The 54498-nt window shown below is 71.0% G+C and carries 57 protein-coding genes and 3 pseudogenes (1 of these 60 only partly in view); 32 read left to right on the top strand and 28 right to left on the bottom strand.

The window, feature by feature from the left end; translation table 11 throughout:
- Both AB0I23_RS03190 and AB0I23_RS03185 read right to left on the bottom strand, forming a co-directional pair.
- Positions 1 to 508, bottom strand: the 5' portion of a protein-coding gene (locus AB0I23_RS03190) for a TIGR03084 family metal-binding protein (protein ID WP_359106363.1). Its footprint begins 287 nt before the window's first position; only the first 508 of its 795 coding nucleotides appear in the window; the start codon lies at positions 506 to 508; its stop codon lies off the left edge, out of view.
- Positions 509 to 770: 262 nt separating this feature from the next.
- On the bottom strand, positions 771 to 2873 hold the full coding sequence (locus AB0I23_RS03185) for a LamG domain-containing protein (RefSeq protein WP_359106914.1): 2103 nt from the start codon (positions 2871 to 2873) through the stop codon (positions 771 to 773).
- 224 nt (positions 2874 to 3097) lie between these two features.
- Here AB0I23_RS03185 and AB0I23_RS03180 point away from each other — a divergent pair, with 224 nt between their 5' ends.
- Both AB0I23_RS03180 and AB0I23_RS03175 read left to right on the top strand, forming a co-directional pair.
- Positions 3098 to 3796, top strand: a complete 699-nt coding sequence (locus tag AB0I23_RS03180) for an NUDIX hydrolase (protein WP_359106361.1) — start codon at positions 3098 to 3100, stop codon at positions 3794 to 3796.
- Positions 3797 to 3862: 66 nt separating this feature from the next.
- Entirely contained in the window at positions 3863 to 4387 is a 525-nt protein-coding gene (locus tag AB0I23_RS03175; RefSeq protein ID WP_436846866.1) for an N-acetyltransferase family protein, read from the top strand.
- Between the two features lie 76 nt (positions 4388 to 4463).
- Here the strand turns inward: AB0I23_RS03175 and AB0I23_RS03170 are convergent, their stop codons facing one another.
- Entirely contained in the window at positions 4464 to 5429 is a 966-nt protein-coding gene (locus AB0I23_RS03170; RefSeq protein ID WP_359106357.1) for an EamA family transporter, read from the bottom strand.
- A 146-nt stretch (positions 5430 to 5575) separates the two neighbouring features.
- Here AB0I23_RS03170 and AB0I23_RS03165 point away from each other — a divergent pair, with 146 nt between their 5' ends.
- Positions 5576 to 6466, top strand: a complete 891-nt coding sequence (locus AB0I23_RS03165; protein ID WP_359106355.1) for a LysR family transcriptional regulator — start codon at positions 5576 to 5578, stop codon at positions 6464 to 6466.
- A gap of 247 nt (positions 6467 to 6713) precedes the next feature.
- Here the strand turns inward: AB0I23_RS03165 and AB0I23_RS03160 are convergent, their stop codons facing one another.
- Positions 6714 to 9539, bottom strand: coding sequence for an FAD-binding and (Fe-S)-binding domain-containing protein (locus AB0I23_RS03160; RefSeq protein ID WP_359106353.1), 2826 nt, complete (start codon positions 9537 to 9539; stop codon positions 6714 to 6716).
- Between the two features lie 371 nt (positions 9540 to 9910).
- Here AB0I23_RS03160 and AB0I23_RS03155 point away from each other — a divergent pair.
- From AB0I23_RS03155 to AB0I23_RS03120, 8 genes and pseudogenes are all read left to right on the top strand, one after another.
- Positions 9911 to 10111 (top strand): annotated as a pseudogene (locus AB0I23_RS03155) (ATP-binding protein); the annotation flags it as partial.
- Entirely contained in the window at positions 10108 to 10557 is a 450-nt protein-coding gene (locus tag AB0I23_RS03150; protein ID WP_359106351.1) for a roadblock/LC7 domain-containing protein, read from the top strand. The pseudogene AB0I23_RS03155 and the gene AB0I23_RS03150, both read left to right, overlap by 4 nt.
- On the top strand, positions 10554 to 10916 hold the full coding sequence (locus AB0I23_RS03145; protein WP_359106349.1) for a DUF742 domain-containing protein: 363 nt from the start codon (positions 10554 to 10556) through the stop codon (positions 10914 to 10916). Before AB0I23_RS03150 ends, AB0I23_RS03145 begins: the two co-directional genes overlap by 4 nt.
- Positions 10897 to 11547, top strand: a complete 651-nt coding sequence (locus AB0I23_RS03140; RefSeq protein ID WP_359106348.1) for a GTP-binding protein — start codon at positions 10897 to 10899, stop codon at positions 11545 to 11547. The genes AB0I23_RS03145 and AB0I23_RS03140 overlap by 20 nt, the downstream gene beginning before the upstream one ends.
- Positions 11548 to 11582: 35 nt before the next feature.
- Positions 11583 to 11758 (top strand): annotated as a pseudogene (locus AB0I23_RS03135) (cytochrome P450); the annotation flags it as partial.
- A 97-nt stretch (positions 11759 to 11855) separates the two neighbouring features.
- Positions 11856 to 12974, top strand: coding sequence for a phosphoserine transaminase (gene serC, locus AB0I23_RS03130; RefSeq protein ID WP_359106346.1), 1119 nt, complete (start codon positions 11856 to 11858; stop codon positions 12972 to 12974).
- Between the two features lie 150 nt (positions 12975 to 13124).
- Positions 13125 to 13736, top strand: a complete 612-nt coding sequence (locus tag AB0I23_RS03125; protein ID WP_359106344.1) for a Uma2 family endonuclease — start codon at positions 13125 to 13127, stop codon at positions 13734 to 13736.
- Positions 13737 to 13837: 101 nt separating this feature from the next.
- Positions 13838 to 13990 (top strand): hypothetical protein, encoded by a 153-nt coding sequence (locus AB0I23_RS03120; protein ID WP_359106342.1) that lies wholly within the window; start codon positions 13838 to 13840, stop codon positions 13988 to 13990.
- Here AB0I23_RS03120 and AB0I23_RS03115 read toward each other — a convergent pair.
- Together AB0I23_RS03115 and AB0I23_RS03110 are read right to left on the bottom strand one after the other, a co-directional pair.
- Positions 13965 to 14492: a GNAT family N-acetyltransferase gene (locus AB0I23_RS03115; protein WP_359106340.1), complete on the bottom strand. Its 528-nt coding sequence runs from the start codon at positions 14490 to 14492 to the stop codon at positions 13965 to 13967. The genes AB0I23_RS03120 and AB0I23_RS03115 overlap by 26 nt on opposite strands.
- Before the next feature lie 73 nt (positions 14493 to 14565).
- Positions 14566 to 15570 (bottom strand): WD40 repeat domain-containing protein, encoded by a 1005-nt coding sequence (locus tag AB0I23_RS03110; RefSeq protein ID WP_359106339.1) that lies wholly within the window; start codon positions 15568 to 15570, stop codon positions 14566 to 14568.
- 58 nt (positions 15571 to 15628) lie between these two features.
- Here AB0I23_RS03110 and AB0I23_RS03105 point away from each other — a divergent pair, with 58 nt between their 5' ends.
- Positions 15629 to 16324 (top strand): GDSL-type esterase/lipase family protein, encoded by a 696-nt coding sequence (locus AB0I23_RS03105; protein ID WP_359106337.1) that lies wholly within the window; start codon positions 15629 to 15631, stop codon positions 16322 to 16324.
- Positions 16325 to 16345: 21 nt separating this feature from the next.
- Here AB0I23_RS03105 and AB0I23_RS03100 read toward each other — a convergent pair whose 3' ends face one another.
- Entirely contained in the window at positions 16346 to 16969 is a 624-nt protein-coding gene (locus AB0I23_RS03100; RefSeq protein WP_359106335.1) for a helix-turn-helix domain-containing protein, read from the bottom strand.
- Positions 16970 to 17006: 37 nt separating this feature from the next.
- The gene (locus tag AB0I23_RS03095; RefSeq protein WP_436846865.1) at positions 17007 to 17657 is read right to left on the bottom strand and encodes a TetR/AcrR family transcriptional regulator; all 651 of its coding nucleotides are present in this window, start codon (positions 17655 to 17657) and stop codon (positions 17007 to 17009) included.
- A gap of 306 nt (positions 17658 to 17963) precedes the next feature.
- Here AB0I23_RS03095 and AB0I23_RS03090 point away from each other — a divergent pair, with 306 nt between their 5' ends.
- On the top strand, positions 17964 to 18515 hold the full coding sequence (locus AB0I23_RS03090; protein ID WP_359106333.1) for a DinB family protein: 552 nt from the start codon (positions 17964 to 17966) through the stop codon (positions 18513 to 18515).
- Positions 18516 to 18597: 82 nt separating this feature from the next.
- A complete protein-coding gene (locus AB0I23_RS03085) occupies positions 18598 to 19221 on the top strand; it encodes an RraA family protein (RefSeq protein ID WP_359106331.1) in 624 nt (207 codons plus the stop codon).
- 117 nt (positions 19222 to 19338) lie between these two features.
- On the opposite strand, the pseudogene AB0I23_RS03080 reads toward AB0I23_RS03085, so the two are convergent.
- Positions 19339 to 19533, bottom strand: a pseudogene (locus tag AB0I23_RS03080) (hypothetical protein); the annotation flags it as partial.
- Between the two features lie 190 nt (positions 19534 to 19723).
- Between AB0I23_RS03080 and AB0I23_RS03075 the strand changes: the two are divergent.
- Together AB0I23_RS03075 and AB0I23_RS03070 are read left to right on the top strand one after the other, a co-directional pair.
- Positions 19724 to 20002: a type II toxin-antitoxin system Phd/YefM family antitoxin gene (locus AB0I23_RS03075; protein ID WP_037692976.1), complete on the top strand. Its 279-nt coding sequence runs from the start codon at positions 19724 to 19726 to the stop codon at positions 20000 to 20002.
- Between the two features lie 5 nt (positions 20003 to 20007).
- A complete protein-coding gene (locus tag AB0I23_RS03070) occupies positions 20008 to 20286 on the top strand; it encodes a type II toxin-antitoxin system RelE family toxin (RefSeq protein WP_359106329.1) in 279 nt (92 codons plus the stop codon).
- On the opposite strand, the gene AB0I23_RS03065 is transcribed toward AB0I23_RS03070, so the two are convergent.
- Entirely contained in the window at positions 20271 to 20720 is a 450-nt protein-coding gene (locus tag AB0I23_RS03065; protein ID WP_359106327.1) for a hypothetical protein, read from the bottom strand. The two genes, AB0I23_RS03070 and AB0I23_RS03065, sit on opposite strands and share 16 nt — an antisense overlap.
- Positions 20721 to 20837: 117 nt before the next feature.
- Here AB0I23_RS03065 and AB0I23_RS03060 point away from each other — a divergent pair, with 117 nt between their 5' ends.
- Both AB0I23_RS03060 and AB0I23_RS03055 read left to right on the top strand, forming a co-directional pair.
- The gene (locus AB0I23_RS03060; RefSeq protein WP_359106325.1) at positions 20838 to 21614 is read left to right on the top strand and encodes a helix-turn-helix domain-containing protein; all 777 of its coding nucleotides are present in this window, start codon (positions 20838 to 20840) and stop codon (positions 21612 to 21614) included.
- Positions 21611 to 21853, top strand: a complete 243-nt coding sequence (locus AB0I23_RS03055) for a DUF397 domain-containing protein (protein ID WP_359106323.1) — start codon at positions 21611 to 21613, stop codon at positions 21851 to 21853. The genes AB0I23_RS03060 and AB0I23_RS03055 overlap by 4 nt, the downstream gene beginning before the upstream one ends.
- An 81-nt stretch (positions 21854 to 21934) precedes the next feature.
- Here the strand turns inward: AB0I23_RS03055 and AB0I23_RS03050 are convergent, their stop codons facing one another.
- The 6 genes from AB0I23_RS03050 to AB0I23_RS03025 all read right to left on the bottom strand — a co-directional run bounded on the left by AB0I23_RS03050 (position 21935) and on the right by AB0I23_RS03025 (position 25481).
- Positions 21935 to 22078 (bottom strand): hypothetical protein, encoded by a 144-nt coding sequence (locus AB0I23_RS03050; RefSeq protein WP_359106321.1) that lies wholly within the window; start codon positions 22076 to 22078, stop codon positions 21935 to 21937.
- 41 nt (positions 22079 to 22119) lie between these two features.
- On the bottom strand, positions 22120 to 22983 hold the full coding sequence (locus tag AB0I23_RS03045) for an ABC transporter permease (RefSeq protein ID WP_359106319.1): 864 nt from the start codon (positions 22981 to 22983) through the stop codon (positions 22120 to 22122).
- Positions 22943 to 23788 (bottom strand): ABC transporter ATP-binding protein, encoded by an 846-nt coding sequence (locus AB0I23_RS03040; protein ID WP_359106317.1) that lies wholly within the window; start codon positions 23786 to 23788, stop codon positions 22943 to 22945. The genes AB0I23_RS03045 and AB0I23_RS03040 overlap by 41 nt, the downstream gene beginning before the upstream one ends.
- A complete protein-coding gene (locus tag AB0I23_RS03035; RefSeq protein WP_359106315.1) occupies positions 23785 to 24240 on the bottom strand; it encodes a MarR family winged helix-turn-helix transcriptional regulator in 456 nt (151 codons plus the stop codon). Before AB0I23_RS03035 ends, AB0I23_RS03040 begins: the two co-directional genes overlap by 4 nt.
- A gap of 104 nt (positions 24241 to 24344) precedes the next feature.
- Positions 24345 to 24893 carry an isochorismatase family protein gene (locus AB0I23_RS03030; protein ID WP_359106313.1) on the bottom strand — a complete coding sequence of 183 codons (549 nt, stop codon included), beginning with the start codon at positions 24891 to 24893 and terminating at the stop codon, positions 24345 to 24347.
- Positions 24894 to 24977: 84 nt separating this feature from the next.
- A complete protein-coding gene (locus tag AB0I23_RS03025) occupies positions 24978 to 25481 on the bottom strand; it encodes a hypothetical protein (RefSeq protein WP_359106311.1) in 504 nt (167 codons plus the stop codon).
- Positions 25482 to 25886: 405 nt separating this feature from the next.
- On the opposite strand from AB0I23_RS03025, the gene AB0I23_RS03015 reads away from it, so the two are divergent.
- A complete protein-coding gene (locus AB0I23_RS03015; protein WP_436846864.1) occupies positions 25887 to 28136 on the top strand; it encodes an N-acetylmuramoyl-L-alanine amidase in 2250 nt (749 codons plus the stop codon).
- A 109-nt stretch (positions 28137 to 28245) separates the two neighbouring features.
- Here the strand turns inward: AB0I23_RS03015 and AB0I23_RS03010 are convergent, their stop codons facing one another.
- Positions 28246 to 29241 (bottom strand): aldo/keto reductase, encoded by a 996-nt coding sequence (locus AB0I23_RS03010; protein WP_359106309.1) that lies wholly within the window; start codon positions 29239 to 29241, stop codon positions 28246 to 28248.
- Positions 29242 to 29296: 55 nt separating this feature from the next.
- Positions 29297 to 29836, bottom strand: a complete 540-nt coding sequence (locus AB0I23_RS03005) for a PadR family transcriptional regulator (protein WP_359106307.1) — start codon at positions 29834 to 29836, stop codon at positions 29297 to 29299.
- Positions 29837 to 29923: 87 nt separating this feature from the next.
- Here AB0I23_RS03005 and AB0I23_RS03000 point away from each other — a divergent pair, with 87 nt between their 5' ends.
- Positions 29924 to 30697: an alpha/beta fold hydrolase gene (locus AB0I23_RS03000; protein WP_359106305.1), complete on the top strand. Its 774-nt coding sequence runs from the start codon at positions 29924 to 29926 to the stop codon at positions 30695 to 30697.
- Between the two features lie 132 nt (positions 30698 to 30829).
- On the opposite strand, the gene thpR is transcribed toward AB0I23_RS03000, so the two are convergent.
- Positions 30830 to 31393, bottom strand: a complete 564-nt coding sequence (thpR, locus tag AB0I23_RS02995) for an RNA 2',3'-cyclic phosphodiesterase (protein ID WP_359106910.1) — start codon at positions 31391 to 31393, stop codon at positions 30830 to 30832.
- 109 nt (positions 31394 to 31502) lie between these two features.
- On the opposite strand from thpR, the gene AB0I23_RS02990 reads away from it, so the two are divergent.
- A complete protein-coding gene (locus AB0I23_RS02990; RefSeq protein WP_359106303.1) occupies positions 31503 to 32087 on the top strand; it encodes a Uma2 family endonuclease in 585 nt (194 codons plus the stop codon).
- 76 nt (positions 32088 to 32163) lie between these two features.
- Here the strand turns inward: AB0I23_RS02990 and AB0I23_RS02985 are convergent, their stop codons facing one another.
- Together AB0I23_RS02985 and AB0I23_RS02980 are read right to left on the bottom strand one after the other, a co-directional pair.
- Entirely contained in the window at positions 32164 to 33498 is a 1335-nt protein-coding gene (locus AB0I23_RS02985; RefSeq protein ID WP_359106301.1) for an MFS transporter, read from the bottom strand.
- A gap of 82 nt (positions 33499 to 33580) precedes the next feature.
- A complete protein-coding gene (locus AB0I23_RS02980) occupies positions 33581 to 34021 on the bottom strand; it encodes a MarR family winged helix-turn-helix transcriptional regulator (RefSeq protein ID WP_037692928.1) in 441 nt (146 codons plus the stop codon).
- A gap of 134 nt (positions 34022 to 34155) precedes the next feature.
- Here AB0I23_RS02980 and AB0I23_RS02975 point away from each other — a divergent pair, with 134 nt between their 5' ends.
- On the top strand, positions 34156 to 34347 hold the full coding sequence (locus tag AB0I23_RS02975; protein ID WP_358862349.1) for a ribbon-helix-helix protein, CopG family: 192 nt from the start codon (positions 34156 to 34158) through the stop codon (positions 34345 to 34347).
- Here the strand turns inward: AB0I23_RS02975 and AB0I23_RS02970 are convergent.
- On the bottom strand, positions 34340 to 35794 hold the full coding sequence (locus tag AB0I23_RS02970; RefSeq protein WP_359106298.1) for an NCS2 family permease: 1455 nt from the start codon (positions 35792 to 35794) through the stop codon (positions 34340 to 34342). The two genes, AB0I23_RS02975 and AB0I23_RS02970, sit on opposite strands and share 8 nt — an antisense overlap.
- 279 nt (positions 35795 to 36073) lie before the next feature.
- On the opposite strand from AB0I23_RS02970, the gene AB0I23_RS02965 reads away from it, so the two are divergent.
- Both AB0I23_RS02965 and AB0I23_RS02960 read left to right on the top strand, forming a co-directional pair.
- Complete coding sequence (locus tag AB0I23_RS02965; RefSeq protein WP_359106296.1) at positions 36074 to 36373, top strand: DUF2530 domain-containing protein; 300 nt, start codon at positions 36074 to 36076, stop codon at positions 36371 to 36373.
- A 96-nt stretch (positions 36374 to 36469) separates the two neighbouring features.
- A complete protein-coding gene (locus AB0I23_RS02960; protein ID WP_359106294.1) occupies positions 36470 to 38938 on the top strand; it encodes an HAD-IC family P-type ATPase in 2469 nt (822 codons plus the stop codon).
- 3 nt (positions 38939 to 38941) lie between these two features.
- Here the strand turns inward: AB0I23_RS02960 and AB0I23_RS02955 are convergent, their stop codons facing one another.
- The 4 genes from AB0I23_RS02955 to AB0I23_RS02940 all read right to left on the bottom strand — a co-directional run bounded on the left by AB0I23_RS02955 (position 38942) and on the right by AB0I23_RS02940 (position 45748).
- Entirely contained in the window at positions 38942 to 39715 is a 774-nt protein-coding gene (locus AB0I23_RS02955) for a DUF5707 domain-containing protein (RefSeq protein WP_359106292.1), read from the bottom strand.
- Positions 39716 to 39921: 206 nt separating this feature from the next.
- Positions 39922 to 40860 carry a hypothetical protein gene (locus AB0I23_RS02950; RefSeq protein ID WP_359106290.1) on the bottom strand — a complete coding sequence of 313 codons (939 nt, stop codon included), beginning with the start codon at positions 40858 to 40860 and terminating at the stop codon, positions 39922 to 39924.
- A gap of 188 nt (positions 40861 to 41048) precedes the next feature.
- A complete protein-coding gene (locus tag AB0I23_RS02945) occupies positions 41049 to 44255 on the bottom strand; it encodes a sacsin N-terminal ATP-binding-like domain-containing protein (protein WP_359106908.1) in 3207 nt (1068 codons plus the stop codon).
- A gap of 557 nt (positions 44256 to 44812) precedes the next feature.
- On the bottom strand, positions 44813 to 45748 hold the full coding sequence (locus tag AB0I23_RS02940) for a DUF3027 domain-containing protein (RefSeq protein WP_359106288.1): 936 nt from the start codon (positions 45746 to 45748) through the stop codon (positions 44813 to 44815).
- A 396-nt stretch (positions 45749 to 46144) separates the two neighbouring features.
- On the opposite strand from AB0I23_RS02940, the gene AB0I23_RS02935 reads away from it, so the two are divergent.
- From AB0I23_RS02935 to AB0I23_RS02920, 4 genes are read left to right on the top strand one after another with little or no spacing between them, the layout of a single operon-like run.
- Positions 46145 to 47569, top strand: coding sequence for an MFS transporter (locus AB0I23_RS02935; RefSeq protein ID WP_359106286.1), 1425 nt, complete (start codon positions 46145 to 46147; stop codon positions 47567 to 47569).
- A 27-nt stretch (positions 47570 to 47596) separates the two neighbouring features.
- Positions 47597 to 48079, top strand: a complete 483-nt coding sequence (locus AB0I23_RS02930; RefSeq protein WP_359106284.1) for a DUF2771 domain-containing protein — start codon at positions 47597 to 47599, stop codon at positions 48077 to 48079.
- Positions 48080 to 48108: 29 nt separating this feature from the next.
- Positions 48109 to 48804, top strand: coding sequence for a futalosine hydrolase (locus AB0I23_RS02925; RefSeq protein WP_359106282.1), 696 nt, complete (start codon positions 48109 to 48111; stop codon positions 48802 to 48804).
- The gene (locus AB0I23_RS02920; protein ID WP_359106280.1) at positions 48788 to 49663 is read left to right on the top strand and encodes a 1,4-dihydroxy-6-naphthoate synthase; all 876 of its coding nucleotides are present in this window, start codon (positions 48788 to 48790) and stop codon (positions 49661 to 49663) included. The genes AB0I23_RS02925 and AB0I23_RS02920 overlap by 17 nt, the downstream gene beginning before the upstream one ends.
- A gap of 42 nt (positions 49664 to 49705) precedes the next feature.
- On the opposite strand, the gene AB0I23_RS02915 is transcribed toward AB0I23_RS02920, so the two are convergent.
- Entirely contained in the window at positions 49706 to 50089 is a 384-nt protein-coding gene (locus tag AB0I23_RS02915) for a cold-shock protein (RefSeq protein WP_037692759.1), read from the bottom strand.
- Positions 50090 to 50287: 198 nt separating this feature from the next.
- On the opposite strand from AB0I23_RS02915, the gene AB0I23_RS02910 reads away from it, so the two are divergent.
- A complete protein-coding gene (locus AB0I23_RS02910) occupies positions 50288 to 50521 on the top strand; it encodes a hypothetical protein (protein WP_359106278.1) in 234 nt (77 codons plus the stop codon).
- Between the two features lie 16 nt (positions 50522 to 50537).
- On the opposite strand, the gene AB0I23_RS02905 is transcribed toward AB0I23_RS02910, so the two are convergent.
- Complete coding sequence (locus tag AB0I23_RS02905) at positions 50538 to 51167, bottom strand: HAD family hydrolase (RefSeq protein ID WP_359106276.1); 630 nt, start codon at positions 51165 to 51167, stop codon at positions 50538 to 50540.
- 150 nt (positions 51168 to 51317) lie between these two features.
- Here AB0I23_RS02905 and AB0I23_RS02900 point away from each other — a divergent pair, with 150 nt between their 5' ends.
- From AB0I23_RS02900 to AB0I23_RS02890, 3 genes are read left to right on the top strand one after another with little or no spacing between them, the layout of a single operon-like run.
- Positions 51318 to 52328, top strand: a complete 1011-nt coding sequence (locus tag AB0I23_RS02900) for a FecCD family ABC transporter permease (RefSeq protein ID WP_359106274.1) — start codon at positions 51318 to 51320, stop codon at positions 52326 to 52328.
- Positions 52325 to 53407: a FecCD family ABC transporter permease gene (locus AB0I23_RS02895; RefSeq protein WP_359106272.1), complete on the top strand. Its 1083-nt coding sequence runs from the start codon at positions 52325 to 52327 to the stop codon at positions 53405 to 53407. Before AB0I23_RS02900 ends, AB0I23_RS02895 begins: the two co-directional genes overlap by 4 nt.
- Complete coding sequence (locus AB0I23_RS02890) at positions 53404 to 54261, top strand: ABC transporter ATP-binding protein (RefSeq protein ID WP_359106270.1); 858 nt, start codon at positions 53404 to 53406, stop codon at positions 54259 to 54261. Before AB0I23_RS02895 ends, AB0I23_RS02890 begins: the two co-directional genes overlap by 4 nt.
- Positions 54262 to 54498: the final 237 nt, after the last annotated feature.

Here is a 54498-nt window from a genome sequence, read left to right as displayed (position 1 = left end):
CGCGCACTCCGATCCGGGCGACGTGCCGCAGCCGGGCGGTCGGCGCACGCACGGCGCCGAGGGCGTCGGCGATGTCCTGTCCGTGGGCCCAGGTCTCCATGAGCCGCGCGGTTGCCATGGACGCGACGCTCATGGGCGGGCCGTACCAGGGGATGCGGATGCCGAGCGGTGCTGCGCGCAGGACCTGCTCAAGCCGCTCGCGCCCGTCGCGCCAGCGCGCGAGCAGCGCGGCCGACGGCACGGCGACAAGCTCCTCGGCAGCCTGATCGACAAAGCTGTCGGGGGCTGCCTGAGCCTTGGCCACCTCCACCGCGAAGGCGTCCGGATCGGTGGCGGCGAGCAGGGCGACCTCGTCGGTCCAGGTCAGATGGGCGATCTGATGGGCGATGGTCCAGCGTTCGGCGGGGGTCGGCCGGGCCCACTGATCAACGCTCAACTCTGCCACGAGCGCGTCGAGTTCGTCGCTCTCGTTGCACAGATCGTCGAGCACGGCTGTGGCATCGGACACGGTGCGCTCCCCCCGGGGCGTGGCGGTGTGCCCAGGAGCATGTCAGCGGACCAGGAAACAAGCAAGCAAGCTTGCATTATTTGATTCTCTTCCGCACTTCACTCAGTGGGGTGGCCAGGGGCCTGGTACTCCGGCTCACCCTTCCGTCCCGCCCGGCGGCCGGCCCCCTCCCGCCTGGCAGCGAGGAGGGCCGCTCGCACGTCGATCGACGTGCGAGCGGCCCTCGGAGGGATTGCCGTCTGCCGGCACAAGCAGGGGTCGGTCAACACAAGCAGGGATCGGTGCCCCGACCCAGCCCGAGGATGTCCTTGTCCCTCAGGGCGCCGGCGTACGCCTGGATCTCGTCGACGTCGCCGTGCAGGTACTCGCCCCAACCGTCGGCGGTGTGGGCGCGCCCCACCTGCAACGGGCCGGTGCTGTGCCAGCCCTTGGGGAAGTCCGCGGTCGCCTGCGCGTTGGTGTACCCGTCGAGGTAGAGCCTGATCTTGTCGGTCGCGTCGTCGTAGACCACGGCCAGCCGGTGGCCCTGGCCCTCGCCGCCGTCCGCCGCCTGGATCCGGGACACCACCCTCTCGGCCGCGCCCGCCTCGTCCTTCTCCCGCACGACCAGTTGCCAGGCGTGCGTCGACGGCTCGTAGCGCACCTTGAAGGCGTCGGTGTGCTCACCGGCCTGGGACAACACGGTCATCGGGTGGGCCGGTTCGGAGTCCGCCAGCCGTACGACCACCCCGAGGGTGAAGCTGTCCCCGGTGTTCACGACCGGCCCGTCGGTGGCGGCGTGTCCGCCCTCGCCGTCCAGCCTCAGATGCCCGTCACCGACCAGCGCGGGCGGCACGTAGGGGCAGTCGGGATCGATCTCAGGGATGCAGGAGTTGTCAGGGGCCCGGTAGATCGTCGCCCCCGGGGCGAGCCGAAAGGGCGCGCCGTCCTTCTGCTCGGGGCTGGCGCCGTCCGTAGCGGTCGCCAGTGACCAGTGCCCGAGCAGCTTGGGTGTCCGGCGCGCGAGCTCGGTTGCCTCGTCCGGCACCACGACCCGGTCATGGACCCGGACGTCACCGATGTCGCCGTGCCAGCGATCGCGGTAGCCGGATCCGGCCCGTACGCGGCCGATCTGGAACGCGCCGGTCGCCCCGGCGGGTGCGGCCTCGGCCTTGGTGCCGACCTCGTAGCCGTTGACGTACAGCTGGGCCCGGCCGGTCTCGGCGTCGTAGAGCCCCAGCAGATGGGCCCACTCACCGGTTTCCGGAGCGCCGCCCGACACCTGCGCGTCACCGATGGTGAACGACCAGGCGGCACCGGAGTCCCGGCTGCGCAGTCCGAGGGCGAAGCCGGCCCCCCTGTCCGTGTCCTGACTGGCGACCGTCATGGTGCGGTCGGTCTGGGCGGGGCGCACCCAGGCGCTGACGGCGAAGGTCCCGCGGGTGTCGACGGCCGGGGCGCCCGGGGTGAGGAAGCCGTGACTGCTGCCGTCGAGGCCGGCCGTGGAGGTGACGCCGGTGCCCTCGGGCCCCGGACCGCCGAAGGTCACACCGGTACCGGCGCGGGCGGCGGTGCCCGTCTCGGCCGCGGCGGTCGTGGATCCCGCCGCGTCGTCCAGTTTCCAGTGGGCCACGGGAGCACGGCCGGACTTCACGAAGAAGTGGTACGTGGTGGTCCCGCTGGTGCGCCCCGACCGGTCGATCGCACGGACGCTCAGGTAGTCCGGGGCGGACCTCAGCGGCAGGAAGCGGATGGTGGCGGGTCCGCCCATCTCGTCGGGACGCACGGTCGCGTACGGGCCGCCGATGAAGTTGTAGCGGTACTCGACGACGTCCGACGACGGGGATGTCATGGTGAAGCTGCCGTAGACGCCGACGCCGTCCTGGAACTGCTCCTCCGGGTAGTCCGGCGAGGTGACGACCGCGTTCTTCGGGTTCGTGTCGTCGTACACGAACTGGCAGACCGAGCCCTCGGCGTCGGAGCTCCACGCGGAGCTCGCGGTGCCGTCGTTCGCGCGGACGTGCCACGAGACGACGGTGTTCGCCGGGATGTCCTCCGGCATACGCCATAGCTGTCGGGTCCCCGACAGCGTCTGGGACGTGGTGTACGTGCGGCGCTGCTCGACCCCGGCCGAGTCCGTCCACCAGGCCTCGAACTCTCCCTTGACCAGGTTGGCCTCGGCAGGCCGGTTGTCCTCCTCCGGGTCGTACAGCACAGCGGTGAGCGTGGGCGGTTCCGCGACGTAGACCTTCTCGTCACCGGCCGCGCACGCCTTGCTGCCCGTCTGCAGATCCTGGACGAGCGGCTGCTTCGGCGGCAGATTGTCCGCCGCGTACGCCGGGCCGGACGCGGTCGCCACGACCGCCGCCACACAGCACCCCACCACCAGCCCTCTGCCACCCAGCCTTCTCTTTTTAGACAAGTGCCCCTCCCCTATACAGATTTGAGGCCCGTGGATCACACGAGCCACCGGAGGCTAACAGCGACCGCTGACACCGTCGCAGCGGTTTTCCCGCCGAGACCGGGGTCTCGGTCCAGTACCGGCAGCAACCGAAGTGCAGTTGACAGACATCCCCGGCCGGGCCGGGTACCGGCTGTTAGCCTCCGCCGATGACTGACGAACCCCGCACCATCGGTGTGCGTTTCGACGACAACGGACTGGTCCTGGAACGGCATCGGGACGGGACTGGCATCTACTACACCTTCCCGGGCGACCGGACCGCCGAGGGCCCCTTGGTCACGCTGCCGCTGGCCGAGGCGCTGCACGCCCGGATCCGTCCGGTCGGCACGGCGGAGAAGGTCCTGCGCGTCTGGTCCGAGGGAGCGTTCCCGCGGGACACAACCGTCCTGGACGACCCGACGTCCGTCGTACCGGGCCGGGTCCGCGGCGGAGCGATCGTCATCCGCGACCGGCGGATGCTGCTGATCCGCACGCCGGAGCGCCACTACGAGATCCCGGGCGGCGGGGTCGAGACCGGTGAGACACCGGAGGCGGCGGCGGTACGCGAACTGCGGGAGGAGACCGGCCTGCGCGGGACGGTCGTGCGCGAGGTCGCCCGGATCTGGCGGAACGGCAACCGCGGCCACTACTTCACGATGGAGGCCGAGGGCGAGGTGGGCGCACCCGAGACGCTGGACAACCACGGCGGCGTCCCGGTCTGGGTTCCCGTCTCCGAGCTGCCCACCACGCCGCTGTGGCCCCGTCGCCTGTCCTGGCGGATCGCCCACTGGCACGGCTCCGGCTGGCCGACGCAGCCGGCGGAACTCGCGGACTCGGTGGGGGATCTGGATGCGGCCTGCGCGTGGTGAGGGCGCGGACCGGGGACCTGGATCCGGGGCGTCACGGCTGCGTGCGAGGATCGAGGAATGGGTGAGGTGGAGATTCGACGCCGCGGCGACGGCGACATGGCGGCGTGCCTGGACACTCTGGCCACCGTGCACGAGGCGGACCGGTACCCGGCACAGTGGCCGGCCGACCCGGCGAGCTGGCTGACCCCTCACGGCTTGATCGACGCCTGGGTGGCCGTGGACGGTGCGACCGTGCTGGGGCATGTGGCGCTCACACGTACCGGGGCGTCCCTGGCCAGGGACATCGGTCTGCCCGCGGAGCAACTGGTCTCGGTCGCACGGCTGTTCTCGCACTCCCGAGCCCGTCGCCGTGGCGTGGCGGGCGCCCTGCTCGACTCGGTGAGAGAAGCAGCGGAAGCCGCCGGTGTGCGTCCCGCGCTCGAGGTCGAGGACGGTGGTGCGGCCGCCATCGCTCTCTATGAGCGTCACGGGTGGACGTACGTCAGCAGTCGCACCGACGACTGGACCACGGCCGACGGGCGTCCGGCGCGGATGCACGCGTATGTGGCGCCGGTCGGCCCGACGCCGCAGCCGGACCCGGAGAGGCCCTGACCCAGGGCCTCTCGTTCGGATCATGCCGGGCTCACGGGGCCCGGTGCCTGATCCGGCCTGATCCGAACGAGAGGCCCTAGTCGTTCGCCTTCTTGCGGCGGGCGCCGGCCACCTGGCTGCGGACCGCTCCCATGCTCGCCCCGATGACCAGGGCGATGGCGAGCGCGTCGGTGGCCGTCAGCGCCTGGTCGAGGATCAGGAAGCCGGCCGTCGCCGCGATGGCCGGTTCCAGACTCATCAGGACCGCGAACGTCGGCGCGGGCAGTCGGCGCAGCGCCATCAGTTCCAGCGTGTACGGCAGCACCGAGCTCATCAGCGCCACCGCCGCGCCCATCGCGAGCGTCGACGGCACCGCGAGCTTCGCGCCCGACTCCAGGATGCCCAGCGGGAGCGACAGGACCGCGGCGACCGTCATCGCCAGGGCCAGGCCGTCGGCCTGCGGGAAGCGGCGGCCGGTGCGGGCGCTGAAGACGATGTACGCGGCCCACATCGCCCCGGCACCGAGCGCGAACGCCGCGCCGACCGGGTCCAGGCGGTCGAAGCCGCCACCACCCAGCAGGAACACCCCGCCCAGCGCGAGCCCCGCCCAGACAAGATTGATCAGCCGGCGGGAGGCGGCGACCGAGAGCGCGAGCGGGCCGAGCACCTCCAGGGTGACGGCCGCGCCCAGCGGAATGCGGTCGAGTGCCTGGTAGAAGAGCACGTTCATGGCGCCCATCGCGACGCCGAACGCGACCACCGTGCCCCAGTCGGCCCGTGAGTGGCCGCGCCACTTCGGGCGGCAGACCATCAGCAGGACGACCGCGGCGACGGCCAGCCGGAGCGTGACCACGCCGAGCGCACCCGCCCGCGGCATCAGCAGCGCCGCGACCGCCGAGCCGAACTGGACGGAGAGTCCGCCCGCGACCACCAGCGCCACCGGCGCGAGCGCCGCCCTGCGGCCGCCCGGCCGTGCGGGGCCCGCCCCGTCGAGGGCGGACACCGCCTCCGGTACGGCGACGGCTGCTGCGGCCGGCTCCATGGCACTGCGCTGGTCATTCACGGGCGGCCTTCATCCTCGATGAGTTCAATGTGTTGCACTTGACAATTGAAGATACTGCACTCTTGTGGTGCGGCTCGTTTCTTCACCGTAGAGACGTCCGCGCGGCACGTGAAATGCCGATTGCGCTCTCGTTATGCTCCACACACATGAGCACAGGACAGGGCCCCGGCCGCGCCGTCGAGCTGCGTCATCTGCGGGCCTTCCTCGCCGTCGCCGAAGCGGGCAACGTCACACGCGCCGCCGCAGCGCTCCGGCTCACCCAGCCCGCCGTCTCCCGCACCCTGGCCGCCCTGGAGCAGCATCTCGGCGTCCGGCTCGTCGACCGCTCCACCCACCACCTCTCCCTCACGCCCGAGGGCGTCGTCTTCCGCGACAAGGCCGCCGCAGCGGTCGCCGCCTTCGACGAGGCCGTCGACCCCGGCGGTCTGCACCACTGGCCGCTGCGGCTCGGACACGCCTGGTCGGCGCTGGGCCCGTACACCACTCCGCTGCTCCGCAGCTGGCAGCAGCGGCACCCGGAGACGCCCCTCGAACTGCTGCGGATCGACGACCGCACCGCCGGGCTCACCCGCGGCGAGGTCGACGCGGCGCTGCTGCGCGGCCCCGTCGACGCGCCGGGGCTCGTCACCGAGGTGCTGCTCAGCGAGGACCGGGTGGCGGCGGTGACAGCGGACGGGCCGCTCGCCGCGCACGCCACGCTCCGTCTCGCCGATCTCGCGAGCGGTCCGATCGTCCTGAACACCGTCTCCGGCACCACCACCGTCGGCCTGTGGCCACCTGGCGCCCGGCCCGCCGCCACCGTCACCGTCGCCAACACCGACGACTGGCTGACCGCCATCGCGGCCGGGCGCGGCTCCGGGGTGTCCGCCGCCTCCACCGCCGACATGCATCCGCACGCGGGGGTCGCGTACCGCCCGCTCGTCGACGCCCCGACCGTCCCGCTGCTCCTCGCCCGGCGCGACGCCCCCGGCCACCCGGCGCTGCCCGAACTCGCCGCGCTGGCCCACGAGATCATCGGGCAGAACGCCGCCCGGTGAGGGAACGCCCGGGCGGGGCGGCTCCGGAGAACGATCGGCTGGTGGCGGCGGTGGCGCGGGCGGTCCAGGCAGGCTGACCGCGGGTGCCTCCGGCAGGTGGCGAGGGTGACGGAGCATCCGGGTGGGGCGGGGATGCCTGTTTCCCACCCGACCCTTCCCGAACCGGGGGCGCCCCTTCAAGCCCCTGCTGCTCAATCACCGCAGGGGCTTGATTCAGGCGCCGCAGGGGGTGGAGCGGACGCTCGGGTCAGTTGCCGGAGCAGTGGGCAGCGGGCCCGTCCAGTCCCTCCGCCAGCAGCTCCGCCAGGTGCCGCGCCCGCACTCCCGCCAGCTGTGTCAGCTGGGTCCGGCACGAGAAACCGTCCGCCAGGATGTCCGTTCCGGGCTCCGCGCTCCGTACCGACGGCAGCAGCTGTTCCTCCGCGCACGCCACCGACACATCCCAGTGGCCCCGCTCGAAACCGAAGTTCCCCGCAAGGCCGCAGCAGCCGCCGCTCAACTCCCCTGCCAGTCCGGCTCGTTCGCGCAGCCGGCGTTCGGCCGCGTCGCCGAGGACCGCGTGCTGATGGCAGTGGGTCTGGCCCGCGACCCGGCGGTCCAGGCGCGGCGGCTGCCAGTCGGGGGCGTACTCCTCCAGGTACTGCGCCAACGTCCGCACCGAACCGGCCAGTTCGGCGGCGCGCGGGTCGTCGGGGAGGAGTTCCGGGAGGTCCGTACGGAGGGTGGCGGCGCAGCTCGGTTCGAGGACGACGAGCGGGTCGCCGAGGGAGAACCCCATCCGGTCCAGGGTGCGGCGCATGACCGTGCGGGCCTTGTCCAGCTGGCCCGTCGATACGTAGGTGAGCCCGCAGCACACGCCCCCTTCCGGGAACAGGGCTGTTCGGCCGGTCGCCTCCAGGACCCGCACGGCCGCCTTCCCGACCTCCGGGGAGAGGTGGTTGGTGAAGGTGTCCGGCCAGACGGTCACCACCTGATCGCTCGACAGGATCACCGTCCCACGCCCCCTGCGCTTTCGTGCCCACCGGGTGAACGTCTCCCCCGCCAGCACCGGAATCGTCCGCTCCGCAGTGATGCCCGCCAGCCGTTTCGCCAGTGCGGCGAACGGGCGGATCCGCGCGAGCGCGTTCAGCACGGGCGCGATCGGGGCCGCGAGCCGCAGCCACTGGGGCAGCCGGCCCATCACGTAGTGGGCGGCGGGGCGCAGCCGCCCCCGGTAGTGGTGGTGCAGGAACTCCGCCTTGTACGTGGCCATGTCCACGCCCACCGGGCAGTCGCTGCGGCACCCCTTGCAGGACAGACAGAGATCGAGCGCGTCCCGCACCTCCTGCGACCGCCAGCCGTCCGTGATCACCTCACCGGCAAGCATCTCGTGCAGCAGGCGGGCCCGGCCGCGGGTGGAGTGGGCCTCCTCGCCGGTCGCCCGGAACGACGGGCACATCACGCCCGCGCCCGCCGGCCGCGCCGTACGGCATTTCGCGACGCCGACACATCGTCGTACGGCCGCGGAGAAGTCGCCGCCGTCGTGCGGATAGCCGAAGGTGACGTCCACGGGGCGTTTCGGCAGGACGTCGAAGCGGAGGTTCTCGTCGAGGCGGGCGGGGCGGGCGAGGATGCCGGGGTTCATGCCGCCGTCCGGGTCCCAGAGGTCCTTGAACCGGCCGAAGAGCGCGACGAGTTCGTCCCCGTACATCCGGGGCAGCAGCTCGGCCCGCGCCTGCCCGTCGCCGTGTTCCCCGCTCAGCGAGCCGCCGTGCGCGACGACGAGTGCGGCGAGCTCCTCGGAGAAGCGGCGGAAGCGGGCCACACCGTCGCCGCTCAGCAGGTCGAAGTCGATCCGTACGTGGATGCAGCCGTCGCCGAAGTGCCCGTACGGCGTGCCGCGCAGTCCGTGTGCGGTGAGCAGGGCGCGGAAGTCGCGCAGATACGGGCCGAGGCGGGCGAGCGGTACGGCGCAGTCCTCCCAGCCGGGCCAGGCCTCTGCGCCGTCGGGCATCCGGGTCGCGGTGCCGGACGCGTCCTCCCGGATGCGCCACAGGGCCCGCTGTCCGGCCGGGTCGGTGACGACGGCCGCGTCCACCGCGTCGGCCGCCCGCAGGATCCGTTCGGCGTGCGCCCGCGCCTCGGCCGGGGTGTCCCCGCCCGTCTCGACGAAGAGCCAGGCTCCGCCGCGCGGCAGCCCGGCCGGTTCCCGTACGAGATCGGCGGCCATGCCCTCGACCGTCAGGGGACGGTACGGGAGGAGGCCGGGGGCGGCTTCGGCGGCCGCGGACTCGTCGGCGTAACCGAGTACGGCGAGGGCGCGGAATCCGGGCGCCTCGACCAGTCGTACGGTCGCCTCCGTCACCACGCCGAGCGTGCCTTCGCTGCCGCAGAAGGCACGGGTCAGGTCCGGGCCGCGCTCCGGCAGCAGGGCGTCGAGGGCGTATCCGGAGATGCGGCGCGGGAGTTCGGGGAAGCCGGTGCGCAGAAGGGCGAGGTGGGAGCCGGCCAGTTCGCGCAGGCCGGCGGGGGCGCCGTCCCACCTTCCCCGGTCGAGCCGGAGGGTGTCGCCGCCGTAGCGGGCGACGGTCAGCGTGTGGACGTTGTCGGCGGTGGTGCCCCAGGCCACCGAGTGGGAGCCGCAGGAGTTGTTGCCGATCATCCCGCCGAGTGTGCACCGGCTGTGCGTGGACGGGTCGGGGCCGAAGGTGAGGCCGTGGGGTGCGGAGGCGGCGCGCAGGTCGTCCAGGACCACGCCCGGCTGGACGACGGCCGTCCGGGACGCGGCGTCCAGTTCGACGATCTTCCCCAGGTGACGGGTGAGATCGAGAACCACACCGGTGCCGGTGGCCTGCCCGGCGATCGAGGTGCCCCCGCCACGCGGCACGACGGGCACCGCGTGCGCACGGCAGACGGCGAGGGCGGCGGCGACGTCGTCGGCGTCGCGCGGGGCGACGACGCCGAGTGGCACGCGGCGGTAGTTGGACGCGTCCATCGTCATCAGCGCCCGCGCGGTGGTGCCGAACTCCACCTCTCCGCGCACGGCGCTGCCGAGGGCCCGTACGAGGGCGGTCCGGTCCTGTCGTTCAGCCATGGGCCCAGGATGCCGTTGGTCGGGGCGCTGAGCCCCGCCGCCGCCTCGCGTTTCCCCCGAATACGTCAATCCGTCGGAATACGTCGGATGCGTAGTCACATACGTAACAGAGAAAACCACAAGGCCTTCCCAAACAGGTCGTCAATTCTCATATAGTGGACGCAACTTGATTAGGAATTATCAACTCCGGTTGATCGCTTTCGCCCTTTCCCGTACTGAAGTGTCCGGATCCACCCCCTGTCCGTCACCGTCCGCCCCCTAGGACTCCGCTTGCGCCCCACATCCCGGCCGACCGCACCGGCCCTGTTGGTCTCGGCGGCTGTCAGCGGTTCCTGCTGTCGGTGGGCGGTCCTCGCCGCCCCCGCTTCGGCCCCCGGTTCGGCGAGAGCGGCCTCCCCAAGCGCACCCGGGGCCGTACCCTCGCCGCCGCCGAATCCCGTAACAGCGCCAACGGCGCCGCCGCGACCCCCCGGCGCCGTACTTCCGACCCCAAGGAACAGGCAGCCCGCTTCAGCAGCTTCCGCCAGGCAGTACGGCCCGATCCCCCGCACCCGGAAGGCAGCACCCGATGACCGCGACCACCGACGAGAAGCTCGACTGGCTGCTGGAGGGGCTCCTGGAGCGCACCCCCGGCACCCGGCACGCCCTCGTCCTGTCCAGGGACGGCCTCAAGCTCTGCCGTACCCCCGAGCTCTCCGTCGACCAGGCCGACCAGCTGGCCGCGATCTCGGCCGGCATCCAGAGCCTGTCGCACGGCGCCTCCGTCGAGTTCGGTGACGGCACCGGCGGCGTACGGTCCGCGATGGCCGAGTTCTACGGCGGCGTGCTGTTCATCGTCGAGGCGGGCGCCGGCGCCCATCTCGCGGTCGTCGCATCGGAGGACTCCGACGTCGGCCTCATCGGCCACAACATGAGCGAACTCGTCGAGCAGCTCGGCGAACACCTCAGCGCCCCGCCGCGCTCCCCCGAAGCACCGTCCGACGCCACCACAGCCGCCGACGCGACCGCGGCCGTATGACCCGCCCCCGCCCCGGCCGGGACGACGCCCCGGACCGGCTGTACACCCTCACCGGTGGCCGCAGCCGGTCCGATTCGAACGCGTTCGCCCTGGTGACGCTGGTGGTCTCCGAATGCGAGCCGGCCCCCGGCATGCAGTCGGAACACGTCACGATCCTGCGGATGTGCCAGAGCCCCACCGCGGTCGTCGAGATCGCGGCGGAGCTCGGACTGCCCGTCAGCATCGTCCGGATCATGCTGTCCGACCTGCTGGACACAGGCCGGATCAGTGCCCGTCACCCCCGTACCGCCCGTGTCGCGGACCGGCTCCCCGACCCCGACATCCTGGAACAGGTGCTCGTTGGACTCCGCAACCTCTGACCGTGCCGCCCTGCAGGCGACGGCCGACAACGGACTGAAGATCGTCGTCGTCGGCGGCTTCGGGGTCGGCAAGACCACCATGGTCCGCTCCGTCAGCGAGATCCGTCCGCTGAACACGGAAGAGACCATGACCCGCGCGGGCGAGGCCGTCGACCACCTCGACGGTGTGCAGTCGAAGACGTCCACGACCGTCGCCTTCGACTTCGGCCGGGTCTCCCTCGACGAACGCTCGGTGCTGTACCTCTTCGGCGCCCCCGGTCAGGAACGCTTCTGGTTGCTGTGGGACCGGCTGTTCTCGGGCACGCTCGGCGCCGTCGTCCTCGTCGACACCCGCCGGCTCGCCGACTCCTGGTACGCGATCGACCGCCTGGAGCACCACGGCACGCCGTTCATCGTGGCGTGCAACGACTTCGGCGGCCCGCTCCACACCGAACAGCAGATACGTGAGGCGCTCGACCTCTCGGACGACGTGCCCCTGGTGGAGTGCGACGCCCGGGACCGCTCGTCCAGCAAGTACGTACTGATCACCCTGGTCGAGCACCTCCGTGCCCTCGCGCTCGGCAAAGCGTCCGCCCCGTCCGCCACCCGTCCGGAGACCACGGTGGAGAAGACTCCGGAGCCCACCCCGTGACCCGGCCCCCGACGCCGCCTTCCGGCTGTCCCGGGGCCCACGGCCCGCACGTGTGTCCGGGCGCGGCGCTGTCCCGGCTGGAGGCGGGGTGGCACTGCCCGCGCGGTACGAGCGGTTCCCGGAACTGGAGCTCGCTGTCCCGGCCTCTGAGCCGCGGAACAAGCCGATCGTCACCCGGAACGACCTGTACGGACTGCCGGTCGAACTGGGCTGCCCCCGCCATCCGGAGTGGTCCACACGCCGGAGCGGGTGTCTCATCCGACGGACACGACGCTCGACCGTGCCCATGAGGTACTACGCTCCGGTTCGTGGCCGATATCCAGATTCCCGCTGACATCAAGCCCTCCGACGGACGCTTCGGCGCCGGTCCTTCCAAGGTGCGGACGGAGGCGCTCGACGCGCTGGCCGCCACCGGAACGTCTCTTCTCGGTACGTCCCACCGCCAGGCCCCGGTCAAGAACCTGGTCGGCTCGGTGCGTCAGGGTGTACGCGACCTCTTCTCCCTCCCCGAGGGCTACGAGGTGATCCTGGGCAACGGCGGCTCCACCGCCTTCTGGGACATCGCGACGCACGGACTCATCGAGACGAAGTCCCAGCACCTCACCTTCGGCGAGTTCTCGTCGAAGTTCGCGAAGGCCGCCAAGCTCGCCCCGTGGCTGGCCGACCCGACCGTGATCGCCTCCGACCCGGGCACCCACCCGGAGCCGAGCGCCGAGGCGGGCATCGATGTCTACGCGTTCACGCACAACGAGACCTCGACCGGTGTCGCCGCGCCGGTCAAGCGTGTCGCGGGCGCCGACGAGGGCTCCCTGGTCCTGGTGGACGCCACCTCCGGCGCGGGCGGCCTGCCGGTCGACATCACCGAGTCGGACGTCTACTACTTCGCCCCGCAGAAGTCCTTCGCCTCCGACGGCGGCCTCTGGATCGGCGTCTTCTCGCCGGCCGCCTTGGAACGCGCCGCGCGCATCCACGCGTCGGGCCGCCACATCCCGGAGTTCTTCAGCCTGCCCACGGCGATCGACAACTCGCTGAAGAACCAGACGTACAACACCCCGGCCCTGGCCACGCTCTTCCTTCTGAACGAGCAGCTGAACTGGCTGAACACCCAGGGCGGCCTGGACTTCTCGGTCCGCCGCACGGCCACCTCGGCGCGGAACCTGTACGGCTGGGCGGAGGAGTCCAAGTACGCGACCCCGTTCGTCACCGACCCGGCGAAGCGCTCGCAGGTGATCGGCACGATCGACTTCGCGGACGAGATCGACGCCTCGGCCGTCGCCAAGGTGCTGCGCGCCAACGGCATCGTCGACACCGAGCCGTACCGCAAGCTGGGCCGCAACCAGCTGCGCGTGGCGATGTTCCCGGCGATCGACCCGTCGGACGTGCTCGCCCTGACGGCCTGCATCGACTACGTGATCGACAAGCTGTAGCAGTTACGCGCACGAGACGGCCCTGCACACGTGATGCGTGCAGGGCCGTTTCTGCTTCACTCGACCAGGTGGCGGACCGCCTGCGGGACCAAGACGGGTGCACCGCCCTACGATGATGTTCTCGACACCAGCCATTCCAGGAGGCCCGCAATGTCTGCAGCAGCAGTCGAGCACCCCTGTGACGGTGAGCCGGAATCCCAGCTCGAGACGGCCAACAGGCTCATGGAGCAGCTTCCGGGTCACCGCGTCGAGATCATCGGAGGCGTCATCACCGTGGCCCCACCCCCGGATGGCCCGCACGCCCGTGCTCTGACCAAGCTCATGCGGCCTTTCATCACGGCTGGGCTCGATGACGAGGATTCGGAAGTCCTTCAGGGAATCGGTCTGTGGCTGCCCGGCGGGCCAGAGGACTACGCCATCCCGGACCTGGCCCTCGTCGACGCCGATTTTGACGAGCATCTGGTCGAGAACAACTGCTACGACCCGGCCGTGTTCCGCCTCGTACTGGAGGTCACCTCCAGCAACTACAAGAACGATCTCCGCAACAAGGTCGCCGCGTACGCCGAAGCCAAGATCCCGGTCTACGTGATCGTCGACCGCAAACACAGCCGGGTCCACGTCCTGACCGACCCCGTCGGTGGTGAGTACGACAGCCATGAGATCTACGCGCCGGGCCAGACAGCTGAGCTGCCCGGCTCGATCGGCGCTGAGGTGACCCTCGACGTGGCCTACATGGTGAAGGCCGGACAGCGCCGCGGGTAACCGCCTGTCAGTGCCGGCTGCCACGTTCCCGGCCATGACGAAGACCGTGCCGTACACCGGCGGCGGGAAGGAATCCCTGCACATCGCCCTCGACCGGCACCGTGACGCGGTGCCTGACCGACCCCGTCGGTGGTGAGTACGACAGCCATCAGGTGTACGCCCCCGGCCAACAGGTCACGCTTCCCGCCTCCATCGGCGCCGAGGTCACCCTCGACGTCACGGATCTGCTCAAGGCCGGGCAGTCCCGGAAGTGATCTCCTCGCGGTGCCACAGCCGCTCCCCGTCCTCCCACTCCTCGGTGGGGACGAGTCCCGCCGCCGCGGCCACCGCGGCGGACGCGGTGTGGTCGGGGTGGATGTGTGCGACGACCGTACGGACCGTGCCCCCGGTCAGCAGGTGCGCCACCAGTCCGGCCGCCGCTTCCTTCGCGTAGCCCAGGCCCTGCCACTCGGTGCCGACGACCCAGGCGATCTCGGCCCGGGGGCCCGCCACCGTGGCCTGGACCCAGCCCACGAGACGACCGTCGGCGCGTACCCGGAGTACCCAGTTCCACCAGTGTTCGGCAGGGTCGGGCGAGCCGGCTTCCCAGCGGGTGTAGCGGGCCCGGAGGGTGTCCAGGTCCTCCGGGGCGCCGCCCGTGTACGTGTGCAGGGCCGGGTCGTCCAGCACCACCGTCATCTCGTCCGCGTACGCGACCCGCAACGGCAGTGCGTCGAGCCGCTCGGTAAAGAAGGCCTCGGGCCCGTGATACGTCATAGCGCCCGACCCTACGTGCGGCGCGTCACCGGACGGCCCCGGGACGTGCGCCGATGGGGTCGGGCACGGTCGCTCAGCCGCGCTTGCGGCGCCGGTTCATGAGGACGAGTGCGCCCACGGCGGCGAGCACCACCGCTCCGACCAGGGTGCTGCCCTGCACCTCGCTGCCGCCCCCGCCCGTCCCACCGGCGGCCGACGCACCGCCGCCGTCCTTCGACGGCGACTTGGCGTCGCCGCCGTTCCTGTCCGCACCTGCGATGTCCACCCGCACCACCTCGCTCCGCGCGCCCTCCGAGCCGAACATCAGCGCCGAGCCGTCCGCCGTGTAGGTCACCGACTCGGACTGTCTCTGCAGCGGTGCCTGGACCGGGTGGTCGGCGCCGAGCCGCCCGTCCGTGAACGCGTAGCCACGGGCGCTGAAGTAGGACCGCAGCACCAGTTCGTTCCCGTCCGGCGAGAACGCCCCGTCCGTCACCCACGGCACCTCGCCGACCCGCCGGAACACGTTGGTCCGTCCGGTGGAGAGCTCGGCGGGGCCTTCGTACAGTCCGCCGCCGTCCTCGTTCTTCGACGCGATGTAGACCCGGCCGGTCTTCGGGTGGACCATCAGCGCCTCGGCGTTGCGCGCCCCGTCCGCGTACTTCACGTCGAACTGGGCCGCCCGGACCGTCGCGTTCTTCAGCACCTTCGGTTCCGGGAACCGGTAGATCCAGACGTGGTCCCAACTGCCGTTCAGGTTGTCACCGATGTCGCCGACGTACAGGTTGCCGTCGGGTCCGAGCGAGATCGCCTCCACGTCGCGCGGCGCGCCGACCCCGCGCATGGTGATCGTCGCGACGGTCTTCCCGGTCCGGGAGTCGACGGCGTAGACGTACGGCCCGTCCTCGCTGTCGTTGTGCGTCCAGTAGATGCCCGGGTGGGCGCGGCTCGCGGCGAGGCCGCTGGACTCGGTGATCCGGGGGTCCTCGATCGTGAAGCTGCGGTCGGCGGCCCCGTCGTCGGCCGTGGCCGGGGCGGCTGCCGCCCCGGCGAGGACGAGCAGCGCGGCGGCACCGGTGACTGTCAGATACGAACGCATGGACCAAGTGTCCATCGTCACGTCGCAGCCCCGCGCGTCGATCCGCCATGATGGCGCCATGCGTTTTCTGTTCGTCGGCGATTCCATGACCATCGGCCGCGCCGGCGACGTCACCTGGCGCTACCGCATGTGGCAACACCTCGAAGCGGCTTTCGACGGTCCGTACGAGATCGTCGGTCCGCGGACCGAGCTGTACGACACCACGACGGACACCCCGGTCTCGTACGCGTACGGCGCCCCGGATTTCCCCGCCCGGGCCCGCCGCCATCTGGCGGGCTGGGGCGAGGGGTGGCTGCACATGGCCCCGGTGATCGCGGACGCGGTCACCGCGACGCGTGCCGACGTGCTGCTCGTCTCGCTCGGCCTGATAGATCTCGGCTTCTACACGGACAGCGGACAGACCGCCGAGAACGCGCGCGCGTTCGTCGCGGCCGCCCGCATCGCCAACCCGCGCATCAAGGCCGTGCTCCTGCCGGTCATCCCGAACATACGGGCCGAGTCGGACGCCCCGTTCGCCGCCGAGTGCGACCGCTTCAACGAACTCCTCGCGAAGGCGGTCGCCGACCTCGACGAGCCGATGTCACCGATCCTGCTGGCGTCGCGCCCGGCCGGGTACGACATCCACACGGACACGTACGACGGCACGCACCCCGGTCCCACGGGCGAGCAGAAGCTGGCCGCGACGTTCGCCGACGCGATGCACCAGGCATGGGGCGTGGGCAGGCCGTACGCGGGCGGCGGCGCGCATACGTGACGCCCGGCCGTCCCGGTGCCCTCACTTTCCGGCGGGCCGGGCCCGCACATGCATCCGTTCGCCCTGCGGTCCGAACAGGCTGAGAATCTCGACCGGTTCCGGCCCCGCGCCGGCCCAGGCATGGGGCGTACGCGTGTCGAACTCGGCGACCTCCCCGGTGGTCAGTACGACATCGTGCTCGCCCAGCACCAGCCGCAGCCGCCCCGCCAGCACGTACAGCCACTCGTAGCCCTCGTGCACCCGCTGCTCCAGGGGCTCGGTCGCCCCTCGTCCGCCGGGCAGCACGATCTTGTACGCGTGGAGGCCGCCGAGGTGGCGGGTCAACGGCATGAATTTTCTGCCGTCGCGGGTGAAGGGGCGCAGATGGACGCGGGGGTCGCCGGTGGCGGGGGCGCCGACGAGTTCGTCGAGCGGGACCCCGTACGCCTTGGCCAGTGGCAGCAGCAGTTCCAGGGTGGGTCTGCGGCCGCCCGACTCCAGACGGGAGAGGGTACTGGCCGAGATCCCGGTCGTCTCGCTCAGCTGGGCGAGAGTCGTGCCGCGCTCCCGGCGCAGGGCTCTCAGGCGCGGCCCGACCCCGGTCAGGACGGCGGCGATCTCATCGCCCGCACCCGCACCCGCATCCGCCTTCGCTCCGTCTCCCATCTCCCCATTATTTCGCGGCACGGGAACGCGGTGGCGGTCAGGGCGAGCCGAGCATGGTCAGGGAGAGGCGCGTGAGCTCCTCGGTCAGCCAGTCGGGCGTGACCTGGCGGGGGCGGCGGGCGTGGTGGGCGAGGAGCTCCTCGACCGAGTGGGTCATCACCATGACGGCGACCCGCTGGTCGCCGTCGCCCACCTCACCCCGCTCGGCGGCACGTTCGGCCTCACAGGTCAGGAACTCGGACCACATCGTCCGCCACATCGCGAGATGGTCGTCGACGGCGCGGCTCACGCCCAGCGCCTCGACGAACGCCACCCGCGCGGCCCGCGGATCGGCGGTGACCCCGCGCACATAGGCGGCGAAGAGGCGGCGGAACCGTTCCTCCGTCGCACACTCCTCCATGCCGTCGGAGAGCATCGCCTCCTCGGACGCGCGCAGTCCGCTGGTCGCCACCTCGTCGTACAGCGCGATCAACAGCGCCTCCCGCGAGGTGAACTGCTGATGGAACGCGCGAATCGGCACGCGCGCCTCGGCGCAGAGTTGCTCGACGGTCGTGTGCGCGTAGCCGTACGCGGCGAACAGGTCCCGCCCTGCCCGCAGGAGCCGGCCACGCCACTGCGCCCGGTCCTCGGCGGTCACCGCGACCGGCTCGGCCGTGCCCGTTCCGCCGCTCATCAAGGCATCCACCACAGGTCCTCCTTCGTCGGCCTGAGTCGCTGTCATTGTCCTCGCTCCGCCCCGGCGACGGCGGATTCGCCACACCACGGACGGTGACGCACGGCCGTCTGCCGAAGCTCGTTGTCCGGCAAGGGAGTTGGGCGGACCGCCGGAGAGCGGCGTACGGGATCTTGTTCAGGTTTCGAACTGGGCGGCGGGCGGCTGCCCGCGGTGCGGCCCCGGTCCGACGGGCGGCAGTCCGCCGCGGGGTGGTGCAGTTCGCCCCTCGGGCAGTCCTCCGGGCCGCCCTGTCGGAGTCGTTCGCTAAGGTCTGCGGCCATGACTGACACCACTGCGGATGTCTGGCCCGAACCACCGATAGCCGGCACCGAGGCGGCGGCTGTCCTCGGCGCCCTCGAACGCCAGCGGGCCACCCTGGCCTGGAAGTGCTCCGGCCTGGACGGAGCCGGTCTGGACGCCACGGTCGGCGCGTCCGCCATCACGCTCGGAGGCCTGCTCAAGCACCTGGCCCACGTGGAGGACAGCCACTTCGCCCGGCTGTGGCTCGGCGCCCCCGTCGGCGCCCCCTGGGACGCCGTCGACTGGGACGCCACCCCCGACTGGGACTACCGCTCCGCCGCCGCGGACACCCCCGAGCAACTGCTCGCTCTCTGGCAGGAGTCCGTGGCCCGCTCGCGTGCCGTCGTCGACAAGGCCCTCACCGAGGGCGGCCTGGAACAGCTCGGCGCGTACACCACACGCGGCGGCGAACGCCCCAACCTCCGCCGCATCCTCCTCGACCTCGTCGAGGAGTACGCCCGTCACGCCGGCCACGCCGACCTCATCCGTGAGTCCGTCGATGGCCTCACGGGCGAGGATCCGGGGAGATGAGCCGCGGTTCCCCCCACGGGGAGACCGACGAGCGGTCGTTCCCGACCGGGGACGGCCGGATGCCACTGAACGGAGCAGGGACATGAACGACTCCGCCGGATTCAAGGACGTGCCCCCGACCACCCTCGCGGACCTGCTGGGCCGCGAGCAGGTCATGGACATCGGCATACGCCCGCTGTGGCCTTCGGCCCGGCGCGTGGCCGGGCCGGCGTTCACCGTGCGGTGCCCTCCGGGCGACAACCTCATGCTGCACGCGGCCGTCCACCGCGCGGAGCCCGGCTCGGTCGTCGTCGTCGAGGCGGGTGACATGGACTACGCCGTCGCCGGGGGGAATGTCTGCGCCGTCGCGCAGCGCCGGGGGATCGCAGCGTTCGTGGTGGACGGGGTGATCCGCGATCTCGCCGAGGTGCGCGAGATGGGCTTTCCCGTGTTCGCCAGGGGCGTGATCCCCTTCCCGGGGGTCAAGAAGGCCGTGGTGCCGCTGGGCGGGCAGGTGCGCTGCGGCGGGGTGATCGTGAACGCCGGGGATGTCGTGGTGGCCGACGAGGAGGGCGTGGTGGTCACTCCCCACGCCCGCCAGGAACAGGTACTCCGCGCCGCACAGGCGAAGTTGGCCAAGGAGGCCGACGAGTCCCTCGACGCGTGGGAGGCGGCGCACCGCTCCCGCATCGACAAGATCCTTGCCGAGAACGGCTTCGAGGGCTGACCACGTGGTTCCGGGCCGGCACCGGCGCTGCTCCGGGGCGGATACGAGCGCTGTTCCGGGCTCGTATCCGGCTCCGGCCGCACGCGCGAGGCGTGTGCGGTCCGGGCCTGGAGCAGCCGCCCGCTGATAGACCCGCCCCGTGATCCCCAGCTGCCGCGCATGCTCGCTGAGCGGCTTGTCGGCCTGACCTTCGGGGAGCCCCTGCACGTACAGGAGCAGGATCTTCGCGTCACTGTTCAGACGCGGATGACGCACGACGTCGTGCGAAGCCTTCGTGTAGCGCCGAGACGGCGCGATAGCATGCCAAAGCATCCCGGTGGACTCTCGTTCCACTCGTGGTGAAGGCCTCCGGACCGGTGTTGGTAGCACCGCCGGGGGCCGCCCCGCATGCGGCTGCATACAGAGCGTGATGACGACGCCACCGTACCGCACCCGACTCCCGCTTTACCACGCACAAGCCGATATCCCCATGCAGTAGATGTACATTTGCTACATTGAATACATGAGCGAACCCGTTGTTGAGTCGATGGCTGAAGTTCGCCGCCACCTCGCGGACGTGATCGACCGCGCACGGCGCGACGAGACTCCGACGATCATCACCCGCCGGGGCAAGAGCGAGGCGGTGCTGATCGACATCGACGAATACCGCCGCCTGCGGGAAGTCGCCGAACAGCTTGAGGACGAGTGGCTCAACCGGCTGGCCGACAGGGCTGAATCCGAGGGCACGGACGGTTCCGTCTCCCTGGAAGAGATGGCCGCACTCCTCCGATCCGCCCCCTGACCCCCATGGGCCACGTCACGCGGTTCACGCCGCATGCTCAGCGGGACTTGCTCAAGATCCCCCGCCAGGACGCTCTGCGTATCCTCATGCGCCTCGCCGAACTCCAGAAGGCGTTGGACACCGGCGATGTTGCAGCCTTCGACATCAAAGCTCTCCAGGGGCATCACGCCCGCTGGCGTCTGCGGGTCGGCGATTATCGGGCCGTGTACACGGTCGAAGACGGTCAGCTGATCCTGTGGGTGCTGACCGTAGGCAACCGCCGCGACGTTTACCGCGGCCTGTAGTCGACCGAGCGCCCGTCCGGCTCGTCCGCCAGGACTCCCACCGTCAGCTCGTGCAGCAAAGCCCCATCCACGAACGGCGCCTCGGCTACCGGCAGCGAACACCAATCCAGCGGCCAGGTCAGCCCATGCAGCGCGGGCACCCCGACGAACGCCGCCGCCCGCCCGTCCCGGCTCATCACCTCCGCACCGGCCGGCCAGCGGTAGGCACGCACGGTTTGCGGCGGCAACAGGAAATACATGCTCCGTGCCCCGATCCGCGAACGCACGATGGGGCCCGCCCGGAAGTCGGTGAACTGCATGATCTCGTACGCGACGTGCTCGCCCCGCAGGCCGCCGATCCGTACGGCGTCGAAGTGGATGCCCGCATACCGCAGGGCATGTCCGCTCGCAGGCACCCACGAGGGCACCGGGACCAGTGAACTTTTCCGTTCCATACGGAAAGCGTCGCGCCCCACACGTACCGTGACCAGGGACACAAGGCGTCTGTGCACTGTTGTGCACTCGGGAGGTGGGTTGTGCACTCCGGTGGCCAAGGGGGCGGCAACGCCCAGATGTTCGGGACGCTATTGCGCTTCTTCCGGGAGCGGGCGGAGCTCTCGCAGGAGGCACTGGGCCTGAAGATCGGTTTCTCCAAGTCCCAGGTGGCGATGGTGGAGCGGGGGCAGCGGCCGCCGAAGGGCGACTTCATCGCGCGGGCGGACGAGACGCTGGGTGCACAGGGCGCACTGGACGCAGCGGGAGCCGAGTTGGTGTCCAGCCATTTGGCTTCGTGGTTCGAGCCGTTCGCCGACGAGGAAGCCACGGCATCCGCCAGGCACGAGTACGAGACGCATGTGGTGCCTGGGCTCCTTCAGATCGAAGAGTACGCCCACACCGTCCTCGGCCACACCTACCCGTCCGTCGATGATGAAGAAATCGAGGGTCGGGTCGCGGCCCGCCTCAAGCGCCAAAGTCTCTTCACACGCAGGCCGACACCGGACATCGGATTCGTCCTGGAGCTAAGTGCTCTCACCAAGCCCCTCGGGGGCCGTCATGTGCGTAAGAGGCAGCTGCGCCACATCCTCGACGTCGCCCAACTCCGCAACGTACAGCTGCAGGTGATGGCACCGGACCGCGAGACCCACGTCGGTCTCGATGGGCCTTTCGTCCTGCTGGAGACGGAGGAACGACGTCAGCTCGCCTATATCGAAGGGCAGGGCGGCAGCTTCTTCATCAGTGAACAGCCAGCTCTGGGAAACCTGTTCGGGAAGTATGGCATTCTGCGGGCGCAGGCTCTCAGCCCCGAAGAGTCCATCAAACTGATCGAACAGGTGGCAGAGGAACGATGAGCACCGGACTCAGCTGGGTCAAGAGCAGTTACAGCGGCAACGACAGCGGCAACTGCGTCGAGGTCGCCCTCGCCTGGTCCAAGTCCAGCTACAGCGGCGACCAGGGCGGCGACTGTGTCGAGGTCACCGCCTGCCCCCGCACCGTCCACGTCCGCGACTCCAAGGACCTCACCGTCCCCGCTCTCGCCCTCTCCCCTGCCGCCTGGACCGCCTTCCTGGGATACGCCACCGCTCAATAGGGTGTTGGCATGGCCAACGACCTACGCGTTGCGTCGGCTGCGTCGCGTCGACGAGGCGGTGCGGCTCGCCCCGCATTTCTGTCAGTCGTACGTCGCGCTCGCCGGTGCGCTCAACGCCTGGCAGCCGCGCTGGCCCGAGGCGCTGGCGGCAGCGCAGGAGGCGGTCCGCCTGGCGCCGGAGGACACCTGGGCATACGTCTCGCTGTGGAAGGCCGCGCCGCTCAACGGCAGGAGCGAATGGTTCGACCGGCCGCGTACGCGGTGGCTCAGCGGGCGAGGCGGGGAAGCAGGGAACCTGCGGCGACGATGCCGACCAGTGCGGCGAGGACGAGGACCACCAGGTCGAGGCCGAGATGGGCCGGCGTGCCGATGAGCAGTCCGCGCAGGGCGTCGACCTGGTAACTCAGCGGGTTCACCTTGCTGATCGCCTGGAGCCAGCCGGGCATCAGCGCGACCGGGTAGAGCGCGTTGGAGGCGAAGAACAGCGGCATGGTGATGGCCTGGCCGATGCCCATCAGCCGGTCACGGGTGAGGACGATCCCGGCGATCGACATCGACAGGCAGGAGAAGAACACGGAAGCGAGGACGACCACGACGACCACGCCCAGCAGCCGCAGCGGGTTCCAGGTCATGCCGACGCCGAGCGCCGCGGCGATCACGATGACGACCGCCGCCTGGATCACGGCTTTCACCCCGGCGGCGAAGGCCTTGCCGGTCACCAGGGCGGTCCTGGGCGTCGGCGTGACCATGAGTTTGGTGAGAACGCCGGAGTCCCGCTCCCAGATGATCATGATGCCGTAGAAGATCGCGATGAACATGGCGGACTGGGCGATGATCCCGGGCGCCAGGAAGTCGAGATACGGAACGCCGCCGGTGGGGATGGCGTGGATACGGGAGAACGTCTGGCCGAAGATCAGCAGCCAGAGCGCGGGCTGGACGGCACGGGTGTAGATCTCGGTGCGGTCGTGGCGCAGCTTCTGCAGTTCGACGGCGCACATCGCCGCGACCCGCGCGGGGACGACGCGCCAGCCCGTGCGGGCGGGCGGCGGTTCCAGGAGGAGGGCGAAGCGGCGGTCGGGCGAGCCGGGTTCAGCCGCGGCGGGATGCGGTGAGACGGGTACGGCGGACATCGTTGAAGGCTCCTTTCTCTCCCGGAGAACCGGGGTCGTCCAGGCCGCTTCCGGAGTGGTACCGGAAGACGTCCTCCAGGGTCGGCGGCGGAGTCGTATCGCCGGACTCCTCGCGGTGCGCGATCAGTTCGCTCTTGAGCTCGGCGGGCGTGCCGAGCGCGCGCAGTCTGCCCAGATGCATCAGGGCGAGCCGGTCGCAGCGCTGGTCGGCCTCTTCCATGGAGTGGGTGGTGACCAGCACGGTCATCCCGGTGCCGACACGGATCTCGGTGATGCGGTCCCAGACGCTGTCGCGCGCGATCGGGTCCAGGCCGATGGTCGGCTCGTCCAGGATCATCAGGCGGGGTGCGCTGACCAGCGCCTGCGCGAGTTCGAGGCGGCGCACCATGCCACCGGAGTACGTGGCAGCGAGCCGGTGCGCCTCGGGCCCGAGCCCGACCGCGTCCAGCGCCTGCCCGACGCGGGCGGCACGGTGGCGGCGGGGGACGTCGAAGACACGGGCGAAGAGGGCGACGTTCTCCCGGCCGGTGAGGGCGGCGTCGGCCGACAGCTGCTGCGGTACGTAACCGAGCAGGCGCCGTACGGCCATCTTCTGCCGGGCCGCGTCGTGGCCGAACACATGGATGACACCGGGGGGTACGGGCAGCAGTGTGGTGATCGCACGCAGGGTGGTGGTCTTGCCCGCGCCGTTGGGCCCGAGGAGTCCGAAGACCTCGCCGGGGTGGACGAGCAGGTCCAGGCCGTCGACGGCTTTCGAGGTGCCGAAGGAGTAGGTCAGACCGGTGCAGCTGAGGGCGGGAGTCATGGGGTCTCCTCTCCTTCGCGCAGTGACTCGGCGAGTCTGCGCAGTGACGGGAGCGCGGCGGTCAGCGCGGCCCGGTCGGCGGCGTCGAGTTTCGCCACGTGTTCGCGGAAGAGCGCGTCGCGCCGGGCCCGCCAGTCGCGCAGCCGGCCGACTCCCGCCGCGGTCGGGTGGAGGAGCGCGGCACGCCCGTCGCCGGGGTCCGGCTCCCGCCGCAACAGGCCTTCCGCGACCAGGTGGTTGACCAGGGTGGAGACGGAGTTGGGCGCGAGGCAGAGTTCGCGCGCGGCCGTCGAGACCCGGATTCCGGGCCGGGCGGCAACCAGCCGCAGCAATTCCGCGTGCGCTCCGCGCAGCCGGGGCGTGGGCAGACCGCTCCACAGCCGCCGCCGGGCGAGCCGCTGGATGCGGGGCAGAAGTCCGGCGAGCTCTTCCGGGAGATCACTCGCCACCACCTGCCTATTTTACCTCTGTCTGCGAGGTATTACGTGGCCGGAATTCCGCGAAGGGGCCACCTCGAGCGGTGCGTCAGCGAGCCGGGGCGCGACCGCGCCACCCGCTACGGCAGGACTGCGAAGTCCACCTCGGACGCGGGAATCACGCGGATGCTCCGCCCGGGGAAGTCGATGTGCCGGTAGATCTCGTTGTGGTGCGCGATCGACCGGTCCGGCGAGGCGTACTCGCCGGCGTCGGGCCGGACGGACGTGGTGTGCCCGTCGGCCACCAGCACCACGTCGTACCGGTGGCTCAGCGCCTGCCGCGCCGTGGTGTCCACGCAGATCTCGGTCGCGAACCCGGTGACGACCACCTCGGTGACTCCCAGCGCCTTGAGGGTCTTGTCGAGACCGGTGTCCAGGAAACTGTCCGCGCTGGTCTTGTGGACGACCTCCTCGTCGGCGGCGGGCGCGAGTTCGGGCACGATCCGCCAGCCCTCGGTGCCGGCCTCCAGCCCTTCGCCCCGGTGCTGAATCGTCACGATCGGTATGCCCGCGGCCTTGGCACGCTCGCGGAGCCGGGCGATCGTGGCGACGGTCCCGGCCGCCCGGTGCGCGATCGCCACCAGGGCGTTCTGCATGTCGATGACGAGGAGCGCGGGGGCGTGTGGCATAGGTTCACGCTAGCGGTCCGGGTCCGGCCGGCGGAGTGATCCCGAAGAAGGAGTTCGAGCCGCGCAGCCCCTCCCGCCGTCACCTCACCGCTCCGGGAACCGCTCCCCGCACCGGCTGCAGAACACCGGCGCCGGGTCCGGCGAAAGGCGGCCGCACGCGGGGCAGACCCGGTCCAGCATGCAGGGCCCCTCGCCGCCTTCGTGCGCCACCGACGCGTCGGTCGAGGGGATCGAGGGCTTGATGGTCAGACCCGGGCGGCGGCGGTGGACGGTCAGATACGCCAGCCCGTCCGGACCCGCCGCGAGGGCCCGGCGGGAGGTGCGGGGCAGCCAGACGACCGTGGTGGGGGTCAGCTCCAGCGTCTCCGTGCCCGTGAGGACACGGCCGCCGCCCACGAGGACGACGAGGAGGACGTCGAGGATGTCCTCCTGATGCTCGCCGACCTCGGCGCCGGGCGGCAGACGCACCAGATTGGCGTCCAGCTCACGGCCTTGTTCGGCCAGTCGCCAGAGGGCGCCGCGGTCCTCCGGGCCCGCTTCGGTGAGCAGTTCGTCGAGTACGGCCAGGATCCGGGCGGTGGAATTCACGGCAGCCAGGCTACGCCCCGCCGCAGTCCGGGCTCTTTGGCCCGGATCGAGGGGATGCCGTCATGGACCGCGAGCCCGGGCATGGCCGGACGCGGAGTTGACCGTGATCGACGGGGCGGGGCATCCGGGCGCGGCGACCAGCCGGGCGGTGCTGGAGGCGCTGGACGGTTCGCGTCGCGCTGAATCCTCTCCGGCGGATCGTCGCCGGGGACGCGCCCGGCCCGACGCACAGGGTAAAGACCAAGGCAGGTGCCGGGGGTGGCTGGACGGGCCGTCGGACGGTCATGGAAAGCTGTGCCGACACCGTGATTCAAACGGCTTCTTGCCACCCCCCGTAACCCCAAGGGACACGACGTGAGATCGCACCGAAAAATATGGACCACGGCTGCCGTGACGACGGCGGCCGTGGCAGGTTTTGTGGTGTTCCAGAACGTGACCGGCGACTCCGCAGACAACAGTGACAGCAAGGCCGGTCCGGTCAGGACCGATGTACGGAAGACGGCGCTGAAGGTGGCCGCGGACGGCAGTTCCGCGTCGCTCGGCCGGCGGGACACCGCACCGTTCAGCATGCTGGGGGTCACCTGGACCGACCCGGCGGCGAAGGTGACGGGAGCGGTCGAGGTACGGACCAGGTCGGTCGCGAACGGCACCTGGTCGTCCTGGACGCCGCTGGAGACCGACCACGACGCCCGTAACGAGGCGGGCCGCCCCGGCGTCCGCGGGTCCACCGAACCGCGGTGGGTCGGCCCGTCCAACGGCGTCGAGGTACGCGTCACCGCGGGCGGCAAGGTCTCCGCGAAGGTGCCCGCCGGGCTGCGGCTGGACACCGTCGACCCCGGCAAGGGCTCGTCGCCGCACGCGGCCCCGGTCGCCTTCGCCGACGAGACCGACGCCCCCACCGACGACCCGTCGTCGTCCGAATCCCCCTCGGCCGATCCGACGGACACCTCGGAACCGACCTCGTCGGCCACGGAGTCCGACACCGCCCCGGCATCGGAGGCGCCGCCCGTGGCACCTTCCGAGACGGCAACGGGCAGCCCCTCGGCCACGGCGACCGCGAGCACCTCGCCGACCGCGAGCACCTCGCCGACCGCGAGTACCTCGCCGTCCGCGTCGCTGCCGCCAGCGCTGCCGTCGACCGTGCCCAAGCCGCCCATCACCTCGCGTGCGGGCTGGGGCGCCGACGAGTCGATCAGCCCGCAGGCGCCGGAGTACAACGACACGGTCAAGGCCGTCTTCGTCCACCACACCGCAGGGACCAACAAGTACTCCTGCGCCGACTCCGCGGAGGTCGTGCGTGGCGTGTACGCGCTCCACGTCGAGAGCGAGGGCTGGAAGGACATCGGCTACAACTTCCTGGTCGACAAGTGCGGGACGATCTTCGAGGGCCGCAAGGGCGGCCTGGACCGGCCGGTCCTCGGCGCACACACCTACGGCTTCAACCGGGAGTCGACCGGTATCGCCGTCCTCGGCACCTACACGGACGCGGCCGCCCCGAGCGCGGTGACCGCCTCGGTGGCCCGGATCGCCGCGTGGAAGCTCGGCCAGTACAAGGGTGACCCGGCGGGCAGCACCATGCTCACCGCGGGCGTCACCGGGTCCAACGGCTTCAGGAAGACCTTCACCGCCGGTACGCAGTACTCCTTCAAGCAGATCTCCGGCCACCGCGACGGCTTCAACACCGAGTGCCCCGGCACCAAGCTGTACGAGCAGCTGCCCGCGATCCGCAGCCTCGCCGCGGGCCCCGTCACCGGACTGGCCATCAAGTCGGTGACCGGTGCCACGCTCTCCGGGACGTCGTACTACACCAAGTCCGCGATCACGGTCGGCTGGTCGGCGAGCACGCCGAGCGCCTTCATCTCCAAGTACGAGCTGCTGGTCGACGGCAAGACCGTCGCCACCGCCGCGGGCACCGCCACTTCGGCGAAGGCCACCCTCGGCGTCGGCACGCACTCGGTCCAGGTCCGCGCCACCCACCAGTCGGGGAAGACCGCCCTGTCCGCGGCGGCGACCGTGGTCGCCGACCAGACGGCGCCGATCTTCACCACCAAGCCGAACCTCGCGCTGCGCACCGGCACGGTGAACACCACCGCCGTCCCGCTCACCCTGAAGTGGAAGGCGACCGACACCGCGTCGCTCAAGGAGGTCCGGCTGACCGCTCCGGTCGCCAAGACCTACGGCCCGACCACCACGAGCGCCTCGCACACCGCGAAGTCCGGCGTGGCGACCACGTGGTCCATGAGCGCGTACGACACCGCGGGCAACACCGCGGCCGCCTCCGTCTCCGGCACCCCGGTCATCCTCCAGGAGACCTCGGCCACGAAGACCGGCACCTGGACGGCCAAGTCCTCGTCCTCGTACCTGGGCGGCAAGTCGTACTCCAGCTCCTCCAAGGGCGCGAGCCTGAGCTGGACGTTCACCGGCCGTTCGGCCGCCTGGGTGGTCTCGCGCGCCTCCACGTCCGGCCAGGCGTACGTGTATGTCGACGGTACGAAGGTGGCCACGGTCGACCTGAAGTCGTCCACCACCAAGTACCGCGACGCCCTGTGGACGAAGAGCTGGTCCACCAGCGCCAAGCACACCGTCAAGATCGTCGTCGTCGCCACCTCGGGCCGTCCGGCGATCACGACGGACGGCCTCGTGTACCTCAAGTAGCCGCCGCGGTCCGCTGACGGACGTATCCGCATGACCTGAGCCCGGCTCCGCGCACCTGTGTCGCGGAGCCGGGCTCAGAGCCTGTCGGGTGTTCGGCCGGTCCCGTCGCCTACCAGGCGAAGGCCTCCGGCGACGGACCCGGGCCCGGGAAGATCTCGTCCAGGGACGCGAGCACCTCGTCCGACAGCTCGAGGTCCACGGCGCGCACCGCCGAGTCCAGCTGCTCGCGCGTGCGCGGGCCGGAGATCGGTCCCGTCACCCCCGGGCGGGTCAGCAGCCAGGCCAGCCCCACCTCGCCGGGCTCCAGGCCGTGCTTGTCGAGCAGGTCCTCGTACGCCTGGATCTGCGCCCGCACCGTGGTGTTGGCGAGCGCGTCCGCCGACCGGCCGGACACCGAACGGGCCGCGCCGCCCTCGCGCTCCTTGCGGATCACACCGCCGAGCAGTCCGCCGTGCAGCGGGGACCACGGGATGACACCGAGTCCGTACTCCTGCGCGGCCGGGATGACCTCCATCTCCGCGCGGCGCTCGGCGAGGTTGTAGAGGCACTGCTCGCTGACCAGCCCGTACGAGCCGAGGCGCCGGGCGGTCTCGTTGGTCTGGGCGATCTTCCAGCCGGCGAAGTTGGACGAACCGGCGTAGAGGATCTTGCCCTGCTGGATCAGTACGTCGATGGCCTGCCAGATCTCCTCGACCGGGGTGGAGCGGTCGATGTGGTGGAACTGGTACAGGTCGATGTGGTCGGTCTGCAGCCGCTTGAGGCTGGCGTCGACGGCCCGCCGGATGTTGAGGGCGGAGAGCTTGTGGTGGTTGGGCCAGGCGTCGCCGTCCGCGGCCATGTTCCCGTACACCTTGGTGGCGAGAACGACCTTGTCGCGGCGTTCACCGCCCTGGGCGAACCAGGTGCCGAGGATCTCCTCGGTACGGCCCTTGTTCTCGCCCCAGCCGTAGACATTGGCGGTGTCGAAGATGTTGACGCCCGCGTCCAGCGCGGCGTCCATGATCGCGTGACTGTCGGCCTCATTGGTCTGCGGACCGAAGTTCATGGTGCCGAGGACAAGTCGGCTGACCTCGAGTCCGGTGCGTCCGAGCTGCGTGTACTTCATGGGCACCAAGCCAACGCCTTCGAGTCCGCTCGAGGCAAGTGCTCGGCAGACGGCCTCAGCGTGTTTCGAGGTCCTTCAGCGTCGTTGCCAGCCAGCCCAGTTCCGCCTCGCTCGTCGCGCGGGCGATCGTGAGAACACCGCGCCGGAACGGGTCGTCGAACGCCTCGGCTCCGAGCGGGCGCTCGCCCTCGGAGCCGTAGTCGTAGAAGAAACTGCTCGGCTCCCGCAGGAACGCCAGCCTGCGCCGCAGCACGTCCGCCTGCTCGGCGGGCGCCGGCAGATGGCGGAGGAAGGCGAGCACGGTGAACCAGCGGTTCTCGTCGCTGATGTCCACCGCGTCGGCCTCGCGCAGCCGTCGGCGCAGCTCCTCGCGCCCGTCGTCCGTCAGGGTCAGCGTGTGGCGGGGGGCGGCCCTGCTGCCGGGCTCGGTCCGGCGGCCGAGCCATCCGGCGCGCTCCAGGCGCTTGATCGCCGGGTACAGGGTGCCGTCCGCGATCGGGCGGACGTGGCCGGTGAGGTGGGCGACGCGTCGCTTCAGCTCGTAGCCGTGCAATGGCTGCTCGTACAGAAATCCCAGGATGGCCAGTTCCAACACCCGAGCATCCTCCCTCATTGCTCTATACATCGGCGCCGATATATAGTCTCGCCGAGATTTTACCTGGCCGGAGGGGATCGGGAGAGCATGAAGAACGCACAGGTGACAGCGGGCGGCGCACACATCCGGTGGGTGGAGATCCCCGGCAGCACGGCACCGACCCGCCTTTATCTGCATGGGCTGGGCGCCTCGTCCGGTCCGTACTTCACCGCGAGCGCCGTCCATCCGCTCCTCGCCGGCAGCCGTTCGCTGCTCATGGACATGCTCGGCTTCGGCATCAGCGACCGGCCCGCGGATGTCGACTACACCCTCGAAGCGCACGCCGACGCGATTGCCGTCGCGCTCCGATCAGCCGACGCGTACGCCACCGACGTCATCGCGCACAGCATGGGTGGCGCGGTGGCCATCGTGCTCGCGGCCCGCCATCCGGACCTGGTGGCGCGGCTGGTCCTGGTCGACGCGAACCTCGACCCGGTCGCGCCCGCTCGCCCGCGACCCGGCACCAGTGGCATCGCCGCGTACACGGAGGAGGAGTTCCTCGATCACGGACGGCACGAAGTGCGCGACCGGGTGGGCTCCCACTGGTGGTCGACGATGCGGCTCGCGGGGCCGGAGGCGCTGCACCGCAGCGCCGTGCACCTCGCGCGCGGGACGACCCCCACGATGCGCGAGCTGCTGCTGGAGCTGAAGATTCCGCGCACCTTTCTGCGACCGGAGAGCAACGGGCCACTGCCCGGCGAGAACGGTCTCGTCGCGGCCGGGGTGCGCGTCGTGCCGGTCCCGGAGTGCGGGCACAACATCATGCTGGACAACCCCGAGGCGTTCGCGAGGGAGACCGCCCGGGGGCTGGGGCTCGCCTGACGGGAGCCGGTGCCGGCCGCTCAGCCGCCGACCGCGGCTGCCACGGCGACGACGGCGAACATCAGCACGAGCACGACCGCCATGATGCGGTTTCTGGTCTTCGGATCCACCCGTCGAGCGTAACCGCACCGCTCAGTGTCCCAGCGACCAGGATGCGACCACCTCGTACCGCGGCTGCTCCCCCGGCACCCCGGAGATCGGCAGATTGCTGCGTACGAGAGCGACCTCGCCGACCTCCCACGGGGCGCTCTCGAAGGTGTTCAGGGCCTCCAGATAGGGGCGCAGATCCGCCTCGGCGCGGCTGCGGGCGAGGGTGAGGTGCGGGGTGTAACGACGGTGCTCGTCCATCGGCACGCCGGCGCGGCGGGCGGCGGCGTCGGCGCGCTCGGCGAGGAGCCTCAGCGTGTCGAGGCCGCCCGCGGCCCCGGCCCACAGCACATGGCCGTCGAACCGGCCGCCGCGGTGGATGCGCAGCGGGAACCGCTCGGTGCGGCCGGCGGCGCGCGCCAGCCGCTCGTGCAGATCGGGCAGCAGCGCGTCGTCGACCACACCGAGGAAGGCGAGCGTGAAGTGCCACGCGTCGGTTCCGGTCCAGCGCAGGCCACCGGCGCCCGGAAGGGTGTGCAGCGGGGCGACGGCACGGCGGAGCTCCGCGATGGCGGAGGCGGGCGGCAGGACGGCGACGAAGAGTCTCATGCGGCTCATGAACCGAGTGTCGCATCGTACCGGCGTGTCCCGGTCACCGTGCGTATCGTTGTACTACGCGGCTGCCCGCGCCCGTGCGGCAGCGGGGAGGAGCGGCACGATGACCGTCGTGGACACCGACAGGATCGAGATGGCCGACAGCAGCGACGAGCGCACCTTGGACATGATGTTCGAGTGGCTTGAGCCCACCCCCGAGGGATTCAAGGTCGAGATCGTCGAGGGCATCATCTACATGTCGCCGCAACGGGGCACTCATTGGCAGATCATTTTCGACATCATCGAGCAGTTGCGTGCCGGCTACCCACGGAAGCGACTGATGTCCGACGTACGCATCGACTTCCCGGGCCGCCTCAACGGCTTCGCCTCCGATGTCGTGGCCCTGGCCGAGGGCTCTGGACCCGACGCCAAGGGACGGTGTCGTTACCAGGACATCGAGTTCGTTGCGGAGGTGATCTCCAAGGAGACCGCCGCCAACGACTACGGCTCGAAGAAGGCCACCTATGCCACCGCCGGCGTGCCCGTGTACGTCATCGCCGACCCGTACACCGGAACGTGGCACCTTCACACACTCCCGAAGGACGACGAGTACCGCAGTGTGCTGAGCCTCGACTTCGGCACCCCGATCGACCTCACCGACACCCCCGTCGGTATCACCCTCAGGACCGACGAGTTCCCACACGACTGACGTACTCCGCACACGCAGCGGCCCCGACCGGCAGGTTCACCGGTCGGGGCCGTATCACGTCCGTGACGGACCGGCCTCAGGCCGCCGTCGCCAGCTGCTCGCGCGGGACGAACCGCACATGCGGGTGGCCCGGCCGCAGGTCGACCTGGAGGCGCAGGCCGCCGACGCGGGCCAGCATGAAGCCGACGCCGAGCGCGGCCAGCAGCGAGAACGCGCCGCCGACCGCCATGGCGGTCCGGACGCCGTACGCGTCGCTGATCCAGCCCACGATCGGGGCGCCCACCGGCGTACCCCCGACGAAGACCATCATGTACAGGCTCATCACCCGGCCGCGCATGGCCGGGTCGGCCGCCATCTGGACGCTCGTGTTCGCGCTGATGTTGGTCGTCAGGCCGACCATGCCGATCGGGACCAGCAGGATCGCGAAGAGCCAGACGGACGGCGACAGGGACGCGATGATCTCCAGGAGACCGAACGCGGTGCCCGCCGCCGCCAGCATCCGCAGCCGCGAGGAACGACGGCGGGCGGCGAGCAGGGCGCCGGCCAGGGAGCCGGCGGCTATGAGGATGTTGAAGAACGAATACATCCCGGCGCCGCCGTGGAAGACCTCGTCCGCGAAGGCGGTGAGCCAGATCGGGAAGTTGAAGCCGAACGTGCCGACGAAGCCGACGAGGACGATCGGCCAGATCAGCTCGGGGCGGCCGGAGACATAGCGCAGTCCCTCGCGCAGCTGCCCCTTGGCGCGCGGCACGACGACCGCCTTGTGCAGTTCGCCCGTACGCATCATCAGCAGACCGACGAGCGGGGCGAGGAACGACAGACCGTTGAACATGAACGCCCAGCCGCTGCCGACCGTGGTGATCAGGACACCCGCGACGGCGGGGCCGATGAGCCGGGCGGACTGGAAGTTGGCCGAGTTCAGGCTGACCGCGTTGCGCAGCTGGGCCGGGCCGACCATCTCGGAGACGAACGACTGGCGGGTTGGGTTGTCGACGACCGTGACCATGCCGAGGAGGAAGGCGATCAGGTAGACGTGCCAGACCTGGACGACTCCGGAGAGCGTGAGGACGGCGAGGGCGATGCCGCAGAGGCCGAGCGCGGCCTGGCTGACGAGGAGGAGCTTGCGCTTCGGGAGCCGGTCGGCGATGACGCCGCCGTACAGGCCGAAGAGCAGCATGGGAAGAAACTGGAGGGCCGTGGTGATGCCGACGGCGGCGGCGGACCCGGTGAGGCTCAGGACGAGCCAGTCCTGCGTGATGCGGGACATCCAGGTACCGGTGTTGGAGATCACGGCGCCCGTGGCGAACAGGCGGTAGTTGCGGATCTTCAGCGACGAGAAGGTCCCGCCGGTCTTGCTCTCGTGGGTGGACGTCGGTGCGGGGGCGGAGTCTGCTCCGGATCCCGTACTCAAAGGGGTTCGCCTCCTCGGCGTGGACATTTCGCTGACTGACGAGGCAGTGACGGCGGCACCGGACCCTGGTCCGGTACCGCCGCTACAGGTGGGCGAGCTTTTCCAGTACGGGCGCGGCCTTGCGCAGCGTCTCCCACTCGTCCTCGTCCAGGCCCTCGGCGAGGGTGGCCAGCCAGGCGTTCCGCTTGGAGCGGCTCTCCTCGAGCATGGCTTCCGCCTGCTCGGTCTGGCTGACCATCTTCTGGCGACGGTCATCGGGGTGCGGTTCCAGTCTGACCAGCCCCTTGGCTTCCAGCAGCGCGACGATGCGGGTCATCGACGGGGGCTGCACGTGCTCCTTGCGGGCCAGCTCACCGGGGGTGGCGGAACCGCAGCGGGCGAGCGTGCCGAGCACCGACATCTCGGTGGGGCTCAGCGACTCGTCGACGCGCTGGTGCTTGAGGCGTCGCCCCAGCAGCATCACGGCGGAACGAAGGGAGCTCACGGCGGCCGCACTGTCGCCGTCGTGGATCAGGTCAGGCATGTTCATTAGGGTACCTCATTACCCACTCTAAAGACCATTCGATGGTACACACGCGCCCGATCACTCACCCGAACGAGTGAGTTGGATGCGGAAAGTGACGCCAACCGACCTCGGAGGCCGTAACCCTGCTTGCCATGGGATCGACAGTGCTCAGCCTGCGGCTGGACGGTGAGCTGCTCGACCGGCTCCGGCAGCACGCCGCCAAACGCGGAATGAGCGTCCAGGACTATGTGGTCCGGACGCTCATTCGCGACGACTTCGACGAGCGCTTCAAGACGGCCGTCGACGAGACGCAGAAGTTCTACGGGGCGGAAGAGGTCACGTGAGGCCGAGAGCCGGCATCGCGTAGGAGAAGACGAAGACGGCCGACACGACGTACATGGCCACCGGCACCTCGCGCCGGCGCCCGGCCGCCACCCGCAGCACGCAGAAGGCGATGAAGCCGATGCCGATGCCGTTGGTGATCGAGTAGGTGAACGGCATCATCACCATGGCCAGGAAGGCCGGGACGGCGAGCGTGTAGTCGCTCCAGTCGATGTCCCGCACCGAACCCGCGATGATCAGGAAGCCGACGGCCAGCAGCGCCGGAGTGGCCGCCTGCGACGGGACCATGGTCGCCAGCGGCGTCAGGAAGAGTGCCACCGTGAACAGCAGGCCGGTGACCACGCTCGCGAAGCCGGTGCGGGCCCCTTCGCCGACGCCCGCGGTGGACTCCACGAAGCAGGTCCCGGCGGAGGCGGAGCTCGCACCGCCCGCGGCGACCGCGATGCCGTCCACGAACAGCACCTTGTTGATGCCGGGGAAGTTGCCGTCCTTGTCCATCAGCCTGGCCTCGTCGCCGACGCCGAGGATGGTGCCCATCGCGTCGAAGAAGCAGGACAGCAGCACGGTGAAGACGAACAGGACGCCGGTGAGCACACCGACCTTGCCGAAGCCGCCGAACAGGCTGACATGGCCGATCAGCCCGAAGTCGGGGGTGGCGACCGGGTTGCCCGGCCACTGCGGAACGGTCAGGCCCCACGCCTCGCCCGGCAGATCGGCGACCGCGTCGATGATCAGCGCGACGACCGTCATCGAGACGATGGAGATCAGGATCGCACCCGGCACCCTGCGGACGATCAGCGCGAGGGTGAGCAGCGCACCGAGGACGAAGACCAGAACCGGCCAGCCGGTGAGGTGACCGTAGCTGCCGAGCTGGAGCGGCACGGTGGTGTGAGCGGCGTCCGGGATGCGGGAGACGAAGCCCGAGTCGACCAGACCGATCAGCAGGATGAAGAGACCGATACCGATGGCGATGCCCTTGCGGAGCGACGTCGGTACGGCGTTCATCACGCGTTCGCGCAACCCGGTCGCGACCAGCAGCATGACGACGATGCCCGCGAGGACGACCATGCCCATCGCGTCCGGCCAGCTCATCCGGGGGGCGAGCTGGAGGGCGACGACGGTGTTGACGCCGAGGCCGGCGGCCAGCGCGATCGGCACGTTGCCGATGACACCCATCAGCAGCGTGGAGAACGCGGCGGTCAGCACGGTGGCGGTGACCAGCTGGCCACCATTCAGCTGGTGCCCGTACATGTCCTTCGCGCTACCGAGGATGATCGGGTTCAGCACGATGATGTACGCCATCGCGAAGAACGTGGCGAATCCGCCACGGATCTCGCGCGCGACCGACGACCCCCGCTCGGAGATCTTGAAGAAACGGTCCAGGCCGCCGTGCGGCTGCGGAGCCGGAGGCTGCTCGGAGGCGACCGGAGCGGTGGCCGAGGGGGACATGTATGACCTCAGTACGTACGGAGAGGGAGAGAAAAAAGTGATCAGCTTTGGACTTTTACACGAATAAATCGAGCCAGCCGCAAGCAGATTCAGTATGAATACATAGGGCGAAGATCGCTATCTCCGCGCGTAGACCCATGGGCCGACTGGGCCGAGCGGCTTTGGACCGACCGGCAAATGGGGGGCGGGAGACAACGCCGCAGATGTGCGTGCCCAGCCCCGTGACGCCGCCCCCCATTTGCCGGTCGGTCCTACATACGGGCCGCATACACTGAGCCCATGGCGAAGTGGACACCGATACACGAGGCACCCGAGCCCCTGGAGGGGCCCGTCGTCGCCACCATCACCGGCGGCACGCTCCTCTGGTTCGTCCTCTTCCTCGTGCAGTTGCCGTTCTACGGCTGGTTCGACGACCACGGTCACGCGTGGTGGATCTGGACGTGTCTGGCCGGCGCCGGCCTCGGACTGATCGGCATCTGGTACGTACGGGGGCGCGACGCGGCGATCAAGCGGGCAGCCGCCGGGGCCGGACCGGCTGACGCGTCCGGCGCCACCGACGGAAGTCAGGGCCGGCCCTGACTTCCGTACCGCCCGAGGACCATTCCGCTCCTCCTCCGGTCTGATCTTCGACCCCCCGGCGGGTGAACCGGACGTTCCACCCGTACCGTCGGAACCATGACGCAGCGGGCACTCCGCTCCTCCGGGGAGCACACACCCGGCCGGCCCCGGCCGGCCAGGATCGACGCCGGTTCCGAACTCGACCCGGTCCACCCGATGAAGCTTCCCGGCACGGTCGTCCGTACGAGCGGGCTGACCGCGGCCGAGGTGGCCGAGCGGATCGCCCGCGGCGAGGTCAACGACGTACCCGTCCGCTCGTCCCGCTCCGTCCGCGAGATCGTCCGGGCCAACGTCTTCACCCGGTTCAACCTGATCATCGGCGTGCTCTGGCTGATCATGCTGTTCGTCGCGCCGATCCAGGACAGCCTCTTCGGCTTCGTGATCATCGCCAACACAGGCATCGGCATCGTCCAGGAATGGCGCGCCAAGAAGACCCTGGACAGCCTCGCGGTCATCGGTGAGGCGAAACCCACGGTCCGGCGCGACGGGGTCGCGGCCGAGATATCCACCTCCGAGATCGTCCTCGGCGATCTCATCGAGCTCGGGCCCGGCGACAAGGTCGTGGTCGACGGCGCGGTGGCCGAGGCCGACAACCTGGAGATCGACGAGTCCCTGCTCACCGGCGAGGCCGACCCCGTACTGAAGCAGGCCGGCGACCCGGTGATGTCCGGCAGCTTCGTCGTCGCGGGCGGCGGCGCGTTCTCCGCCACCAAAGTCGGCCGCGAGGCCTATGCCGCGCAGCTCGCCGAGGAGGCGTCCCGCTTCACGCTCGTCCAGTCCGAGCTGCGCAGCGGAATCAGCACGATCCTCAAGTACGTCACCTGGATGATGGTGCCGACCGCGATCGGTCTCATCATCAGCCAGCTCGTCGTCAAGAACACCAACGTCAGGGACTCGATCGCCCGCACCGTGGGCGGCATCGTCCCGATGATCCCCGAGGGCCTGGTCCTGCTCACCTCGGTCGCCTTCGCGATCGGTGTCGTACGGCTCGGCCGCAAGCAGTGTCTCGTGCAGGAGCTGCCCGCCATCGAGGGTCTCGCCCGGGTGGACGTCGTCTGCCTGGACAAGACCGGCACGCTCACCGAGGGCGGGATGGACGTCACCGAGGTGCGGGCACTGAACGGCGCGGACGACCCGTACATACGCCAGGTACTGAGCGCCCTCGGCGCATCCGACCCGCGGCCCAACGCCAGCCTGCAGGCGATCATCGACGCGTACCCGTCCCCGAACGGCGAGGCATGGCGGTGCACCCAGGCGCTGCCGTTCTCCTCGGCACGCAAGTACAGCGGCGCCGCGTTCGTCGAGGCCGACGGGCGGTCGTCGGCCTGGCTGCTCGGCGCACCCGATGTGCTCCTCCCGGACCAGGACCCGGCGCTCGACGAGATCGAGCAGCTCAACGAGCAGGGGCTGCGGGTGCTGCTGCTGGCGCGCGCCCAGGGGGAGCTCGAAGGGCCGGAGAGCGCCGCCGGAGCCGTACCGACCGCGCTGATCGTCCTGGAGCAGCGGCTGCGGTCGGACGCCGCGGACACGCTGCGCTACTTCGCCGACCAGCGGGTCGCCACGAAGGTCATCTCCGGGGACAACGCCGTCTCGGTCGGCGCGGTCGCGGGCAAGCTCGGCCTGCCCGGCGCCGAGCACACGCTGGATGCGCGCCGGCTTCCCACGGACCCGGACGAGATGGCCACGACCATGGAGGAGAACGCGGTCTTCGGCCGGGTCACCCCGCAGCAGAAGCGTGAGATGGTCGCCGCCCTCCAGTCCCGCGGCCACACGGTCGCGATGACGGGCGACGGGGTCAACGACGTGCTGGCGCTGAAGGACGCCGACATCGGGGTCTCGATGGGCTCGGGCTCCGAGGCGACGCGCGCCGTGGCCCAGATCGTGCTGCTGAACAACAGCTTCGCGACGCTGCCGTCGGTGGTCGCGGAGGGCCGCCGGGTGATCGGCAACATCACCCGGGTCGCGACCCTGTTCCTGACGAAGACCGTCTACTCGGTGCTGCTGGCGATCCTGGTGGTCTGCTTCCAGGTCGAGTACCCGTTCCTGCCCCGGCACCTGACCCTGCTGTCGACGCTGACGATCGGCGTCCCGGCGTTCTTCCTGGCCCTCGCGCCGAACAAGGAGCGGGCCCGGCCGCACTTCGTCCGCAGAGTCATGCGGTACTCCGTGCCGTCCGGCGTCATCGCGGGCATCGCCACCTTCGTGACGTATCTGGTCGCCCGGCACTCCTACACGGGGACGGGGGCGCTGGGCGCGGAGACCAGCGCGGCGACGCTCACGCTGTTCCTGGTCTCGATGTGGGTGCTCGTGATCATCGCCCGCCCGTACACCTGGTGGCGGATCGTCCTGGTCGCGTCGATGGGTGCGGCGTTCCTCATCGTGCTGATGGTGCCGTGGCTGCAGAACTTCTTCGCACTGAAGCTGGTGGGCACGGTCGTCCCGTGGACGGCGGTGGGGATAGCGGTGGTGGCGGCGGCTGCCCTGGAGTTCACCTGGCGACTGGTCAGCCGCCGCTTCCCGGTGTAGCCGTTACCGCACGTCGACGAAGTCACCGGCGGTGGTGACGGCCGGGGTGGTGGAGGTACCGGCGAAGCTGTAGCGCCAGTAGCCGTCGACCGAGGCGGTGACCGTGGTCTTCAGGTTGCCGGTGCTGTTCGTCTTGATCGTCTTCACCGTGGTGTACGTGGAGCTGGTCTTCTTCCGGAACTGGAGCTTGACCGCCTGGCCGGTGTAGCCCGCGTACGTGTGCGTCTCCCAGTTGGCCCGCGACAGCTTCCCGGTGACCGTGATGGTCCTGCCCTTCTTCACGGGCTCCGGGGAGGCGTTGACCGTCAGCTTCGACAGCCGCTGGATCCTCGCCGTGGCGTAGGAGTCGTAGGACGAGCTGGAGCCGTCCTTGGCCTCCGCGCCGGCGAGGACGTGCCAGGAGCCGGCCAACGCGTTCTTCGGCAGATCGACCCGCGGATCGATCGTGAGGGTGTACGAGCAGGTGGAGGTGGTGGCGCTCGCGGCCTTGCAGGTCGCTTCCCCCTCGTTCGGCAGCAGCGCGCCGTCCATGCCCTCGTCCAGGCTCTTCCCGTGCCAAAGGATCACCCAGCCATCGGCGATGCCGGAGGCGTGCGAGGCGGTGACCGACACGGTGATGGTCTTCGCCGCCGTCGTACCCAGGACGGTGTTCTTGCCGCCGTTGACGCTGACCTTGGAGATGACGGGATCCGCCGTGGCCGCGTGCGCGGCCGGGACGGCGAGAGCGGACAGGACCAGGGCGCCGGACGCGGCGGCGACAGTGGCACGTATACGCATGTTTTCTCCGTTGGAGAAAGGGGTCCGTCGGGCAGGTGCGTGGTGTCACCGGCCGCGGCGGGACCCGATGGGCCGGTGCGTCCGCGGAACCGGCGGGCCGGACGGGGACGCACGGGATGGGAGTACGAGAAGCGGGACCTCCATACCGGAGATCCCGCTGCTCGTGTGGACCACGTGTGGACCTACGCCTGGAATCGGGCGTGGAACTACTGCACGTCGACGTAGTCACCCGCGGCCGAGACGGCCGGGGTGGTGGACGTACCGGCGAAGCTGTAGCGCCAGTAACCGTCGACCGAGGCCGTGGCCGTGGTCTTCAGGGTGCCGGTGCTGCTCGACTTGATCGTCTTCAGCGTGGTGTAGGTGGAGCTGGTCTTCTTGCGGAACTGGAGCTTCACCGACTGGGTGGCGTAGCCGTGGTAGGCCAGGTCGTCCCAGTTCGCGCGGGAGAGCTTCCCGGTGACCGTGATGGTCCTGCCCTTCTTCACGGGCTCCGGGGAGGCGTTGACCGTCAGCTTCGAGAAGCGCTGGAGCTTGGTGGTACCCAGGCCGTCCTGCACCGCGTAGTCGATCTGGCTGGGGTCGGGGTTGGTCGGGTCCTGGCCGTTGAAGTCGACGGCGAAGCCCACCGCCTTCCACGTCGTGGCGTCCGCGTTGCCGATGAGGTCGTAGTACGGCGAGATGTCGATCTGCCCCTTGCAGGTGGCGACCGTCGAGGAGACCGCCTTGCAGGTGGGGGCCTTGTAGCCGTAGAGCTCGTTCGCCGGAGCGTCGAACGAACCGCGGTAGAGCGCGACGTCGAGCGCGAAGTCCGCGCCGAAGATGTCCACGTCGGCGGCGTGCGTCACGGTGTACGTGGTCGCCACGGTCTTCGTGGCGCTGGTACCCACGGCGATCGGCTTGCCGCCGTTCACGGTGAACTTGGAGAAGGTCAGGTCGAGCGGGACACCTGCGGTCCCGGCAGCGGTGACGGAGCGCGCGCCGGACTTCGCACCGGACTGCGCGCCGGACGCGGCCTGAGCGGCGCGCGCGGCATCGAGGACAGTGGAGGAGCGGTGCGCGTCGTCGGCCTGAGCCGCAGACGGAACGACGAGGGCGGAGAGGGCCAGGGCGCCGGTTACGCCGGCCACAGTGGCACGAATACGCATGTTTCGTTCCCCAATGTGGAGAAGGGGCCCGCGGAGGTCGTCCGTTCCCGGGCCCAAGGTCGTCTGTGAAGCCTGGTGGCTTCACAGACAAGACCGTTGGGACACGTGAATGGTTGTGCGGTCCGTGGGGATACTTTGCGCATACTTGGCCCTGCTCGGGTACGGGCGCGTTCCGCCCTTCCGCCCCGTCAGTCGAACCAGCGGTCGCGCGCCAACTCCTCCGTACGGGACGGGTCCTGCAGCAGCGCCGCGACCTCGAAACGGCGTGGCCACTGACCCGCCGCCCAGGCCAGGCCCGCCGCGACACCCTCCAGCGTCGACGCGTGGACGGTCCCGTCCGGGGTGCGGCGCCAGTCCAGTTCGACGCCGCCCGCGCGGAGTTCGCCGTGTTCGACGTACGTGTCCGGGGTCCCGGCGCCGAGCAGGGTCCGTACCGACGCCGGCACCTGGTGCTCATCGCCGTCCGTCGTCACCTCCGCCTCGACGGTCTCGCCGAGCCGCCGCACCTGGAACAGCTCGGCCAGTTCCGCGGCGCGCGCCGGGGCCACCGGCAGGAGCGGCAGATCGTCCGTCAGCGGCAGCAGGTCGGGGGCGTCCGCAATCACCGCGTCGGCCGCGTCGACGACGCGTACCTCGCCGTCGACCACGGCCCGCAGCTCGTCGGGCAGCGTGACCTGTTCCGGGTCGAGATCGGCCAGGGCCGTGTACAGCTCGTGGAGTTGCACGGAGCCGACCGGGCGGTCCTCGTCCGCGAGCCGGCCGAGGAGTTCCGCCGCCCCGCCCGGCTCGTCGAGGAGCGCGGCGACGGAGGTCCGTACGCCGAGGGCGCGCAGAACCTGGGCGTCGTCGAAGCCGGTCGCGTCGGCGGAGTCGTACAGTCCGGACAGCCGCGGGTCGCCGCCCGCGGCACGCAGCCCCGCCGGGCGGCGGCCGCCGAGCACCGGGTGGTCGCGCAGCCACCAGGCGGTGTACGGGCGCACGGACCGGGTGGTGCCGTCCGGGAGCAGCACCCGCACCGGCTGGGTCAGCGCGTCGCGCAACGGCGGCCGGGAGAGCAGGGCGAGCGCCTGCGGCCAGGCGTCGTCGTCGACGAGGTCGAGGTCGCGGACGGCGACGAGTTCGGTGGCGACGGGCGGCACGACAGTGTCGGGCAGCTGGTCGAGAATGTCCTCGCACCACACGTCGACGGCGTCGAGCAGTCCCGCGTCGTCGGGTTCGGCGAAGTCGCCTTCGCGTGGCTCCAGTTCATCGGGGTCGAGAACGACGTCGGTGGCCCGGACGAGCGCGAAGGTGGCCAGCACCCCGCAGGCGGTCAGCGGCTGCTCGCCCCAGCGGTCGGTCAGTTCCTCATCGCAGAGCGCGAGTTCGCCCTCGCGCATGATGCTCGCGAACGGGCTTCCCGGCAGCACGAGTTCACCGGCAGGCGCGGGTTCGCCGTCCTCGTCGGGGAGGGCGAGCGCACCGAGCCAGGGTTCGTCGCCGGGCGCCAGGTCGGCGTCCCGGACGAGCGTGAGGACGGTGTCCGCGAGCTCCTCCGTGTCCAGCGCGTCCTCGTCCCACACCTCGCCGGCCTCCAGCGAACCGGCGACGGCCGCACGCACCTGCGGGGTCGTCAGCACCGCGCGCGGGGTGGCGGGCAGGGCGCCCAGCTTCTCCAGGAGCGGATGGGCGGCATCCGGATGCGCGACCTTCAGCCCGAGCCGGACCAGCCGGCCCAGGACCGGGCCGGTGAGGCCGTCGGGGAGCGGCAGGAGGACCTGTCGGGGGCCGATGGTGGTGCGCGGTGGTGCGGCGTCCGGGGCGCCCGCCGCGCTCTCCACCGCTCCGGCCAGAGGGACCGGGAGTCCGGAGAGCCGGTCGGGGTCGATTCCGGACAGACTGTCGTACAGCCGCTGCCACCAGGCGGGTTCGCGCTCCAGACCGGCGAGCCGGTCGATCGCCTCGGTCAGCGGGACCCGGGCGACGCCGAGGGTGCGCAGTTCGCTCCGGCGCTCAAGTCCCGCGGGCAGCAGGCACGGCAGCACCTCGGCAAGCACCTGAACGGTCTCGGCGCCCACCCCCTCCACGACCTCCGCCTCGATCGGCCGCAGCGCGGTGGTGGCCACGCGGACGTTCTCCGTCCCGGCGTCCCAGGCGTCCCACTGCTCGGGTTCGGCGGCGGCGTCGCGCGGGGCGGCGGGCTCCAGGAACGCGACGCGCACCAGCCGCTCCAGGATCGCGCCGCGCACGGCACCGTCCAGTTCGCCCTTGCCGAGCGGGCCGGGCACGAGGTCGAGAGTGGCGACGGACACCGGATGCCAGTCGGCGAGCAGTTCGGCGTACGCGTCGGCCGCGCGCTGCACCAGGAAGTCGGTGAGCGGGCCGGGCGCGGGGTGGCGGCGGGTGGTGTCGAGCGGCAGCGACGCGATGAGCAGGGCGGGTACGCCGAGAGGTTCGTCGGTGGGGGTCGGCGCGTGGACGACGGGGGCGGTACGCGGGTACACCGGCGCCCCTTCCACGTCGACGGGCACCGCCCAGGTCACGGACCAGTGCGGGCGCAGCCGTTCCTCCAGCGGGCGGTCGGCGAGCAGCGCGGGTTCGATCGGGCCGTGCTGGGCGACGGTGCGCCAGCGGTTCGTGCCGTACGCGGAGTCGTCGATGTGTGTGTACGGACCGTGCTGGGAGCGGCGCAGCGTCCGCAGGCCCTCGGGGGTGTCGATGACGATCTCGTCGAGACCGGCGAGCGTCAGGAGGAGCGCGTCGTCGACGGCGGCGAGCAGCCGTCCGACCAGGTCCTCGGCGACGCCGTCGCGCAGCGGCAGGACGACGACGGTGTCGTACCCGTCCGGTGCGGTGCCCTCGGCGGGCAGCGGAAGACGCAGCAGCGGTACGTGTCCGTCGCGGCGGCGGAGTTCGTCGCCGAGGCCTGGGCTGCCCACGGCGGCCTCGCGGGCGAGGTCACGGGCCTCGGCGAGGGACCAGCGGACGCCGCCGTGCCGGCCGATGACGGCGGGCTCGTCGCTGACCGCGAGGACGGCGGCGAACCCGACGCCGAACCTGCCGACGGCGGACTCGTGGCCCTCGCGCTTGGCGGAGGCGCGGAGCGTGCTGAGCGATTCGACGCCGGTGGCGTCGAGGGGGGCGCCGGTGTTGGCGGCGGCGAGGACGGACGGTCCGGTGTCCGAGGCGGGATGAAGAGTGAGACGGAGCCGGCCGGGGACACCGGCGCGGGCGGCCGCATCGGCGGCGTTCTGGGCGAGCTCGACGACGAGGCGGTCCCGGTAGCCGCCGAGCGCGAGGTCCTCCTCGGCGTTGGCGTCCTCCCGGAACCGGGCCGGACCGGCACCCCAGGCGTCGAGCACCCCGCGCCGCAGCCGTGCCGTCCCGAACGGATCGGCCCCCTCGGTCGCATTCATGCTCACGCTCTGACTCCGCTCTGTCCGGTGACGCGTTACCCATGTGCGGCGGGGGTGTCCGTGCGCCTGCGTGCGCGTACACCCGTGCCGCCAGTGTGCGCCCGAAGGTACCGCGACCGGCAATCCGACGTGGTGCGACGGTGGGACGCCGGCCTTGTCCTCCATCGCCGGACAGGCTTGATTCCGCCCCCGGCACGGCACCGCCCGGGTCACGTCCCTTCAGCACACGGTGAACCCTCTCGACGAGCTGAAAGTGCCCACGGAGGCCACGAACCCGGCGAGTCCTCGGCGCCTTGTCCCCAACGGGAGACACACCGAGCCCGTCGGGCGCTTGAGGCCAGAGCCCTGCCCGCACCCGAAAGCCGCACGAGGGACACACCGAGCCCGTCCGACGCTTGAGGACAAAACGTCCACCGGCCTGCACCCGAGAGCCGCACGAGGACACATCAAGCCCGTCCGGCGCTCGAGGACAAAACGTCCACCGGGCGCCCCGGAGCCCGCATCGCAGCGCGCGACCCCCGGGTACCGCAGACCCGGACCCCCAGCGGCCAGGAGCGTCAGGAGTGGCCCAGGTCCTCCGACGGCTCATCCGGTTCCACCGGAACCGATCCGCTGTCCCGTGCGGGGCGCAGCGGGTACTCGTCCACCTGCATCGTGTCCAGCGCGTGCGGCGCCGGCTTCGGCGGTTTCGGCATCACCGCTGCCTCCGAGTGCCCACCACAGCCGTACGACAGCGAGACCACATGGCCGTCCGCCGGGCCGAACTCGTTCGCGCACACGCCGAAGGCTTGCCGCAGCGAACCCGCCAGTGGCACCAGGAAGGCACAGGTGACACAGGACGCCGGCGCCGCCTGGGCCATCGGCGTCTTCGGGCCGAACCCCTCGTCCCAGCGGTCGGCCGCGGTATGCAGCCCGTACCGGGACAGCACCCGTGCCCGCCGCATGCCGAGCTCTTCCGCGACCGCGGCGATCGAACCGCGGCTCGTCGCCTCCGGGCGCGTCGTGAGCTCCGCGTCCTCCGCGTCGACGAGGTCGGCCAGTTCCTCCGACATCTCGGAGGCCACCGAGTTCGGCAGGGGCTCGTCCTCACCGGTGTACCCCGGCTCCAGACGCAGATCCTCCGCCTCCGTCGGCAGCAGATCACCGGGTCCCATGTCACCGGGCCGCAGCCGCTCGCTCCATGGCACCCACTCGGGCGCGAGCAGCGCGTCGGTCCCCGGCAGCAGGACCGCCTCGTCGAGCGTGACGACCTTGGCGCGGGAGGCCCTGGCGACCGTCGCCGCCCAGCGCCAGCCCTTGTAGCCGGGTTCCTTGCACTCGAAGTAGTGCGTGACGACCCGGTCCCCCTCCGAGACCAGGCCCACGTGCTCACCGACCTCCCCCGGCGCGGCCACTTCCTCCGCCGCCGCGCGCGCGAGGTCTACCGCCTCGGCGCACAGACGGTCGGGGGCAGGGGTACGGGCAGTACGGCTTCGCGTCGTAGCAGCACTCACAGGTCTCGCTTCTCTCCATACGCCGTCTCACGAGTGCGCCAGCAGATCCATCGATTTCGGCCATAACGGTTGCGGGCGGAGCGGACCTGGGGGCCGCGTCGACGTCCGCACCCGTTGTGCCTGCCTCGGGCGCGCCTTCTGCTATCCATTCTGCGGGATCGCCGAGAGGCGCGCGGCCAAGAACAACCGCCGGGGGCGCGCTACGCACGCTACCCTCTCCGCAGCTCCCCGCCCACCTGCCCGTCCCAAACAACGGGGTATCCACTGCCGTGTCCGGGCCCGGCGGTCGGAGGAATGCCCTGTCGGCAGGGTTGTCACTGACCCGACAGGGCGGCGAACCCCGCGCCCCGTACCGTTCTCGGTTCGTTACCGCAGTGGCTGGGGCACTATGACGGGGTGGCTTCCGCCAGGTCGCACGACGGGCCCGGCCCGCTCCGCAGGACGGGCCGGACGATCGGCCGTGCCCTGCACACGCCGTTCACCGGCACCGCGAAAGGTATCCGCAAGGCGACCCACGCCCACGGCGCCGGCGAATCCGGACTCGGCAAACTGATCGAGCTGCATGCCGTGAACGGCGCGGGCGACGTGATGATCACGGTCGCGCTCGCGTCGACGGTGTTCTTCTCCGTACCGACGGACGAGGCCCGAGGACGGGTCGCCCTCTATCTCGCCATCACGATGGCGCCCTTCACACTCCTCGCCCCCGTCATCGGCCCGCTCCTGGACCGCCTGCCGCACGGCCGCCGCGCCGCGATGGCGGCCGCCATGCTGGCGCGGGCCGTGCTCGCGCTGACGATGTCGGGCGCGGTCGCCACGGGCGGTCTGGAGCTGTATCCGGCGGCACTGGGCGTGCTGGTCGCCTCGAAGGCCTACGGGGTCGTGCGCAGCGCGGTCGTGCCGCGCCTGCTGCCACCGCGTTTCTCCCTGGTGAAGGCCAATTCCCGGGTCACCCTGGCCGGGCTTCTGGCCACGGGCGTGGCGGCGCCGATCGGGGCCGGGCTGCAGACCGTCGGGGCACCCTGGCCGCTCTACGGCGCGTGTGTGATCTTCATCGGCGGCGCTGTCCTCGCGTTCACGCTGCCGCACAAGGTCGACTCGGCGAAGGGCGAACGCCGCGCCCGGCTGGTCGAGCCGCACGGCCATCAGCCCTCCGTGCGCACCAGGCCCTCCAGGGCCAACGGGAAGAACGGCAGGGCCAGGGCCAACGGGGAGAAGGAGAAGCGGCCGGGACTGCGGACCGTCGGGCCGTCCGTCCTGCACGGGCTCCAGGCCAACGCCGCGCACCGCGCCCTCTCCGGCTTCCTGATCTTCTTCCTGGCGTTCCTGCTGCGGGTGCACCCGCTCGCCGGGCAGAGCGCGGTCGTCTCGCTCGGCATCGTCGGCGTCGCGGCCGGGGTCGGCAATGCCCTCGGCACGGCGATGGGGTCCTGGCTCCGGGCCCGCGGCCCTGAGGTGATCGTCGCCTCGGTGCTGGGGCTGGCGCTCGGTGTCGCCGTGCTTGCCGCGGCCTTCTTCTCCACCGTGATGGTCGCCGCGCTCAGCGCGGTGGCGGGTTTCACGCAGGCACTGTCGAAGCTGTCGCTGGACGCGATGATCCAGCGCGACGTGCCCGAGGAAGTCCGCACGTCGGCGTTCGCCCGGTCCGAGACACTGCTCCAGATGGCGTGGGTGGTCGGCGGCGGTATCGGCATCGCCCTCCCCCTCAACGGCGTATTGGGGATGTCGGTCGCCGCAGGGATTCTCACCCTCGGCGCGGCAGCCTCCGTACGGGGTCTGCTGGGTGCGGCGCGGCGCGGCTCGCCGCACCCCCGCGTGGCGTGAGCGGGAGCGACCGATAGCCTTCGGGCCATGACCGTTGCGTTCTTCTCCGGTAAGGGCCGTCGAATCGGCGTCGCTCTTGGTGCCGTGTCCGCGGGACTCCTTCTCCTGTCCGCCTGCAACAAGCCGACGCCGCTTGCCACCGTGACGGTCGGCGACAACTCGGTGAGTGCCGAGGCGACCTGCTACAACGACGGCGACGCCATCAAGGAGTCGCTGATCCAGGGCTGCCTCAACAACAAGAAGGCGGAGCACACCGTCAAGGTCGCGATGGACGACAAGGTCCGCTTCGGCGTCGACCCGGAGATCGCGGACAACGGCTGGACCCTCTTCATCAACGGCCAGCAGGCCGAGCAGGAGCCGTACAAGAAGACCTACCGGTCCATCCCGGGCAGCGCCTTCTTCTCCAGCCAGACCGGCGAGACCACGAACAAGGCGCAGATCAGCATCGTGGAGACCAAGGGCAAGAAGCTCACGGGCATCTGGCACTTCACCTTCGAGAAGACCAGCTGACCCCCTCCCGACCCGGGAGGACCCTCCCCGTGCGTGTGCTCGTCGTGACCGCTGTCCCGGTGGAACGGGACGCGGTCACGCGTGCGTTCACGGACGGACCGGAGGTGGTCCGGGCAACCGGCGCCGAGCTGCACCGCGTCGGCGGTTTCGATGTCCTCGCGGGCGGCGCCGGACCGGCCGCCGCGGCCGCCGCCACCGCGTTCGGGCTTGCCTCCGGCTCCTACGACCTGGTGGTCTCCGCCGGTATCGGCGGCGGTTTCGCGCCCGGCGCCCCGGTCGGCTCCCTCGTCGTCGCGCGCGCGATCGTCGCCGCCGATCTGGGCGCCGAGACCCCCGCCGGGTTCCTGCCCGTCACCGCCCTGGGCTTCGGCCGGGAACGGTTCGAGCCGCCGTCCGCCCTGGTACGGAAGGTGGCCGCCGCGACCGGCGCGGTCACCGGCGACATCCTCACCGTCTCCACCGTGACCGGCAGTGCCGCCCGCGCCGGCGTCCTCCGCGCCGCCCACCCGGACGCCGTCGCCGAGGCCATGGAAGGTTTCGGAGTCGCCGAGGCCGCCGACCGGCTGCGCGTGCCGGTGCTGGAGATCCGGGCCGTGTCGAATGCCGTCGGCCCGCGCGACCGGGACGCCTGGCGCATCGGCGACGCGCTGGCCGCGCTCACCGACGCGTTCGGGAAGCTCACCCCCGTACTGGAAGGTTGGACCCACCATGACCGACTCGACTGAGGGCACCGCGAAGCCCGGCACGGCGGTGAAGATCGCCTTCTCGCCATGCCCGAACGACACTTTCGTCTTCGACGCCTGGGCGCACGGCAGGGTCCCCGGCGCGCCCGCCCTCGATGTCACGTTCGCCGACATCGACGTCACCAACGGCATGGCCGAGCGCGGCGAGCTGGACGTGCTGAAGGTGTCGTACGCGGTGCTGCCCTGGGTCCTGGAGGAGTACGCGCTGCTGCCCTGCGGCGGGGCGCTGGGCCGAGGCTGCGGGCCGCTCGTGCTGACGAAGGAGCCGGGTACGGATCTGACGGGAAGGACCGTCGCCGTTCCGAGCGAGCGCTCCACCGCGTATCTGCTGTTCCGGCTCTGGGCGGCGGATGTCGTGCCGGGCGATGTCGGCGAGATCGTCGTCATGCCGTTCGACGAGATCATGCCCGCCGTGCGGGACGGGAAGGTGGACGCCGGTCTCGTCATCCACGAGGCGCGCTTCACGTACCGGAACTACGGGCTGCACAGCCTCGCCGACATGGGCGAGCACTGGGAGGCGACGACCGGGCTGCCGATCCCGCTCGGCGCGATCATCGCCAAGCGGTCGCTGGGCACGAAGACGCTGAAGCTGCTGGCCGAGTCCATCCGCACATCCGTACGGATGGCCTGGGACGACCCGGAGATGTCACGGCCGTACGTGCTGGAGCACGCCCAGGAGATGGACCCGGCCGTCGCCGACCAGCACATCGGGCTGTACGTGAACGAGTTCACCGCCGACCTCGGCGAGAACGGCTGTGCGGCGATCCGCGGGCTGCTCACACGCGCGGCGGCCGAGGGGCTGGTGCCGCCCCTCGGCCCGGACGCGCTGTCGTTCACCTGAGTCCGGCCGTACGGGGTACGGCCGCAGCCCCCCTGAGCCGAGTTACACGTCGAGCTGGTCGGCGACCGCGCGCAGCAGGCCGCCGATCTGCTTGCCGGCCGCCTTGTCGGGGTAGCGGCCCCGCTCCAGCATCGGCGTGATGTTCTCCAGCAGGGTGGTCAGGTCCTGCACGATCGATGCGAGCTCGTCCGGCTTGCGGCGCTGGGCGGCGGCAACGGACGGAGTCGGGTCGAGGATCGCCACCGAGAGCGCCTGGTCTCCGCGCTGACCTGCGACGACACCGAATTCGACGCGCTGGCCGGGCTTGAGTGCGTCGACTCCGTCAGGAAGCACCGACGAGTGCACGAACACGTCGCCGCCGTCGTCGCGGGAAAGGAAGCCGAAGCCCTTCTCGCTGTTGAACCATTTGACCTTGCCAGTCGGCAAAGCACGCACCCCATCTCAACCCGTATGCCGGAACCAAACCTCAGCAGGTCAGGCCGTCCAGTGGTCGTGCTCCCCTGCTGGCAGAAGCCTCCACAGGTGCAGTACCCCCCGTCAAGCCTGGTCATCCGGACTCTGTCCAGAAACGGCGCACTCCGGGTGAAGGGACGGTTGCTCCGGGGCGGGAACTACCCTGGCCGGGTGAGTACTCCTCCCTCTGGCGCAGGTGACCGGCTCGTCCGCGTCGGCGCGATCGTCTTCTTCATCGGGGCCCTGGCCACACTGGTCACGGTGGCTCCGCTGTTCCTCGGGACCGACCCGTTCCCGTCCCCCGCGTACGCCGTGTGCATGCTGATGGGCGTGGGGTTCCTGATCGCCGCGGCGGGCGTGGTGCGGTCGGCCTGGGCGGGGTCCCCCAAGCGGACCGCGCGCTGACGGGGACGGCCGCCGGTCACGCCGGTTCCGGGTAGGTTCGCAGCCACACCGGGAACCGCGTGAGGTCCGGGAGGACGACGTCCGCGCCCGCCTCCCGCAGTTCGGCCGCGTCGCACGGGCCCGTCGTGACCCCGACCGACAGGGCATCGGCGATACGGGCGCCGCGCACGTCCCCGGTGTGGTCGCCGACGTACACCTGCGCGCCGTGCTCGCGCAGCGCGTCCCCCTTGCGCTCCGCCCACAGGCTGCCGATGACCTCGTCGGGTTCGATCCCCACGTGCGCCAGGTGGAGTCTGGCGTTCGGCGTGTGCTTGGCGGTGACGACGATCGTCCGGCCGCCCCGCGCGCGGATCGCGGCGACGGCTTCCCGGGCGCCCGGCAGGGCCGGGCTCGAGGTGATCGCGTACGTGGGATAGATCTCCCGGTACCGGTCGGCCACGGCGGCCACGGCGTGCGCCGGGTACCAGTTCGCGAGCTCGTGCTCCACGGGCGGTCCGAGCCTGCTGACGGCCAGGTCGACATCGATCGGCGTCCCCGTTTCGGCGGACAGCGCCTGGTAGGTGGCCTTGATGCCCGGCCGGGAGTCGATGAGCGTCATATCGAGGTCGAAGCCGACCGTCAGAGGGTGCGGAGCCATGGTGCCCATTGTGCCGAGGGCACAGCCTCCGTCCGCCCCTCGGCCCCACGGCCCCCTCCCGCCCCACGGCCCCCTCCCGCCCCTCGGGCTCTCGCGAGCCCCCCTTAGACTTAGCCAAGCCTTACCTACCTATACCTTCCCGCTTGCCGATGGGGTCCGATGTCAGCCGCCGCACCTCGCCGCCACAGACGCGCTCTCGCGACGGCGGCGGCCGTCGTGGCGCTGCTGGTGACCGTCCTGCTCAGCCTGGCCGTGGGGGCACGGTCCATCGCACCGTCCGCGGTGCTCGACGCCCTGCTGCACGGCGGGCACTCCGACGCAGCCGAAGTGATCCGGCAGATGCGGGTGCCGCGCACCCTGATCGGACTGATGGTCGGTGCGGCGCTGGCCCTCGCGGGCACGGTGCTCCAGGGCATCACCCGTAACCCCATCGCCGACCCCGGAATCCTGGGCATCAGCCAGGGCGCGTCGGTGGGAGTGGTACTGGCCATCGCGTTCGCGGGGATCCACACGCTGACGGGGTACGTCTGGTTCGCGTTCGCCGGGGCTGCGATCGCCTCGGTGGCCGTGTACGCGATCGCGTCGCGCGGCCGCGGCGGGGCGACGCCCGTCAAGCTCGCGCTGGGCGGCGCCGCGATCAACGCGCTGCTGGTGTCGGTGACGATGGCGGTGCTGACGACGAAGGCGTCCGCGCTCGACGAGTTCCGCTTCTGGCAGGTCGGTTCGATCGCCGGACGCGAGGCCGGGGTGGCGCAGCAGATCTGGCCGTTCCTCCTGGTCGGCACGGTGCTCGTGCTGTCCGTCGCGCGGGGCCTCGACGCGCTGGCGCTGGGCGAGGACATGGCGAAGGGGCTGGGGCAGAAGGTCGCGACGGTACGCGTCGTCGGCGGCATCGGGGCCACGGTGCTGACCGGCGTCGGGGTCGCCGCGGCCGGACCGATCGCGTTCATCGGGCTGGCCGTCCCGCACATCGCCCGTGCGATCGTCGGCAGCGACCATCGATGGGTGCTGCCGATGGCGGCGCTGATCGGACCCGTGATGCTGCTCGTCGCGGACGTCGTGGGCCGCATCGTCTTCCCGCCGAGCGAGGTCCCGGCGGGTGTGATGACGGCGCTGATCGGGGTGCCGTTCCTGGTCACGCCGGTACGTCGGAAGGCGGTCCCGGCATGAGCGACACCCTGGCCCGGACCCGGGCCCGGGTCCGGCCCGCCGGGTACGGCGTCGTACGGATCGGGACGCGCGGGCGGTTCCTGCTGCACCGGCGCGCCGCGGTCGCCGCGGCGGCCCTCGTCGTGCTGCTGGCGATCGTCTGTGTCGCGTACCTCTGTGCCGGCGAGAGTTTCGTCGCGCCCGCCGAGGTCGTGAAGGTGATCCTCGGGCAGCCGTCGCAGAACGAACTGGTCGTCGGGACACTGCGGCTGCCCCGCATGGTCGTCGCACTGCTGGTCGGCGCGGCCTTCGGTATCGCCGGGGCGCTGATCCAGACGGTCGCCCGCAATCCGCTGGCCAGCCCCGACATCATCGGCATCAGCCAGGGCGCGGGCGCGCTCACGGTCGGCGCGATGACGTTCGGCGTCACCTCGTACACCGTTCTGCCGTATCTGTCGGTCGTCGGCGGGATCGCGGCGGCGGCGCTCGTGTACGTCTTCGCGTGGCGCGGCGGGCTGCACGCCACCCGGTTCGTCCTCATCGGCATCGGCTTCGCCATCGCGCTGCGGTCCGTCACCACGCTGTTCCTGACGAAGGGCGACTATCTGGTCGCCCAGCAGGCCCAGATCTGGATGACGGGCTCACTGAACGGTCGCGGCTGGAACGAGGTCGCGCCGATCGGCTGGACGCTGCTGGTCCTGAGCCCGGCCGTGCTGTGGGCGGCCCGCGCCCAGCGGACCGTGTCCCTGGACGACGACACGGCAACAGCGCTCGGGGTACGGCTGGGGAGGGTACGGCTGGGGCTCGTCGCGCTCGGTGTGGTGCTGGCGTCCGTGGCGACGGGGACGGCCGGGCCGGTCGACTTCGTGGCACTGCTCGCCCCGCAGATCGCCCGCCGCATGACGCGGACCGCGCAGATCCCGCTGCTCTGCTCGGCGCTGCTCGGCGCGGTGATCGTCGTCTTCGCCGACCTGCTGGCGCGCAAGCTCTTCTCGCCCACCGAGCTGCCGGTGGGCGTGCTGACGGCGGCGGTCGGCGCCCCGTATCTGATCTGGCTGATCATCCGCGGTCACGGTGGCCGCAAGGGAGGCAAGGCATGAGCTCGACCCGTACGTCCGATGCCGTCGCCGAGGTGACGACCGGCCGGCTCACCGCGCGCGGGCTGACCCTCGCGTACGAGGACCGCACGGTCGTGCACGAGCTGGACCTCACCGTGCCGGACGGCCGGGTGACGGTCGTCGTCGGCCCGAACGCGTGCGGCAAGTCGACGACCCTGCGGGCGCTCGGCCGGCTCCTCAAGCCGCGCGGCGGGGCCGTACTCCTCGACGGTACGGAGCTGTCCCGGATCCCCACCAAGAAGATCGCCCAGTCGATCGGGCTGCTGCCGCAGACCCCGGTCGCACCCGAGGCGATCACCGTCTCCGACCTCGTCGCCCGCGGCCGCCAGCCGCACCAGCACTGGTGGCAGCAGTGGTCGGACGAGGACGAGCGGGCGGTGACCGACGCGATGGAGCGTACGGACATCACGGCGCTCGGCGACCGGCCGGTGGACGAACTCTCCGGCGGGCAGCGGCAGCGGGTCTGGATCGCGATGGCGCTGGCCCAGGAGACGGATCTGCTGCTGCTCGACGAACCGACGACGTACCTCGACATCGCGCACCAGGTGGAGGTCCTCGACCTGGTGCGGCAGCTCGCCGCCCCGGCGGCGGACGGCACCCGCGGCCGCACGGTCGTCACCGTGCTCCACGACCTGAACCAGGCCGCGCGGTACGCGGACCACCTGGTCGCGATGAAGGCGGGCCGGATCGTCGCCGAGGGCCGCCCCGAGGACATCGTCACGGCAGACCTCGTACGCCAGGTCTTCGGCCTGGACGCAGTGATCGTCCCGGACCCGGTGACGGGTTCGCCGCTGGTTGTACCGGGGGCGCCGTGGTCCCGCCCCGGTCCGGGGTGACCGGTTCCGTCCTCGATCGCCGGACGGGCTGGATTTTCGGCGCCGCGCCCAGGGGGCGCCGCCGCACTGTGCGGTGGGTGGTGGTCCGGGGCCCCTCCGGGGTGTCTCCTCGAACGACGAACGTTCGGCGGGTACGCGGGGCAGCCCGGGTCTTTGTTCGTCGGCCTGCGGGGACTCCCCTGCGCGGCCCCGGACCGGCCGTCGCGCGTCAGCGGCCCGGTGTGCCCTCCTGTCACG

The sequence above is a fragment of the Streptomyces atratus genome, from assembly GCF_040655115.1.
Classification (GTDB): domain Bacteria; phylum Actinomycetota; class Actinomycetes; order Streptomycetales; family Streptomycetaceae; genus Streptomyces; species Streptomyces atratus_D.
The sequence above is the reverse complement of the archived record's forward strand: the minus strand, read 5'-3'. Positions and strand labels throughout refer to the sequence as shown.

Excerpts from the sequence above, each read along its gene's own strand:
- AB0I23_RS03180 (WP_359106361.1), top strand. The coding sequence starts at position 3,098 with ATGACTGACGAACCCCGCACCATCGGTGTGCGTTTCGACGACAACGGA.
- AB0I23_RS03165 (WP_359106355.1), top strand. The coding sequence starts at position 5,576 with ATGAGCACAGGACAGGGCCCCGGCCGCGCCGTCGAGCTGCGTCATCTG.
- AB0I23_RS03160 (WP_359106353.1), bottom strand. The coding sequence starts at position 9,539 with ATGGCTGAACGACAGGACCGGACCGCCCTCGTACGGGCCCTCGGCAGC.
- AB0I23_RS03150 (WP_359106351.1), top strand. The coding sequence starts at position 10,108 with ATGACCGCGACCACCGACGAGAAGCTCGACTGGCTGCTGGAGGGGCTC.
- AB0I23_RS03145 (WP_359106349.1), top strand. The coding sequence starts at position 10,554 with ATGACCCGCCCCCGCCCCGGCCGGGACGACGCCCCGGACCGGCTGTAC.
- AB0I23_RS03125 (WP_359106344.1), top strand. The coding sequence starts at position 13,125 with ATGTCTGCAGCAGCAGTCGAGCACCCCTGTGACGGTGAGCCGGAATCC.
- AB0I23_RS03115 (WP_359106340.1), bottom strand. The coding sequence starts at position 14,492 with ATGACGTATCACGGGCCCGAGGCCTTCTTTACCGAGCGGCTCGACGCA.
- AB0I23_RS03110 (WP_359106339.1), bottom strand. The coding sequence starts at position 15,570 with ATGCGTTCGTATCTGACAGTCACCGGTGCCGCCGCGCTGCTCGTCCTC.
- AB0I23_RS03105 (WP_359106337.1), top strand. The coding sequence starts at position 15,629 with ATGCGTTTTCTGTTCGTCGGCGATTCCATGACCATCGGCCGCGCCGGC.
- AB0I23_RS03100 (WP_359106335.1), bottom strand. The coding sequence starts at position 16,969 with ATGGGAGACGGAGCGAAGGCGGATGCGGGTGCGGGTGCGGGCGATGAG.
- AB0I23_RS03090 (WP_359106333.1), top strand. The coding sequence starts at position 17,964 with ATGACTGACACCACTGCGGATGTCTGGCCCGAACCACCGATAGCCGGC.
- AB0I23_RS03085 (WP_359106331.1), top strand. The coding sequence starts at position 18,598 with ATGAACGACTCCGCCGGATTCAAGGACGTGCCCCCGACCACCCTCGCG.
- AB0I23_RS03075 (WP_037692976.1), top strand. The coding sequence starts at position 19,724 with ATGAGCGAACCCGTTGTTGAGTCGATGGCTGAAGTTCGCCGCCACCTC.
- AB0I23_RS03070 (WP_359106329.1), top strand. The coding sequence starts at position 20,008 with ATGGGCCACGTCACGCGGTTCACGCCGCATGCTCAGCGGGACTTGCTC.
- AB0I23_RS03065 (WP_359106327.1), bottom strand. The coding sequence starts at position 20,720 with ATGGAACGGAAAAGTTCACTGGTCCCGGTGCCCTCGTGGGTGCCTGCG.
- AB0I23_RS03060 (WP_359106325.1), top strand. The coding sequence starts at position 20,838 with ATGTTCGGGACGCTATTGCGCTTCTTCCGGGAGCGGGCGGAGCTCTCG.
- AB0I23_RS03055 (WP_359106323.1), top strand. The coding sequence starts at position 21,611 with ATGAGCACCGGACTCAGCTGGGTCAAGAGCAGTTACAGCGGCAACGAC.
- AB0I23_RS03045 (WP_359106319.1), bottom strand. The coding sequence starts at position 22,983 with ATGTCCGCCGTACCCGTCTCACCGCATCCCGCCGCGGCTGAACCCGGC.
- AB0I23_RS03040 (WP_359106317.1), bottom strand. The coding sequence starts at position 23,788 with ATGACTCCCGCCCTCAGCTGCACCGGTCTGACCTACTCCTTCGGCACC.
- AB0I23_RS03030 (WP_359106313.1), bottom strand. The coding sequence starts at position 24,893 with ATGCCACACGCCCCCGCGCTCCTCGTCATCGACATGCAGAACGCCCTG.
- AB0I23_RS03010 (WP_359106309.1), bottom strand. The coding sequence starts at position 29,241 with ATGAAGTACACGCAGCTCGGACGCACCGGACTCGAGGTCAGCCGACTT.
- AB0I23_RS03000 (WP_359106305.1), top strand. The coding sequence starts at position 29,924 with ATGAAGAACGCACAGGTGACAGCGGGCGGCGCACACATCCGGTGGGTG.
- thpR (WP_359106910.1), bottom strand. The coding sequence starts at position 31,393 with ATGAGACTCTTCGTCGCCGTCCTGCCGCCCGCCTCCGCCATCGCGGAG.
- AB0I23_RS02990 (WP_359106303.1), top strand. The coding sequence starts at position 31,503 with ATGACCGTCGTGGACACCGACAGGATCGAGATGGCCGACAGCAGCGAC.
- AB0I23_RS02980 (WP_037692928.1), bottom strand. The coding sequence starts at position 34,021 with ATGCCTGACCTGATCCACGACGGCGACAGTGCGGCCGCCGTGAGCTCC.
- AB0I23_RS02975 (WP_358862349.1), top strand. The coding sequence starts at position 34,156 with ATGGGATCGACAGTGCTCAGCCTGCGGCTGGACGGTGAGCTGCTCGAC.
- AB0I23_RS02970 (WP_359106298.1), bottom strand. The coding sequence starts at position 35,794 with ATGTCCCCCTCGGCCACCGCTCCGGTCGCCTCCGAGCAGCCTCCGGCT.
- AB0I23_RS02965 (WP_359106296.1), top strand. The coding sequence starts at position 36,074 with ATGGCGAAGTGGACACCGATACACGAGGCACCCGAGCCCCTGGAGGGG.
- AB0I23_RS02960 (WP_359106294.1), top strand. The coding sequence starts at position 36,470 with ATGACGCAGCGGGCACTCCGCTCCTCCGGGGAGCACACACCCGGCCGG.
- AB0I23_RS02955 (WP_359106292.1), bottom strand. The coding sequence starts at position 39,715 with ATGCGTATACGTGCCACTGTCGCCGCCGCGTCCGGCGCCCTGGTCCTG.
- AB0I23_RS02950 (WP_359106290.1), bottom strand. The coding sequence starts at position 40,860 with ATGCGTATTCGTGCCACTGTGGCCGGCGTAACCGGCGCCCTGGCCCTC.
- AB0I23_RS02945 (WP_359106908.1), bottom strand. The coding sequence starts at position 44,255 with ATGAATGCGACCGAGGGGGCCGATCCGTTCGGGACGGCACGGCTGCGG.
- AB0I23_RS02930 (WP_359106284.1), top strand. The coding sequence starts at position 47,597 with ATGACCGTTGCGTTCTTCTCCGGTAAGGGCCGTCGAATCGGCGTCGCT.
- AB0I23_RS02920 (WP_359106280.1), top strand. The coding sequence starts at position 48,788 with ATGACCGACTCGACTGAGGGCACCGCGAAGCCCGGCACGGCGGTGAAG.
- AB0I23_RS02905 (WP_359106276.1), bottom strand. The coding sequence starts at position 51,167 with ATGGGCACCATGGCTCCGCACCCTCTGACGGTCGGCTTCGACCTCGAT.
- AB0I23_RS02900 (WP_359106274.1), top strand. The coding sequence starts at position 51,318 with ATGTCAGCCGCCGCACCTCGCCGCCACAGACGCGCTCTCGCGACGGCG.
- AB0I23_RS02895 (WP_359106272.1), top strand. The coding sequence starts at position 52,325 with ATGAGCGACACCCTGGCCCGGACCCGGGCCCGGGTCCGGCCCGCCGGG.
- AB0I23_RS02890 (WP_359106270.1), top strand. The coding sequence starts at position 53,404 with ATGAGCTCGACCCGTACGTCCGATGCCGTCGCCGAGGTGACGACCGGC.